The following is a 54,654-nucleotide window of genomic DNA, read 5'->3' as shown; positions in this document are numbered from 1 at the left end:
CTGCGACCGTGAACGGCGATTGCAGGGCTATCTGCAGATTTCCCCCCGTCCACGCCGCGACCCCACCAAAGATGGCAAAAGCCCCAGCGAGCGCCACGGCATAACTTATCGACAGCAGAAAACCGCGCCGAGCATCAAGTCGTTCTCCTTGACGCGACAACATCGCGGCTACAATCGGATAGAGCGGGAAAACGCATGGCGTGAAAGCCAGCAGAATGCCAAAACCGAGAAACGCCGCAAGCAAGAGCGGAACGCCGCCGCGGGCAAGGAAGTGATCGACGATGTTGCCGCCATTTGTCTGTTGTCTGCTTGCATCCGCAGCAGTCCCACTGACTGTCTGATCGTCGTGGCCAGCTGCTGGTTCGGACCATTCGGATTGCTTGCCGGTTGGCGGCGAAAAGATCGGCTGTTCCGAAACCGCGAGTGTTGCCGTGTCGATCGTGCGTCGCGCAGGCGGATAACACAGTCCGTGTTCCTGGCACCCCTGATAGCTCAACGTGAAGGACCCGCCAACAGGGTCGAGCTCAGCATCGGCTTTTTCGAAGTAGACTTCCAACTTGCCGAAATTCTCGTCAACTTTCTCCACTCCGGCTGCCATAGCAAGGGGGATTGCTGAACCGTCCGCGGCCTTTGCCGAGATATATTGCCGATAGAGATAATATCCCGGCGGCATTGCCCAGTGCAGATGAATCGCCCCGCCCGGCATTTTGTCCAACGTCAGCCGAAAGGCATCGTTCATCGCAAGCGGTACGCCCGCGCCGATCGCGTTGCCGGCGGCAAATAGGAAAAGAAATACTATTGCGATCAACCGCATGATTTCCCCGCGTAAGGTTTAAGGCCGCCCCGTCCAATTGCCATCTTGGCGCGCTTTGCGTCCGGCTGACCGAGATTGGCCGCCATCATCTGCAGCAAGTCGCTCGCATCAACGGTTTCGGTATCCAGCAAGTCGGCGAGTGCCGCGATTACCCCACGGCGGCTCCAGCCGGCCGTCGCTGTCCAGTCAACCAGATCGTTAAGCTCCGTCACGACCGATCTCTGACAATCGCGATCGCGGCTGGGGTGACCTTGAGGAAAATGGGGTTCAAAAATCATGGCTCGGATGGTTGCCTCCGGTCGATTGATCAGGACGCTGCCTGCCCGCATGTCGGCGAGCAGGCAGTTCACCATGATGACGGACCGTCACGGAGCAGGCTGTTCTTTCACCGTATCCCAGTTGGCGTTTGCCTTTTTGATATAGCCGCCAATATCCGTCCTCCACGTCTGCATGACATGGTCGTTGTAGTTGAGGTAAAGCTTGTCATCGACGACGGTAAAAGCCTGCGGCTCGGTCGGGGCCTTGTGCCCCTCTGCCGTCCCATATGCGCAATAACCGCCAAACTGCGGTGCATAATGCTCGGGATTGCCCGCGAAGGCGTCGCGATGCGCTGCAGAGGCAAAGTAGAACGTTGTACCCTTGTAGTTGGTGGTAAATTTGTCGGAGCCTTTGACCGGCTTGTGGTCAGTGAAGTAGGCGACGGCGTCGTAGCCGTTTATGGCGACGCCGTTGGTCGCATATATTTCATCGGCCAGCGCGACCGAAGCTGTCGATATTGCGAGTGCCGTCGCCGCTGCCAATGGCAGGAAATGCCGTAATGTTAGGGTCATGGTCTTTCCTCTGGTTGAGACTGACATACCCTGTTCGGGCAGTTGCGAACGGTTGTTACATCCTCCAGCGTTCACGACTTCGTGTGCCGGCTGCTATCCGCTTACTGCGAGCACATTGCGAGCGCGATTGTCGCCTCCAACTCGCGGATCTTGCGATCTTTCTCCGCCGATTCCGTGATCATGCTTTGCATTCGAGCGTCGGTTGCGCGCGAGATCTCCCAAAACGCAACGGTAAAGAGCACCGGGAGAGTCGAGCCTCCACCAGTAGGGGACAGTTGATCCGGCTGCTGAACACCGTCTTCTGCCACCACGCGACCCCAAAGCTTCAGAGAGCATTCGCCACCTGCATCGCAACGAAGCACGGCCTCCATCGCGGTGCCGGAACGGCCGGCCGTATGGCGAAAGACCGCAGCATCCGCATGAAGCCGGAAGGTCGATGTATCAATGACATGTGGAAGCATCGCGATGCTCGGCACTGTGTCAAAAACAATTCCCGGCCGAATCTGCGAATAGTCGATCGCGAGTTCGCGGTGAACCTGGACCAGGTGAGCGATGCTTGGGGTGATCGCCTGACCCCAGACCGCAGCACCTTCCCCGAAGTGATGAACGATTGAATGCCCGATGCTCGGACAGACGACAGAATGCTGCATGACGACGTTCCTTTGTAACGGTTGGACCGAACTGGTCGGTCCAGGCAAACCAAGGCAAAACACCTTGCTATCCATGAGTTCGCAAAGCGCGGCGCGCTTGTTACAAGGACGTGCAAAATTCTTCGGGAGGAGATCAGCGAGGAAAACCGACAGCGGTCAGTCCGGCGTCGAGCATGTCGGCGCGAGCCTCATGGCCGCCATTGTGAATGCACATGACGCTCTCGCCCCGAATGCAGCTGGGAACATCTTGACATTGAATGCCGTCCAGAGTGACTTTCCTTGCATTCGTGACATCGCATTTGGCGCGCGTCCGCATGATCGCTATGCTCTCAAAAGCATTGCCCTGATGAAACTGCGTACCGATGGCGCGTCCGGCAAGCGGAAAGGTCCGGTCCGCGGTCCCATGAAAATGCACAATGGGCGGAATGGCCGTGACGCAATCAGCTGGTTTGGGCAGCGGATCCCAGAACACGCCCGAAAACGTCACCATCGCTTTTGCCTTGTCGCCTTGCTGGCAAGCGGTGTACCACGCCATCGACGCTCCGATGGAAAAACCGCCGATCACCGTCTTATCGGAACTAAAGCCGTAGCGACTATTCAGGTCTTGGAAGACGTCGGCGATGAAGGCCTTCTCATCGCGCCCCGAGCGGGCACTGTTTGGAAAGGACCAGCTGCCGTCGATACCGTCAACTGCGACATACGCAAGATGATGGGCAAGCGTCACGTCAACCAGCGGCCGCTGTCGCATCTGTAACTCGGCAGAGCTTTTGAACCCATGAAAAAAGACATAGACGCCGCGAAGGTCGCCATCCTTGGGCAGCTCGATCCGGTAGTCTCCTGTTCGAACCGAACAAACGACCTCGCCTCCACACACCGGAGCTGCGAACACACCCGACGTGACGGCGGCAAAGAAAATAAGAGCAGCGAATATACGCGAAGCCATGGGTGTCCTCTCCAGGATTGTTCCTTCAGTTTGCTAAACGCTCGGTGGCCGATGTGCAATTTCGAGAGCGATCACATTGCCGGGAGTGACCAGTCGTTCATTTAAGAGGGCGCGGGAAGCCGGCGGCTGCTTTCGCCATATGCAGTTCTTAACGGGATGAGGAACGCCAACCGGCTCTGCGGACAAAATCGGGCTGACCTTCTGGTGCGCTAGTTGCTCTAGAACGGGGAAGATCGCCGAAGGCTCGGGGCGCCATGTATAGTCGGCGTTTACCTCGGCGCAAGCGATCGTGCCGACCCGCGCTATGACATAACGAGCGGGCATGGCAGGATTCAGATATCCTCGCCGTTGAACTGCGTCAGGTTCGCACCGAGCGACTCGATATCTGAATGGGCTTCCAGCGCGCTCAGGTCGAAGTTGCAAAGCGGGGCGCCAAACGCTGCGATACAAGGTAACCACCAGCGGTCCATTTTGCAGGCAACACTATCTGGGTACTTGGGTCGGCGAGTAACGTAAGCCGCCTTTTGAGCTTGATGGTGACCGCCGATGGCCCTCCAGGGCAGCGGATGCGAACTAGCCGTTCGAATGTTCTGCGTCAGGTCACACCGGCAGCGCGAGGGCGATCATTCGGCGCAAGTCTTTGCGGCTGGCCCCGGATTGGGCTTCGACGGCCATGCCCCGCGCAATCACCAGGACCAAGCGAGCGAGGGAACCCGCGTCCATCCCGGCCGGAAGCTTCTCGTTAACGTCAGCTTCGGCGAATCGATTGCAAAACCGCTTCCACGTCTGCACGCGCAGTTCAGCCATCCATTCCCGCAGTGGATCACCGGCGGTACTCGGAAGTGAGCTGTTTAAGGCGAGGCAGCCTTTGTCGGCCGAGGCAAGGCGCCGCCGTTCGTGCGTTCGAGGAGAGTGGCATCGACCTCCAGCTAAAGATCTCGCATGCGGCGGCTCGGTGCTGGTTGCTGCAAATTCAATTTCTCGGCGGCTTGCCGCAAACTTCGAAATTGCCAAACGGCATTTGCCCGGTTCATGTTCTGAAGTCCAACAGTCACCGGGGCCCTCACTCAGCTTTGCCTAGAATCGCTCTGTCCACGGCCGAAGGTCGATTTCGTGCGACCAGGCGTTTCTCGGCTGCGCAAGGACGTCCATATAGGTCTGGGCGATTGCGTCGGGATCTAGCGTGCTGTCAGGCTCGCCGCCCGGGTCCGGTCGGGTCTTTGAGCGGACGCCTCCGTCGATGTTGAAGTGCGCGACATGTATGCCCTTGGGACCGAGCTCTCTTGCCGCACTCTGAGCGAGCCCGCGCAGACCGAACTTGCCCATTGCGAAAGCCGCCGATTGGGCGAAACCCTTCATGCCTGCACTCGCGCCGGTGAATAAGATCGCCCCATGCCCTTTTGGCTCCATTCGCTTGGCGGCCTGCTGGGCAGCCAAGAACGCGCCGAACGTGGTAATAGCAATTGCTTTCTCGACTGCGGTAGGATCGACGCTCGAGAGCGGCCCCGGAACGCGCGAGCTTGCGTTGTAAATCACAACATCGGGTTCCGCGACCTGGCGTTCCATGTCGAGGAATAGCTTCGCCATTTGCTCCGGCTGGGAGGCATCGACGGCGAAGACGGCGGCGGCAGTCTCCTCCGCGAGTGGTTTGAGCTTTTCGACATCGCGAGCGGCTAGACCGACCTGCAAACCGATCTTACGCAAGCGCCGCGCGAGTGAAGCGCTGATGCCCGGTCCAGCACCGATGATTAAGGCGCAGTGATACGGGAAATCTCTCATAACGTCCTCCTGGTTGTTTCGAATCAGTGGGCCGGGTTGGCGGATTATGGGCAGCTATTGATCCGGTACGATTTATGTTCGATTTTGCGGTTGGATCACTTCGCGAAGTCGACGATCAAATTTAAATCGTGCCGCATCAATAAGCAGATAGCGGACTTTGCTGAGCCTCCAGATCGGGCCAAGTTTAGGCGATGCCGCGCAGTCCGCGGACAAATGCGGCTACGCCCGGAGCGACGACCTCCGGAGACTCCTCAGGAATATAATGGGCGCCTTCCACCCGGATTTCTTCCTGATTGGAGAAGGTCCGGCAGAAGGCGACCTGGTTCGGACTGCTATCTACGACACCCGGAGTCGCATGGAAATAAAGCTTGGGCACAGGGCTGGTCGCCAACCATTGCGAATAGCTCTTGACCGCATCGACCACATCAGCGGGTTCACCCGCGATGGGGATCTGACGCGGCCAGCTCAAGGTCGGCCGACGATCCTCCCCCGGGTTCATGAAGGGTCTGCGATGTTCGGCTTTAACGGCATCGGAGAGGGGGCGAGCAACGCTTGCGAAGAGGACCTGCTCAGCGAAGAAATTCTCCTGCATGACCATCGCGTCGCCGGCGGGCGAACGCATCGCCTCGAACGCGGGGCGCAAGAGTTCGCTGAAGCCACGCCACTCGAACGGCGTCACGATCGATTCCATGTAGGCGACGCCCTGCACCCGATCGGCATGCTTGCTTGCATAGTTGAAGGCGAGCGCCGAACCCCAGTCGTGGACAACGAAAATCACGTTGTCACCGAGATCAAGCTGATCCCAAAGCGCGTGCATGAAGCTGCGCTGTTCGAAATAGTCGTATTCCCCGGGACCTGAATTCGGAAGGTTATCCGGGTCTCCCTGACCGACCAGATCGCACGCGATCAGCCGACCTAGCCCTCTGGAGGCCGGCATGATGTTGCGCCAGATATAGGACGAAGTCGGATTATCGTGCGAAAAGACGATAGCGTCGCCTTCTCCCTCGTCGATATACGCCACTCGTTGCCCATTGACGGTCATAAATTTCTTCTCGGCGAAGGGCACGTCACTCAGCTTCATCGTTAGGGTCTCACAATTCCTAGGCTTTTCAATTTCGTTCTGGTCGTTCGCTTCCCAGCGGGCTGCTTTGCGAAAAGACGTGCCCGTCGCGCCACTTGCTCCGCAGATTGCCGACCGCGTGGTGCCGCTCATCATGGCGGCCACCCGGCGAAAAGGCGCGCTGGCCGGCAGTCCAATCGGTATCAGGGAAGCAGGACAATCTTTCCAGCTCTGCCCTTTTGCATTAGTTCCTGTGCAGCCGCCGCCTCGCGAAGAGGTAAGCGTTGGCTAGTCGGCAAAATGAATTTCCCGTCGCGAATGTCATCTGCAAATTCGCGAATCTTGGTTGGATCTGGGCGTACAAAGACCCGGCTTGTCTTAACCGTCGGATTTCTGGCTGAGGCATCATCGGACAATATGGACGCGTAAGCAAACCGGCCGCCGGCGCGAACCTTTCCAATAAGCTTCGCAGCGATCTCGCCGCCGATTGTGTCGGCGGCTCCGTCCAGTGCATCAAACCCAGCGATCGCAGTCTCATCGCCCAAGGCGACGGCTTGGAAGACGCCCAAGCTTTCAACTTCAGCAAGCTGACGTGACCGAACGCCCGCGATCACTTCGCGCCAAGCTTCTTCGCTGTGTGCACAGCCGCGCGGCCCACGCTACCGAGGGCACCGCTGATCAGAATTGTCTGACCTGCTGCTGCGTGCGTTGAAAGGCGGACGAGTTAATCGCCGGTAAGCGAGACGCACGGGATGGCTGCAGCTTCAATCGGATCAATGCCATCGGGAAGATGGGTAACCAGCGCAGCTGGCATCGCCACATACTGAGCGTAGGTGGCATCGGCCATGGCGATCACCCGGTCGGCGGCTTGAAATTATGGACCTCGCTACCGACCGCTCGCACCACACCGCTTACGTCCTTACCAAGGATAGCCGGCAGATTCAGCGGAAAGTCCTTCTGACGGACGCCTGACCTAACCTTCCAATCGATTGGATTGACACTTGTGCCAACGAGCTCGATCAGCACCATCTCCGGGCCCATCGTTGGATCAGGTGCATCGAGTTCATACTTGAGAGTTTCAGGACCGCCATACTCGTATATCCGCACCGCTTTCATGATCTGTCCTTGAATCGCCACTGAACGGCCTACGGGTTCGTATTTGCGCTAAGGTTCGCCCACACGCGAGTCTACTCATATGGCGGCACGGGGCGTCAGAGTTGCGTCAGACCCCCGTCCACCGGTAATTCGGCGCCGGTCGTGAAAGTCGCGTCGAACCCGAGGAAAAGAACGGCCTTGGCGACTTCTTCCGATGTCCCCAAGCGCTTCATCGGATTGGCTTCGCTCATCTGCCCGGTGAGTTGGGCGGCCATGCCTTTATCGGGAAACGCTTTGCCCCAGCTCGGCGTATCGGTGGGTCCGGGCGACACCGCGTTGACGCGAATCCCCCGAGGAAGAAGTTCAGCGGCGAACCCCCGAGCAAGGGATCGCAGCGCAGCCTTGGTCGCTCCCGCTGCGGCGAGCATCGGCATTCCCTTGACGTTGGAGACCGCGGTCGTGAAGACGACAGCGCCGCCCTGGTTCATTAGCGGCGCGAGCTTCTTCATAGCGAAGAACGGCCCCTTCACGTTCACCGCGAACACCTCGTCGTACATGGCCTCCGTTGTGCTCTCGATGGGCGCGAAGAGGCCGAACCCGGCGTTGACGAAAAGCAGATCGAAGGTGTCGAATTCGGCCTTCACCCGAGAGGCGAGAGCGTCGATGTCCGTCAGCGACCGGGCATCGCTCGAAACCGCGACACCACCCTTCCCCAGCTCTTTCTGCGCCGATTCCAAGCCGGCTTGCGAGCGACCCGTCACCAGAACGTGGGCGCCCCCATCGACGAGCATCTTCGCAGTCGCGAGCCCTATGCCGCTCGTGCCGCCGATGACTACAACGTTTTTACCTGAATATCGATCCATATGCGGTCTCCTCGCTAGGTCCGGCCTTACGAGGTCCGGGTCGTTTTACTGATTGCGAACTGATCCTGGACGCTAAGGCCGCTCAAAGTTGCGACCATCCTCCGTCGACTGGAAGTTCTGCTCCCGTCGTAAAGGTCGCATCAATCGCCAGGAATGCCACTGCCTTGGCAATTTCTTCCGGCCGGCCGAGACGCTTCATCGGCGCGCTTTCCGCCATCTGAAGGTAGACCTGATCTGCCGCTTCCTTCGGCATTCCTACCTTTTGGAGGATGTCCGTGGATCCAATTGGACCGGGGGTCACCGCATTCACACGTATTCCACGGGGCAACAACTCTGCAGCAATACTCCGGGTCATTGCGCGAAGCGCTGCCTTGGCGGCGCCATAGGCGCTCAAGGTTGGCACTGCCTTTACGTTTGCGATCGAAGTCGTAAATACCACCGAACTGCCTGTCGGCATGAGCGGCGCCAGCTTCTGGACGATGAAATACGGTCCTTTGGCGTTCAGATTGAGCATCTCGTCGTAAACTGCCTCAGTCACCGCCTCAAATGGCATGAAATGACCGTATCCCGCGTTGACGAACAGCACATCAAGCTTGCCGAACGTCTCCTTAACCTTCTCCGCTAAGGCATCCATATCGGGGAGAGAGGTCGCGTCGCTGGGAACAACGATAGCGTAATCGCCAAGTTCGGCCTGGGCCGTCTTGATTGTTTCCGGATTGCGACCGGTCACGATCACACGCGCACCTTCTTCGATGAATAATTTGGCAGTCGCCAAGCCCAAGCCGGTGGTTCCGCCTGTGATAAGTGCTGTTTTTCCGTTGAGCCGATTCATACGGATTCTCCTGGTGAGATTTGATATTTTCGAACTATTTAGTACGATATTTTGTGCGGTGGATGCGGTCAAGCTATTTTTGAACTATATAATTTCAAAATAGCATGCGGATGCTCATCACTGCACCCTGTTTGCCAGGACCGGTTTCCTTCAGAAAACCACACCCAAGGATGCAGGGTCAGACCAAACGACACCTGAGACCTCACCGATAGCCTGCCAAGCGGCGTCCTGGTTTTCGCGATCGTGAAAGTGTGGCTGGCGCATCGCCTCCATTGGGCCAGTGACCTTCTTGGGCGCGGAGGCAAAGAATTGCCCCGAGACGTCGGCTCCGAACGCCAATGCCTGGAGATAGCGACGAACCGCAATCTCCGGCGTCTGAGACATGCCGGGTATGAGCTTCATCAGCGGAACCATCAGCCACTTCAAAGCGAGGCCGGCGTTTCGCAGCCCCATGGTGTCGGGCGTGCTACCAGGCGAGACAGCGTATACGGCCATGCCCGGGGGGAGCCGGCGCGCCAGCACCGCGGCCCACCAGGCGACGATGAGCTTCGCGTCGGAGTGCGCTCGGTTGGGCTCGTACTTCACGTTCGGTCCGCTGCACAGCAAGGCCTTCACCGCGGCGGTTCGGTCACCCTGATGGTGTTTGGCCGCAAGAGCCGCCACGTCGGTGTAGCCGAACATGGGGATGTCCCCACGGGCGGCTTCCGAGCCGGCAATAATGATCCGCGCGTCGGAGCTCAGCAGTTTGGCATGGAGCAACCCGGCCGTCAGTTGATGGTGGCCGATGAGAGGGGCCTGGGTCGTCTCGACGCCCGTCGCAGTGAGCATGCGCTTCCTACCGCCGATCCAACCTGCATTGAGCAGTAGGAAATTGACCAGCCGACCTCGCTTGACGATCTGGGCGAGCGCGGACTGAACGCTGGACGGTGTGTCCAGATCCAGCTCCAGCGGCGTGAAGATCTGTGATTTGGTCTCAGCCGCGAGCCGAGTGGCCGTTTCCTGGGCCCGAGCCAGACTGCGTCCGGTGAGGATGATCTCGCCCCAGCCCTCTTCGGCGAGAGCACGGGCCGCCGCATAACCGAGCCCGGAGGTGGCGCCGGTGACGAGAGCGATCGAATGTTGCATGGATGGCTCCGTGGTAAAGGGAAAAGTCGAAGGAGCCCCGCGGGATAGGCACTCCCTTGTCATTTTTGAACGTTTTAGTTATATTATGTTGGTATGAAGACTGTGGTCAAGGAGTTTTGAACTAAATGTTTCAGAATGCGGTGAAGCCCCGCGGACGTCCACGTAGCTTCGATGAGAGGGGGGCGCTGGAAAAGGCGACTAAGGTGTTCCGGTCGAAAGGCTACGACGGAGTAACGATCGACGATCTTGTCGAAGGCATGGGGGTGGGACGGCCAAGTCTATATTCGATCTTCGGGGACAAGCGGACGTTATTCTTGCGCGCCCTGCGGGCGTACGCAGAGACAAAGGGCGCTGGCGCCGCAAAGGCGCTCTTCTCGCCGCCGGTTCTTCGCGACTCGATCGCCGGCTTCCTGAGGAACGCCGTTGAAACTGCAACGGAGGAAGGATCTGCCCCGGGGTGTCTTCTCATTTGTGTTGCGCCGCTCGTGAACGATACCGAGGTCCGGCAGTTCGTGCAGGACGCCGTAGCCGCCGCCGCGGCGCTGGTGGAGCGCCGTTTCTGCGACGCGATCAATGCGGGAGAAGTCCGGTCTGACTTTCCGGTAGCCGCGCGTGCGTCCCAGGTTCTTGACCTTGGCCGCGGCCTGACGATGCGTGCGCAGATGGGCACGTCGCGCAGGGAGCTGCTCAAAGACGCAGAGGAAGCGGCCGACTTGGTGCTCTTGCCACGGGGAGGGAATGCGGCGCCAGGCCATTGATGCCGAATTGTGAAGGCTGGAGCAAGCCACTTTCGGCGAGGCTGCGGCTCGACTTGTTCGACCAACCCCACACCCGGAGCGGGAAACCGGCAACGGTCGCCGACGATCGCAGCTGCAAGCTGCCGACACGCGCAGAAGCTCGATGGCCGCGACCGGTGTTTCTCTGTTCAAGGGACGCGCACGACCATTTCAATCTCGACCTTGATTTCCGGCCTGTAGAGTGCCTGGACGCCAATCGTCGTGATGCTGGGCATCTCGTCGCCGACCAGTTCACGTAGTGGAGTGACGGCCTGCCCGAACGCTTCGCTGGTCGCATTCACAACATAAACGCGCAACATGACAATGTCTTGCGCGGTCGCGTCCAGGTCCTTGAGGGCGGCGGCGAGGTTGGCAGTCGCAAGCCTCGCTTGGCCAGCGAGGTCGTCGGGTACTTGGTCACTGGCAAGTGTCGCTGCGACCTGGCCGGATAGGAAAGCGAGGCGGCCTGGTTCCGCGATGCTGATATGCGAGAACCCGTGCGAGGCCATGTTCCACATCGTCGAAGGGTTGCGGCGGCTCACTGACGCTGATGCCTGACACGGAATGCGTGCGATCACCTTGATTTCGAAGTCGAAGCCCGCAAGTCGGCTGACTCCAATAGAGGTCCAGTTCGGATACGGGGCTTGCGGGAACTTTTCGTCTCTCACCGGTATGACCACGCTCATTTGCTTTTCCGGATCCGTATGAAACGTCGTCAGGTCAACTATGTCGGCTAATGTGCATCCTGCTGCCGCGAGGGTGGCTTCCAGATTGGCGAAGGCTCGGCGAACCTGAGCTTCGAAATCGGGTTCGGGCGAACCATCGGGGCGGCTGCCGACCTGACCCGACACGAACAATAGGTCGCCCGATCGGACTGCGGGAGAATATCTGTACTTTTCGTATAGGGCATCCGGGTTGGTGGGAAACACTGTTTCGCTCTGGGCCATAGCATCGTCCTTTCATGTAGAGGCGAGCGCATCCCACAAGCTTTGCTGGACATTCCAGCTCAGCCGGCATAGCAACATACGCTACGTATGTGAAAGCACAGATTGAACTGAGCGTCAAGTTGATATACGAAACGTATGCGAAATGGGAGGTTATTCTGGCGGTTAAACGTCGCACCGAGACAACGAAGGAAAACCGCGCCAAGTTGATCGGCGCGGCGCGAAAAGCGTTTGCAGCCTTGGGTTTTGCTGAAGCATCGATGGACGAACTCACTGCACAAGTTGGCCTTACCCGTGGCGCCCTCTACCATGGCTTTGGCGACAAGAAAGGACTGCTGGCTGCTGTCGTTGCCCAAGTCGATGGCGAGATGGCCGTGCGCGCGCAAGAGATGGCGGCAGCAGCAGCAACCCCGTGGGAAAGGCTGCTGGCTGAAGGCGATGCATATATCGAGATGGCGTTGGACCCGGAAGTCCGACGAATCGTATTGTTGGACGGGCCTGCCTTTCTGGGCGACCCCTCAAGGTGGCCCAGCCAGAATGCCTGCTTGAACATCACAAAGCAGGCGGTCGCCGATTTGATCGCCGGAGGTGTGATGAAGCCAGTCGATATCGAGGCCGCGTCACGTCTTTTAAGCGGCGCGGCTTTCAATGCCGCCCTATGGGTTGCCGCCAGCGACGAGCCGCAGATCGTCTTGCCCAAGGCTATCGAGGCGTTCCGGCTAATGGCCGAAGGGTTTCTGGTAGATCGAGAGTGACCTTGGTTTACGAATTCATCGTCAAACCCGTTTTCGACTTCTGGAATCATAAGCAATCTTCTGGCAACTGGCGATCTTCAGCGTTTCGGCCATCGCCGGGCGCATGCGAAATCGCCTGTTATGTTGACACGGTCACGTGCTCCGAGCGTCCCCCGAGCAGAAGAAACCCGAGAGCAAACAGTTCAAAGATTGCACCCACCATGCCAATCATCGCCAACGAGGTCCATTGGACCGTCGCCGCCCCCATTACCGCGCCGATTGCCGCTCCTAAATAAACGGCCGAGGAGTGCAGCGACAACGTCACCGGCGCCAGGTGGGGATCGATCACTAGAAGTCTGACCTGTTGCACCGCCGGCAGCGACCAACCGAAAAGCGCCCAGATCGTGATAGCGCCCACGACGCCCGAGAATGCCCAAACTGCAGGAGCGAAGGCGGCAAGCAAGGATAGCGTCGCAAACGATAAGACCATCATCCCTGTCGCCAAGATTAGAAATTGACGCTTGTCCCAACGGTCGGCAACATGTCCGCCAATGTTATTGCCGATCGCTGCTGCGACTCCGATGACAAAAAGCGTGAACGCCACGCCCTGCGGCGATATCCTGAACACGGTTTCAAGGTAGGCGCCGAAATAGGTGTTGACCGTAAACGCACCGATCAGGACGAGGACCGTCAACAGCAGCACCGACAGAACTTCGGGCCGCCGGGCGACGGCCAGTCTCCGGCTGAGGCTGATGGCCGGAGGGCTGGGCGAGCGCGGCAACCTGGCGATGGTGCCGACCAAAGCGACCGCCCCAAGAGCGGCCACGCCGATGAACGTCGCACGCCAGTCGAACCGAGCCGCGATCAAGGTCCCCATGGGGACTCCCAGCACAAGCGCAATGGTCATGCCGCTATAGATAAAGGATAGCGCGCGGCCCCGCCGATCCGGCGCGATCGTCATAGACGCGTAACCGGCCGAGGCTGGCATGAATGTTCCCGCGGAAACCGCAAGCAGGACGCGAGCAATGGCAAGCGCAGTATAACCGGGAGCAAGTGCGGCCGCCAAGTTGGACAAAGTAAACACCGTCATAGCGCCGATCAGAAGCGCTTTTCGCGGAACGTTGGCGGTCGCAACCGCAATCAGTGGCGATCCGACCGCATAGGCAAATGCGAAAATCGTAACCAATTGCCCGGCCGCGGCAATCGACACGCCCAGATCGAGCGCCATCCCTGGAAGAATACCCGAGATCATAAAGCCTTCGGTGCCGATCGCGAATGCTCCAAGCGCCAACCATATCAAATTGCGGTACATGACAAGATTATTCCAATGTTCAAGGACTATTGAACATATGCGCCTGGTGACGGCTCGCTGTCAAGTAGTCCAACAACTATTGAATTAGATGGCGAAGGTCTTTAATATGAGGCATGGCCAAGGAAATCTATCACCCCACCATCGAGCAGATCGACCTTTCGGCAGTGCTGGACGCAATGAGCGACCCGACACGACGCGATATCGTGCTGCGACTTGCTGCGTTGGGCGAAGAGAATTGTTCGGCTTTCTTGGATTTAGGTTCAAAGACCAATCTGACTTATCATTACGGTCGATTGCGCGAAGCCGGGATTACGTCGACGAGGGTCGAAGGGACGCAGAGACTGATTTCACTTCGTCTGGACGATCTTGAGACAAAGTTTCCAGGTCTTATGGCCGCCATTATCTTCGCTGCACACCCGAGCGAATCGCAGGACTGAAGAGGGATCAGGCGGTGCTTGAGTGTAGTCCACCTGACAACGAATAACGCCAATCTCGCAGAACGCGCAGTCGGCACACTTGCCATTGCCGTCGGATCGCATGGTCCATCCTGCAGGACAGGGTCGCCGGAAAACGTCATATACTGACACGATATATGATGAAGTCGTATCCCCAGGCGTCAGTCTTCCCGGCCGCCATTCCTCTTCGGAATAATCTGTAGTCGTACGACCGACCTACAGGCACGCGATCCACAGCATCATTTTTAACTCCGTGACCAGTTAACTCACGGAGTTCTCGCGTGACCTAAGCTCACCATCCCCACGACGATCGACGCTTTCATGGCGGGCGCCGAGTGGCCAAGCTCGCTGCAAAAGCTGCTTGATTCCCGCCACCTTTCACTGACTCCAAACGATAAATATCATTCAGGAAACATCATCCCATGTCTAAACCTCTTGCAAACAAGCTTGCCCTCGTCACCGGTTCCTCGCGCGGTATTGGAGCTGCCGTTGCGGCGCGTCTCGCTGCCGATGGCGCATCGGTCATCGTCCACTATGCCAACAATGCCGGCCGAGCCGAGGACGTCGTGAAGGAAATCCGTGAGGCTGGCGGCGAGGCTGAAGCCGTTGGCGCAAACCTCAGCACGATCGAAGGCACCCAGAGTTTGATCGCGTCCATCGACCAGGCTTTTGGCGGAAAGTTTTCTGGTCGTCTCGACATCCTCGTTAACAACGCAGGCACTGTCGAATACGGCCCATTCTTGGAGTCCTCTGACCAGTCGTACGACAACCACTTTAACGTCAACATCCGCGCTCCGATCGCACTTGCCAAGGATGCTGGAAAGCGCATGGCAAAAACCGGTTGGGGTCGCATCATTAACGTGGCATCGGCCTTCGGTGAAGCCGCGCCGCTGCCTGGCGTCACGCTTTATATCGCGACAAAGTTTGCGTTGCACGGCTTTACCCGGGGCTTGTCACGCGAACTCGGCCCGCTGGGTATCACCGTTAATGGTGTCCAGCCTGGCCCAATCGACACCGAGCTTAGCCCGAACCCGGGCGATCCGGCTTACGATACCATGGTTAAACTCACCAGCGTTGGTCGTTTCGGCAAAGCAACCGAAATTGCCGCCGCCGTCGCCTATCTGGCCCATCCGGATGCCGCCTTCACCAACGGCGAAAACCTCACCGTCGATGGCGGTTGGAACGCCTGATCCGGACCCAAACAAACTCCTGCCCGCCGCGCTAGCGGCGGGCAAAGCGCGCCTATTTGGCTTACAGACGAAAAAAAATGCGCTGGTAGTCCGGCACGTTTCCCTCCTGTTCTGCTCGTCGTCATTCCTTTGAAATGAGGGTATTCACCTTCTCGATTGCTGCAACAACGGCCGGGCGGACCGATATTTCCTCATACATTGTTGGATGTTCGAGAAATCGGCCAGTTCGATCATGGCGAACTCGCGCCGCCACAGCCAGCCGAAATGCGTAATATCGGCGATCGTGTAGTCATCGCCAGCGACGAAAGCCGATCTGGCCAGAATGCCGTCCAACACTTTCAGTACGCGCATTGCTTCATTGCGGAAACGCTCGATCGCGAAGGGGACTTGTTCAGGCGCTTGCCGCTGAAAGAAGCCCGCCTGACCAAAGGCCGGACCGACACAGGTCGTGTGAAAGAATAGCTGTTCAAACACTCGGAAGCGGTTGACGCCGGCCCTGGGCAGCAGGCGGTCCGTTTTCTCCGCGAGGTAGATCAAGATCGCCGCCGACTCAGTCAGAACGATACGTTCGCCGTTAGGGCCGTCCGAATCGATGAGCACAGGCACTTTCGCGTTCGGATTAATCGCCAGGAAATTGTCGCTTCGTTGTTCACCCTTTCGGACGTTGACGGGATTTAGGATATATTCCAAACCAAGCTCTTCGAGTGCGATTGGCACTCGAACGCTATTGGGTGTGGCGAATGCGTAAACTTCGATCATGATCTTCTTCTCGATACATTTGGGGGTTGCCATCCGGCATAACGATCCAGAGAAGAGCCATTCCCTCCACGTTGCGGTAGGCCGTCCGCGGTGATAGTGATCCTTCCCTAGGAGAATGGCCACGGATCGATTGACGGCAATGGAAGCGTTTGTCCGGGTGATCGATACGGGCTCTTTCTCGGCTGCGGCGCGCCAGCTCCACATCGGGCAGCCCGCAATTTCCAAAACCATTGCCCAGCTGGAAGATCGACTTGGGGTCAAGCTGGTTCTTCGCTCCAACAAAGGGCTGACACCGACCGAGGCGGGCCAGAATTTCTACGACCGGGCACGCCGTGCGATCGAGGAAGCCGATGAAGCAGACCTTGCGGCCCGCGGCGCCGGCGCAGCCCTGACCGGCCGCCTCCGCGTGTGCGTCGCCGTCACCTTTGGTCGATTGCATGTGATTCCGATCCTTCCTGAATTTCTCGAACACCATCCTGCACTGGAAATCGAGATCATCATGGATGATCGCAGTGTCGATTTGGTCGAGGAAGGAATCGACGTCGCGATACGAATGGGGTCCATGAGAGATTCCACGCTGACTGCCCGAAAGATCGGCGAGTGTCAGCGCCTTGCCATGGGGACTCCGGCCTACTTTGAACGGTGGGGCGAACCTCAGGAACCGAAAGATCTCACGCGCCATCAGGCCACATCCCTGACGCAACCCAATCTTGGCGTCCTCTGGAAGTTTCGACAGGGAAGTACAGAGATAGCCGTCACGGTTGGCAGCCGCGTTCGGGTCACGGCCGGGGAAGGTGTTAGAGAGGCTGTCCTTGCTGGGTTGGGCCTAACCGTCAGTTCGGAATGGATGTTTGCGCCGGAGTTGAAGAGTGGTGCAGTACGACCCGCTCTCACCGACTGGCAGCTTCCAACCCTCGATCTTTGGGCTGTTTTCCCGACGGGAAGACGCACAAGCATGAAGGCCCGCATGCTCGCGGATTTCGTGGAAGCCCAGCTCGCGGCGAAGGTAGGCTTGACGAAAGCCTCCCAACCTCTCTGAATATATCAATTCTTCCAGATGCAAATTCTCATTTGCGCTTGAACCAACTCGAACCTGCGTCTCCTACGAGAATTGTTTCGGCTGCTACCCGCGGTCAGCCTCTGTATGCGACCGGAAAAATAATGTCCTGATCCACAAGGACATTGAACTTGTAGCCCGGGCGAATTTCGAGGGTCGGTTGAACATCCATGTTCCGTTGTATGGTCCGGTCTGCTACCCGGCCGAACGTCTCGGCGAAATTCCGCCGCGTAGCGTCGGAGGCAGTGTCCTGGGTCGCGAGCGTCGAGCTCTGCGGCACGGCCATGTCTATACCCGTCCCGACCAGCGCGATCAGCGCGGCCGAGCCAAAGGTTTTCAGATAATGGTTGTTCACTTTGTCGTTGAAACCGCCATAGCCTTCCGCATCGGTACCCGACATCCCGCCGATCTGCAAAGTCGAGCCATTCGGGAAGATGATGTCTGTCCAGACAACGAGAACACGTTTCTGTCCGAAGGACACCTTGCTGTCATACCGACCGAAGAGCTTCGTACCTTGCGGAATTAACAACCGATATCCTGTGGCGCTGTCGTAGACATTCTGGCTCACCTGTGCCGTGATCCGGCCGGGAAGATCGGAGTTGATCCCGGTGATCAGTGTCGCCGGAATGACCGAACCTCGCTTCAGCTCTAAGGGCGATTGTTGAGACACGACACGGTTCGGCAGGTAGCCAAGTTCTTTCAGGTCGGCGTTGAAGAAGTCTTCCTTCGAGCTTTGTCCATTGGGATCGACGTTTTGATCGCCGAGCCCTGCGCGCAACGCGGCCGCGTAGAGATCGGACGCGCCGCTCGGTTTTGTCGATGTCGTTGCGGCCCTTTCTGCCTTGCCCGCGGTCGCATCGTTCGTTTCAGCGCGCCCTTCCAACTTGCCGCGGTCGATGGCAAGCGGCGCGTCATAGGCCGCATTGTTCGCCTGCAAGCGAGCCATGCGCTGGCGCTGCTGCTCCCGCAGAACCTGTTCTTGTTGTTCGCGCTGAAGGCGGGCACGCCAAACGCCTTCCGCTTCGAGCTCCTGATCGCGCTGCTGCACTTCGCGTTGCCCTGGCTGCGGCGTAAAGGGATTGGCCGCCTTCTCTTCGGCCTGTTTCGTCTCGACCGGCGCCGGCTGGAACGTCGTCTGCTGCTGTGGCTCGCCAATGATGCCGTCGGTGACACCTCGCTTGATCTGGTCGGCATAGGTCGAAGCCGGACTGCCCGAACTGGTGTCGGGGCCGCTATTCTTGCCGAAGTAAAGCCCGCGCGAGGCAAGCCCAAAGAAGATGATGCCAAGAAAGGCAACGAACAGCACGATCACGACCATGACCGGCACGCGGTTCACCCGCTTGATGCCCGATGTAGCCTGACCATTCGCGGCGCCGCCGAGCTTGAGAGACTGCACCATGATGATCTCCCTCATCCGCGCCGCATGAGCGACAGCGCGCTGGCGGGCGTGGCGCCCGATGTCGTCACTGTGTACGCCCGACCCAGTTCGACCGTGCTGGTCGAGAGCCGTGCGAGCACCTGGCCGTCATAGGGCATGATCATATAGGCGAGCGAAATGATGGGCGCGCCGCTATCCGTCTTCTGATCGGTTACAACCGCATAACCCCATCCCTTCAATGCCGCTTCAAGCGCCTGTCCGAACGCAGAACCATCTTGTTTGAGCGCAACGGTCGCCTTTCCCTGTCCGATCTGTTCGGCAAGCCGGCTGACCATATCGCCGGCGATCGCGCCCGCGGCTGGTCCGGAAACCTCAGGCGGTGCTGCGCTGTTGACGAGAGCGCCACCATCCATTGACTGACATCCGGAAAGGAGGATGGCTACGACGCACGCCGCGGCAGGGCAGCGGAAGCGGCGGAGGCGGTTCGGGCTGTAGCGAAAGAGGTTCAGCATCACCGCCCTCCCCTCGTGATCGTCACCTTCTGCTGTTTCCAGCCGACGCCCGAGACAAGGACAGCACGATCAATATTGTAATCGACCACCATCATGTTGCTCTTCATGCGATAGTTGACGATGCGGTTCTGGCCGCCGGAGACAACGAAGAGAACAGGTGCATCCTGACCGGAAATCGATCGCGGAAACTGGATGTAGGTTTTCTGCCCATCCGAGTAGACCCGCGTCGGCCGCCAGCCGGCACTGCCCGAGACGGAATAGGCAAAGCTCAATTGCTCGGCGGGAACCCCAGCGCCGGGTATCGTGCTGGCTTCCAGCCGCGCGTTGACGTCGGCAAGCTTTGCCGAGACGTCCTCCGGATATTCGAAACCGACGCGCGCCATGTACTGCGTGGGATTCGATTTCAGCTGGATGTGATAGGTCCGCCGCGACGTCGTCACGACCATCGACGTGATCAAACCTGGTTCCGACGGCTTGACGATCAGGTGGATCGCCTGCCCACCGGCCGCACCCGAGGTAGCCGGCTCCACCTTCCAGCGTACCGTGTCGCCGACAAGCACATCGCGAACGACCTCGCCACCCTGAAGCTCGATGTCGCAGACCTGCAACGGCGAGCAGACGACGGACGGCTGCACTTCGCCATAGAGGAAGACCACCTTTCCATCCGCGCCTTTCGTGACAAGGCCGCGGCTTCCGCGCCACTGTGTCGAGATGCCCATCCCCTTCGCCTCGTTCGCCGTGACGCCATCGGCGGCACGTGCGTGGGAGGTAGGGAGTGCTATCATCGGGAAAATCATCGGCACGGCTGCGCTCGCAGCCAGGGTGGCCCATATTCTGGAATGTCTTATGTTCATGTTGGGAGCCATGCCTTTCAAAGCTGCGCGGTCCAGTCGAAGTCCCGGAGATAGAGACCGATGGGATTGAAGCGGATGACGCCCTCGTCCTGAGGCGGCGTCAGTGTCACGGTGGCAATGCCGCGGAAGCGGCGCGTGGCGGTCTCCTTGCCGCGGCGATCCCGCTCGAACTCTGTCCAGTCGATCTGGTAGCTCTGGTTCGATAGAGCGACGATGTTGTTGACCTCGATCGCCACCGTTGCGGTCTTCGCCTTCTCGAAGGGCGAGTTCGAACGAAACCAGGCATTGACCTTCTCGGTCGCGGGATCGGAGGTGCGGAGCAGCCCATAGGTCCGGTCGATATACTGCTTCTGCACGACCGCATCCGGCGTGACGGATCGGAAGTTCGACACGAAGCTGCCGAGTGTCGCGCGCACCACCCGTGGATCGGCATATTCGATCTGCTGTGGAAGGCCCGCATTAACCGCGGTGCCGAGCTTGTCGACTTCGACGATATAAGGGATCAGCTTGACTTGAGTGCTCTGGTAGAGCGCGTAACCAAAACCGACGACCGCCATGGTCATTCCGGCAATGCCGACGACGCGCCACGCGGCTGCCGCTTTGACATACGTGCCATAACGCTCGTTCCATTCGTTGCGCGCGGCGATGTAGGGATTATCTGGAACATTCTGTCCGGCCATTCTGTCAGCCTTCTGTCACTTGACGTCGTTGATCGGCGGTGGCGGAGGCGGTGTGCCCGGCCGGCCAGATGGCTGATCGAGCTTGGCGTTGGCAAGGCCGAGCATCGACCCGGCATAGGCGCCGGGCGAGCCAATCGCCTTTTCCTTTGCTGCCGAGCCGACTGCGCCGGCCGCTCCGCCAATCCCGGCCTGCATGCCGCGCAGCGCCGCACTGGCCAGAGACGCGCCCCCTGCCCTTGCGGCACTCGCGGCCCCGAAGCCTCTGTTGGCCGCACCGATCGTCAGGAACCCGGCGCCGAGTGCCGCTGACGCCGCCTGCCCGCCATGACGAATGGCTTCCATGCCGCCGCCGACCGATGCGCCCTGGACCACGCCCTGCAGGATGGGCGGCACATACATTGCGATGACGAAGACAACGACCGAGATGCCGGCGATCGCCAGCGTCGTGATGAACTGCTCGGAGGTCGCGGTTGGCGCCTCCGCCAGACCGAGCAGGATGTCCGAGCCGATCTTGGCGATCATCACCAGCGCCATCAGCTTCATGCCGACGGAGAAGGCATAGACCAGATATTTGATTGCAAAGTCCTTGGTATAAGAAGAACCGCCCAGCCCGAGCATGATCATGCCAGCGAGCAGGCCGACATACATCTCGACCATGACCGCCACGAAGATCGCTGCTACCAGCGAGAACGACACGACGACCACGACCATGGCGAAAACGGCAGCGATCGCCAGGGAGTTATCCTCGAAGAGCCCGAACTTCGCCTGTTCCGACATCTTGGTCGCGACCCGGATGCCGGCATCAAAGATGTTGGCGGGAGATGCCGAGCCGCCACCGGCACCGATCTGGTAGAGACTGTCGACCACGGCCTTGGCGAACTCCGGCCCCCTGTCGAGGATGAAGGCGAACAGGCCGATGAACATGATGCGTTTGACGAGTTCAGCGAACCAACTGTCGAGCGAAGCGGCGTTGATCGCCAGCCATACGGTAGCGATGCCGACCTCGATGCCGGCGAGTATCCAGAACAACGAGCGGGCGGCATTCATCACCGTCGTCTCCCAGCCCTTGGCGGCGGTCACGACGGAATTTTCGAGTGTGGTGAGAACCTGACCCTGTTGTGCCAGAGCCGGCGTGGTCACCAGCAGGACGAGCGCGATTGGTACGAACATCCGTTCGAGCGTGCGGGAAGAGGGAACGGCTACCATCGCGGTTTCATCTCCTGCCCTTCGCGAATGTCTCGGCTCGCGTCTCCACCGAAGAGCTCTTCACGATGTCGGCGCCGGTCTTCATCGGAGGGAGAGCCTGTCGCGATCGCGTCAGATCCGGAAACGGGCTCCGGCCGAAACACGATCCAGGTGATGACACTCGCACCCCCCGCGCAAACGATCGCTACAAGGGCGATAATGACGATCAGACGCGTGCTCACCAGCGGGGCTCCATGGTCTGGCCGCCTCTGATATCGCGCTCCGTTCCGCTGAAGAATTGTTCGCGCCGCGCTTGTGCCAGATCTTTCTGTGCCTGTTCTGACTGGAACCACGTGCCCATCATCGTCATCTGCTGGGAGACGAGACCCCGCAGCTTCTGCATCTGGGCGACCTGCTGTGCGGCAATTTCGTGCCCGACCTGAAGGGCCTTCATCTGGCCATCGGCCGATTCCGACATCGATCTGAGCTGCGACATCGTGCTCTCCTCACTGGAAAATTGCTCGGCCGTCAGATTTGCGGCCTTGAGCGTGCCGGCGATGGTGTCGCGATTGGTGTCGGACCAGCTCTGATAGGTCGTCGAGAAGCTCGCGCCGTCCGGCAGGTTGCTCTTCATGTCGGCAAAGCTCTGGAAGCGCTGCTTGAGGACATCGTCGACATTGCCCATGGAGAAGGCGACGCCCTGTCCCTGGTTGACGACGTTCTGGAGGTTTTTCAGATCGCTTTCGACCTGGCCCCAGATGTGGTTTGGAAGCTGCGCGGTGTTCTGCAGCATGTTCTTGTAGATGTTGAGCTGGTTCTGGATCTGCTCGGCCAACTGCGAGATCTGGGTGATCTGGTTGTTCACCTGCTCAGCGGACTTGCCGACGAGCGAGATCAGTTCGGTATTGTTGGCGAGCTGTGTCCATTCGGTTGCCTGTCCCGTCACGCCGCCGGCCTCAGCTGGAAGCGGGAAAGGGGCCGAGAGCGTGAGGGCCACGCCGAGCGCGGCGTGCCATATCCTATTCATTTGGGAAGAGCGTATTGGCATGGGCGATCCCCCGTTGCTGGAGCCAATGGAGAGGCCAGGAGGCCCCATGTTCAAGATGCAGGGCGCGGATGCGCTTGAGGTCTTCCTTTCCGGACGCTCCCACAATGGAGAGCGCGACGGGGCCGAGCGCCATGTCGAACAGACGGCGCCCCTCGGGCGAGACGACGTAATAGTCGCGCTTCGGGATCGCGGTCGCGACGATCTCAATCTGCCGCTCGTTGAAGCCGATGCGCTCGTAGAACTCGCGCGTGCCCGGTTCGCGGGCGGCCCCGTTCGGGAGACAAATTTTGGTTGGGCAGGATTCCTTCAGCACATCGATGATGCCGGAGCGTTCCGCGTCCGAGATCGACTGGGTGGCGAGCACCACGGCGCAATTGGCCTTGCGCAGGACCTTCAGCCATTCTCGGATCTTGTCCCGGAACACCGGATGGCCGAGCATGAGCCAGGCCTCATCGAGGATGATCAGGCTGGGTGCACCGGTCAGGCGTTTTTCGATGCGTCGGAAGAGATAGGTCAGCACAGGCACGAGATTGCGCTCGCCCATGTTCATCAATTCCTCGATCTCGAAGCACTGGAAGGCGCCGAGCGCCAGACCGTCCTCCTCGGCATCAAGAAGCTGCCCCATCGGACCATCGACGGTGTAGTGATGCAGGGCGTCCTTGATCTCGCGCATCTGTACGCCGGAGACAAAGTCGGAGAGTGAGCGACCGCGCGACTCCTCCATCAGCCCGATCTGTCGGGAGATAGCGTTGCGGTAGTCCGGTGTGATCGTCACACCCTGCAGCGCCACCAGCATCTCGATCCACTCGGAGGCGAAAGCACGGTCGCCGTCGGTCGAGAGTTCCGCCAGCGGGCAGAAAGAGAGCGCCCTCGCCTTGCCATTGGGCGACGGACTGTCGCCGCCGATCTGGTAGTGGTCGCCGTCCAACCCGAGTGTCAGCGGCAGCATCGAGCCCCCTTTGTCGAAAGCGAAGATCTGCGCACCGGCGTAGCGTCGGAACTGCGCTGCGATCAATGAGAGCAGCGTTGATTTGCCGGAGCCGGTCGGGCCGAAGATCAGCGTGTGGCCGACATCGTCGACATGCAGGTTCAGCCGGAAGGGTGATGACCCACTGGCGACCTGCATCAACGGAGGCGATCCAGCTGGGTGGAATGGGCAAGGTGCGGTCGGGCTTCCCGACCAGACCGAATTGAGCGGGATGAGGTCGGCGAGATTGCGCGTGTTGATCAATGGTTCACGGATGTTGGCATAGGACACGCCCGGTAGGCTGCCGAGAAACGCATCGGTCGCGTTGATCGTCTCGATCCGTGCGCCAAAACCTTCTGCCTGGATCAGGCGGCGAACAGCCTCACACTTCTCCTGTAGGCTTGGCTGGTCTTCATCGAAGAGAACAATGACCGGGGTGTAATAGCCGTAGGCCGCGAGTTGCGATGAAGCCTCGGCGATCGCATCCTCGGTCTCTGCAACCATCAGCATGGCGTCCTGGTCGAGCGACCGCGACTGCGTCTGAAACAATTGGTCGAAGAAGGGTCTAACTTTCTGCTGCCACTTCTTGCGCGTGCGCTCGAGCTTGGCCCTCGCCTCCTCGGCGTCAAGGAAGATGAAGCGGGACGACCAGCGATACGTGAGCGGCATCAGGTCAAGACTGTTGAGTATTCCCGGCCAGCTCTCTGCCGGCAGGCCATCGATCGCCACCACGCCGAGAAACCGGTTCTCGACCAGTGGCGTCAGTCCGTGCTGCAGTTCGGCCGTCACCAGCCAGTCGAGATACATGGGGATATCAGGCAGGCGCACCGGATGGTTCTCACCAGTGATACAAAAACGGATGAACTGGAAGAGCTCATCGTATCGGGCGACACGGAACCCACCGCGATCTGAGGTTTCCCGCGTCATCATCCGACGGATCGAGACGACATTGGCAAGGTATTGCTCGACCTCACGGATCGAGGTCAGGAAGCTTTGCAACATCGTGTCGGCATAGGTCGCGGAACGGCTCGCCGCATCCGAATAGACATACCGCGTCAGGCCGGAGCGCCGCGGCTCCGGCGGCCGCCAGGTCAGGATCAAAGCATGGCGGCTCTCGAAATGCCCCCTTTCCTTCTGGAAGTGCATGCGTCGCTCGTCATCGATGGCGCGGGTGACTGGATCGGGGAAGTGCGATTCAGCCTCATCAGGGTAATCACCGGTCGGCACGCGCACGGCCTCGACCTGGATCATCCAGCCGGAACCAAGCCGCGACAGGATGGCATTGATTTGCCGCGACACCTCGTTACGCTCGGCGTCGGTCGAACTTTCGCTGTCGGGGCCGGCAAAATACCAGCCGGCCATGAGCGAGCCGTCCTTCAGGAGAATGACGCCGTTGTCGACCAGCCCGGCATAGGGAACGAGATCAGCAAAGGACGGTCCGGAATGGCGGAAAGATTTGAGGGCAACCATGCCATACCCCCTCAATACCTGCGCCACGGCGACGATGTCGCGCGGTAGCACGTCTTGTAGGAGATATGCCGGACATAGACTCGTCGCATCAGCGGATCGGCCTTGGCCATTGATCGAAGGGCCGCGACCGTGATCAGCCAGACCGCGACGCCGAACAGCGCTGCGTACCAGGTCAGGACCACGAAGATCAGGATGACGGCGGCAAGCGCCGTCAGCAAGACAAGCTCGCGATCGGCGCCCATCAACAGGTTGGGGCGCGACAGCGCCCGGTGTACCCGCGACCGGATGAGGTTGGAACCGGCTTCAGCCACGCCCCTCCTCCCCTGCGGTGGCCGGCGTCATCGTGGGCTCGGTCATGCTGCGCCCAGCCTGCGAATGAGCCTCGCCGATCGACGCGCCGGTTGCGCCGAACAGAGCGACGATCTGAGTAGCGCCGAGGAGAACGCCGCCGACCAGGGCGACATAGCAAAGGCGACGGGCAAAATCGTTGAGTTCCCCGCCGAAGATCAGCATGGCACCGGCGATCGCGACTGCCGCAAGCGCAATGAATCCCGCGACGGGTCCGGTGATCGACTGCTGGATCTGCTGCAGTGGTGATTCCCACGGAAGGCCGCCACCTCCTGAGGACGCCAATGCGGGCTCCGAAAGGTTAAAGGAGACGGCGGCGAACATAATGGCTGCGAGAATGAGATAGGTCTTACGCGACATGGCTGTCCTCATCGGTCTGGGCATAGTGTTCGGTCTGGTAGTGGTTGTTGCGGTATCCCTCGATGTGGATCACCTCGCGGACCCGCCTCCCCTTCCCCGTCCGCTCGATGGAGACGACGAGATCGACCGCCTCACCGATCACCTCCTGCATCGGCTGCTGGCTGGCCTCGGCGGTCAGTTGCTCGAGCCGACGCAGCGCCGACATCGCGGTGTTGGAATGGATCGTGGTGACCCCGCCAGGATGACCCGTGTTCCATGCCTTCAGCAATGTGAGAGCCGCGCCGTCGCGGACCTCACCGACGATGATGCGATCAGGCCTGAGACGCATCGTGCTCTTTAGGAGGCGAGCCATATCCACCGTATCGCTGGTATGCAGGCATACTGCGTTTTCGGCCGCGCACTGGATTTCGGCGGTATCTTCGAGGATCACCATGCGATCGTCGGGTGCAGCCGAAACGATCTCTGCGATGATTGCGTCAGCGAGCGTGGTCTTACCCGAGCCAGTGCCGCCGGAAATGACGATGTTCATGCGGGCGTCAATGGCACTGCGGATGGCCGATGCCTGTTCTTGTGTCATCACCTTCGAGGTCACGTAGTCGTCGAGCGGGACGAGTCGCGAGGCGCGGCGCCGGATCGTGAAGGCAGGTCCGGATACGACCGGCGGGAGCAGACCCTCGAACCGATGGCCACCGATGGGTAGCTCGCCCGAGATGATCGGACGCTCGTCATCTGCCTCCGACTGCAACGCATGGGCGACGCTGCCGATGACGACTTCCGCAGCCGCTGGTGTCATGACCCCGGCTTCGGCTACGCCGTGACCGAGACGTTCGATGAACAGTCGGCCGTCAGGATTGAGCATAATCTCGACGACTGTCGCGTCGTCGAGGGCGACGCAGAGCTGGTCGCCAAGGGCGTCCTGGAGTTTGCGGACAAGTCTAGTATGGGAACGAAGCTGAGTCACGCTGCGCTCCTGACCGAGTGATTATCAGTGCGCGAGAGAACAGACCGATAGTTCGCCGGGCGGACCTGTTCGAAGCTCTCCTGGTCCGCTGGAAGTGTGCCGGCAATGGCGACGGTATTGCCAATCGCCACGGGTTCACCCAACCGCGCCATCGGCCATCCCGCCCGGTTCAGGATGCGCTCAAAGCGCAGATCGGTGGCGGTAGCGATCTTGTCGTAGCCGTTCGCCATCGACCATTCGATGATTCCGGCGAACATGGTAAGTGTTGCAAGGTGGAGCTGCCCCCCTCCCCTACCCGCGGGCAAAGTCGTATCGACGCAGAAGCGGGAACTCTCGATCATCGCACTGGTCGCATTGAGCGAACCTTCCGCCAGGAGCTGCGGAAATGTCAGTTCGAGCATGGTCGGGCCGACTGCGGGAAGGAGGCGTGCACATCCGACCACATTGCCGCCGGAGATGGCGAGGATGTAGGTCGGATCGAGGTCGTCGTATTGATCCCGCTCGTCACCGTCCACGATGGTGACGTCCCATTCGAGCCGCCCGCCAAATATGTCGGCGCGCAGCCGATACATCTGCTTCAGAAGAATTTGATGCTCGACAAATCGGTCGGGCGAGATCGCAAGAACCTGCATCCTTATCTCCGGGTAAACTTCGTCTGGCGGGATCAAGATCACCACAAACCACGATTGGCCATCTGCAGATCTGCAGAGGCCGATTCTCGTGAGTCGGGGAGCCGTGGTGGAAATCGAGCCAACATGGGTGTGCAAAACCGGCCGGATTCTCTGCAGATCTGCAGTTTCCCCTGCATTTGCCTCTTGGGTTAATTCTGCCTAACTGTCAGTAACACTTCGCAGATTCGGCAGAGGTGCGCCGGTCGGGGTATTGTCGGTAACCCCTTGTTAACCTTATTTTCCTTGCCACGGTTTGGGAATCGGGCGATTGTCACGATAATTGGATCAAATCCTGAAAATTATCGTGACTAAAGGGGTCAGAACAAGAGCAGTCCGAAATCGTACGCGGTGTTTATCAACCAAAGACAGCCACGGCAGATTTGATGGTGATGCCTCCGCTATGACTACGGCGCATTTGGCGGCCGGTAGCAGCACGGAAAACTCGCATTAATTGCAGTGCAGGAGGTACTCGTGACCAAAGGATCTTCTTGCTTTCCTTGCCGCTTCGGCTTTTCCGGACCGCTTGGCCGGTAACAACGCGCTGGGACCATCTGAAGCCGATTTCATGGAAATACAGGTCGGCAAGTTCTGGGCTGATGTGGTGAAAGACGCCTGCAATGGTTCGCCGGACCCGTGCATTAAACCCCTCGGCTGAATTGACGTGGACGGCATCCCGGACATATTCGCGGCTGGAGTGGTTGACCGTCTCGTGTGCGGCAAAGCTTTCGCCTATGGCAACGAATGCCTTTGCCTCGTCACTCATCAAATGCGCTCGAAGTTCAATTTGTGTTGCAACCGCTCGAACGGCAGCACGCAACGAAAGGCCGGTGACGACAGCCGCACAGGCATCGCCGGCACTTGAACCGGAGATGATATCTGTCGGTCGTTGCACGATCGCCATGACCGGCGTCTTCTCCGTCTTTACCTGTCCCTTGCGGCCCGTTCCGGGTAGTGGATTATCGGGATGCTTTCTCGGTCTGCCACCAAGATAGAAATGGTCGACTTCCACCGTGCCGTCGAGCATGTGCTCGCGCGCCACCATGAGGCGCAACGCATGACCGATCCGCCAGGCCGTCGGTTGGCTAACCCGATGCAGCCTTCCAGCTTGCGCGTGACAATGACTGGCTTGACGAAAGGCGTGCTGCTGAACGTTTCCTCAAACGGAAACCAGCGGGCGCCATCACCGTTACCAACCAGGCCGCACTTGATCTGATCGTGGCCTGGCACGGGGCACCGATCGGCAATCTGGCGCATGATGGCTTGGAATGGCGATGGAAGGCGTCCGATCCGGATGGTCCGCCGCTTGTGGGCCAGATCACGCCCGGCAGATTACCGCCCTTCATTGAAGCGCTCGTCCCCGAAGGCTGGCTCAACAGGGTGCTGAACAGCCCCGACGAGCGAGCGGAACTGTGCATCGGTAAGCGGTATCTGTCGAACATCACAATTGTGGAGCGGGTAAGCGAATTGGCTGCCTTGCCGGCCGATATTCTGCTCACAAGGCTGAACAGCTTCGCGGCAAATCACCTGTTCACAGGCAACCCCGCAGCTGTGCCAACGAGGTGGGTCGCAACGACAGGCGGCAACTGGGACTCATGTTAGTCGGAGAGGAATGACGGTACAGCCGCTCTTCAGTCAGACATGCCTCATCGAGCCCGCGTTGGACCGGTCCCTCGTCGCGCAGTGAAAGGAATCGCACGTTGCGGCACCTCAAGCACCGATTGCACGCGAAAACACGGCTCCCCGCATTGACTTTAATTCGCAACGAATCAAAAGCTTGGCCCGCCTGACAGAGGAGAACACTGATGGCCGACGAAAACACAATTGAAACAACTGCGACCACCGAAGCGCCGGCCGCAGTCCCCGCCGAAAAGAAAACCCGCAAGCCGCGGACGCCGAAAGCTGTCGCTGAAGCCAGCACCGTCGATGCTACCGCTGCGCCTGTCGAAAAGCCGGGCAAGAAGACGCGTGCGAAGCGTGGCTCCAAGACGGCTCCGGTCAAGGCCGAGAAGGCAGCTGCCGCACCGAAAACGGCCGCCACTCGCAAGCCCCGCGTTGGTGCTGCTGCTTCCGCTCTGGTCGCCACCCCTGTGGGCGGCATTGACGATATCGCCGACCTCATCAGGCTTGAGGAAGAGAATAAGCAGCTTCGTAAGGAGCTCTCCGAAAAGCTGCGCGCCGAGAATGCAGATCTGCGCAAGCGTCTTGGCAAGGCCTGATTTTCGTTTTGGCGGCGTCGCGCGTTCACACGTGATGGCGCCGCTGATCTTTCGTCTGATAGGGCCAGGATGAATGCGGTCCTGCTGACAATGAATGACCGCGGCAATGTCCCGCCGCCACGCTTTGAAGGTTACATGTGATGAGAACACCATGGAGATTTGTGGCTGACCTGGTGTCGCGTAGACCGAAACCACATAGTCAAGACGAAAGCCCCGCAGCCGCACCCAAGACCATTGCTCTCGAATACAAACCTGCCCCCGAAGAGAAACATCCGGGTCCCGAGACAACCGCCGTTGATCTCGTCCCAGCGACGCTAGTCGAAGAGACTTCACCCGCGCCGCACTCCGACCCAGAACCTGCGACCGCCGTCGGCGAAACAGCGCCTCCGATTGAAGAAGACGTTCCTGTTTCCACGCGAACCAAAACTGCTGAGGCGCTGGTGAAGCCAGTGCCGACACGCAGAAAGAAGGTTGCGCCGATTTTGGAGCCGGTGGTCTCCGTCGACCAAACCGGCGACGTCGTGCATGCTGTCGCTGCGGCCCCAAAATCATTCATCGACGAAATGGCCGACCTCGACGCAGAGGTCGACGCGTTGCGACGTCAGCTTGCAGAGAAGCTCATCGAGCAGAACGCGCAATTGCGCAAGATGCTCGCCAGGTTCGACGTGCGCTAATCGCAGACCGCCATTCCCGACGGGGAAAGGCTCCGCCCGAGGTGGAGCCCGTAATCTTCATCAATCCCGGTTCGGGCGGGACCAGATGAGCTGGAGGCCATCTTCGCCTTCGACTTCGGCGAGCGCTGCGTAGATCGGAGCCGGGAAGCTCGGATCGTCAAGCTCGACCGAGAGATAGTCGCGGCCTTGCTCGGAGGTCTTCTGCCAGGCGGCGCCCAGCTCGACGCTGCCGGCGTAGACGCGGAACTGTGGGCCCTTGTCTGAGGAGTTCTCCACCCGGGCGATGCAGGCCTTGACGTTGAGGGCGAGAGTGCGAATGGAGCCGGTGAAGCCGTTTCCGCCATCCGTTTCCGGTGCGACTACCGGCGGCTGCACGATTCCGACGGCCTTGATCGTGGCCAGCATCAGCGCATCGGCCTGCGGCGACGACTTCGACTGGCGCATCCGGTCGGGGTTTTCTTTGAGCGCGCGTGGGTCAACCTTCATGATCTGCATGGGATTTGTCCTTGTCTAGAGGGTTCGGACCGGCGCCTTGCCGGCCCTTCCTGTCTTCATCTTTCCGAAGACACCTCCCGGACCGCCGAGCGGCAGGACTGCCGCAACTGCAGCTGAGCATCCCTGCTGTGCAGGACGAGCGGGGCTAACAGCCCTGCGAAGGACAAGCAGCCGGGATGACGCAGGCGGCGGTTGAGCGACAGCGCCGGCAGGAGGACCGATCTGCGACGGGTTCATCCTTCCTGCTTTTTTTGATCATCACTTATCAGTTCGAGCCGGAACTCGAAGACGATAGAATGCTGGCGGAAAGCAATTTTTTGAGGATGCGACTAGGTTCGGCGCCCCAGTAGGGCCAGCGCGTCAGCCATCATGCGCTTCAAGATCAGTTTCCTGCTTTCCGGTGCGGCTCAGGCAGCTTCGGGGATAGCGACAGCAGTGGGCGATGGATTGATGGTTTCGGACGGCGAGACCGGGAGAGGCTCTTCGACCACTGCGGCAACAACGAAGTGCGTGATCGTTGTTTCATCCGATTTTACCGCGACGGTGACCTGTCCTCCGGAGCGGAGGCGGTCGACGCCCGTTTGAGCGGCCTCCTGCTCATCTTGAGCTTCGACAAGCGATGTCTGCGTCACCAGAAAAAATGGCATGTGTTCCCACGGAGTGTTTGACTACAGATCTCATCCGCAAAGCGGTTGCGGTCAAGATGCAGCACCTCGTTTGCGGTCGCCTCCGACACAAAAAAGGCGCTCGACCCGTGAGGGGAGCGCCTTCTTTTGTATCCCGGGACAATATCGAACGCCGCGGCGATTGCAGCGAGCAGGATATCGTCCGCACAGGAAGTGACCCCCAGATATTGTTGACGAAGAAGAATTTCAAGTCGTGATCTAGGGTCAGGGCTGATTGATTGAGCCAGAAGATGAAGCTTGCAGCGAAGGCAATTGCCGAGAGGAAGGTGTGAGCGCGTCGATCGTATCGGGTATGGATGGCACTGGATCGGGCCGGCTTGGGCATCGCGGATCTTGACGTGATCGAGTCCGGCGAGGACTTTGCCGCAAAGGCGTGCGCCGTCGCCCGCGAACTGACGCTCCATCCCGAACGAGTGAACCCGAACGGGAGCAGCATTCCGGAGGATACGCCGCGATCTGGGAGCGCTTATAAACGAGTCGCGCTTCTCGGCTTGCGCACGCTAGGCCAAGTCCGCGAAGACCACTGCTAAGCGCCCGTTGGCTGGCGTCCTCAGGCTTTAGGCAGAAAGTAAACTTAGGATTGTCGCCGCCGATACCTCGGATGGGCAACATCTCACGCGCGCTCAGCGCTCAAAAGCCGATCGGCAAAATAGCGCGATGGCGTGGTCCCAAGCGCCTTCCTGAACATGACGATGAAGGCCGTCGTTGATTCGTACCCTAAGTCGCCTGCCACCTGTTGGACTGTTGCACCGCCGGCAAGTTCCCGCAGCGCGATGACGAGATGTAGCTGGCGCCGCCAACGGCCGAAGCTCAATCCTGTCTGTTGGATCATAAGCCTCTTCAACGATCGCTCACTGACGGCGACATGCTCAGCCCATTGGCCGAGGGTACGGCGGTCGCTCGGGTCTGCCAAAAGAGCCGCAGCGATCAAGGCGATCTTTGGATGGTCAGATATAGGTAGTTCCAGGCCCTCACGCGGCATTAGCGCGAGCTCATCGAGCATGACCCGCACGAGACGATCGACATGAGCGTCGCGCGCATCGCCTTCTGATAATTCCGCTACCCGGAGTATCATCTCCCGAAGCATCGGCGATACCGAAAGCGTGCAGCATTCAGCCGGAAGCATGGCCGCGCCGGGCTCGACAAACAGGTATGTTAGACGAGCATTGGACGTCACCTGATTGCTGTGAGGAACGCCACCGGGCACCCAAAATCCGCAGTCGGGAGGAACGATCCAGACCCCACTTTCCGCTCTGCAGGTAACCGCGCCATGGAGCGCCACGATCAGTTGACCCTGCCGGTGCTGGTGCAGCAGCCCCTCGGCTTCATAGTCGGCGAAGTCCATCCTGATTGCCATCGCCGGCCCATGCGAGAGGCTCAGATCGCAAGCGGTACTGCAGGGAGGTCGCTTATTCGACGATTGGCCCGATTTCGAGATCATATGGCATTATCTCCAATTTTGCTCGCGACGCAATCCTTTAGGATCTTGGTCAAACAACTATAGGAGATTAGCCATGCGTATCGCCGTGGTTGGCGCGACCGGCAGGATCGGTGCCAAACTTACCGAGAACCTCTTGGCCAAAGGCCATTCAGTCAAAGCCCTTTCGAGAGGAGGGCCCGCCCTCGATGCACTTGTCGCGAAAGGAGCAGAACCGTTCCTTGGTAGCTTTGACACGGGTGCTGGTGAGCTTAGCACGTTCTTCGAAGACGTTGACGCTGCTTTCCTAATGGTCAAAACCCTTTGGGCTGCCGAGGACCTTCATGGGCACTACCCTACGGTAGCGCTTCGGTTTTTCGACGCACTTCGGGATTCCCCGGTGAATTTTGCCGTGAGCCTGACCGGAATGGGATCCGAGGTCAGCGGGAACACCGGCCATTTCCAGGGCTTCCATATCCTGGATCAGATCCTCAACCGACTACGCGACATCAATTTGGTGCACTTGCAGGGTGGCTGGTTCATGGAGGACCTGTCCAGGTGGGTCGACTCGATCGCGCAGCACAATGGGATCGGCTGGTCGCTTGACCCCAACGTCAAAGCTCCTTGGGTTGCCATCCAGGACATCGCGGATTTCGCGGCGAAGGAGTTCGACACGCCGACTGACCGGCACCGATCCGTAAAGCAACTGGGCATCGATTACACCATGCCCGAGATCGCCGCGACTATCGGCCGGGCACTCGGTAGAGAGGTGGACTATCGCTTCGTCGATACGAGCGATCGTGAGGTCGAGACGGTATTCCGGGAGCGGTTCGGAACTCTCGAACGGTGGGTCTATGATAAGAACACCTCGGCTGCTCTTAACGACAGGCGTGTAAAGTTCCACGATGATCGTCCGGTGCTGCCCACGACAATGGAAGAATTCGTCAACGACACCCTCAGACCGCTGATCGAGAAAGCGCGGACGGATGGCGTCAAACCAGAAACCTTCCTAACGTGGAGCTCACAAGGATAATTGCTGAGTTAGATCGGTGGCCTGATAGATCTCGCTGCCCATCAGGAATGCCAGGTTAGGCAGCATGAGCACAGATCCCGAGATCCGGAGGGCCATTGCTCAGCGTGCGATCGATCGGCGGCAGCGCGGGTCTGCCGATCGACACGGATCACCGAAAATCCCTGTTGAGGTCGAGAGTATTCAACGCTTCTTGAGTTCCTTCCAGTTCTCTCCCCGCAAAATCTCCATTCCCTCTACGCCAAGACCTGTTGCCAGAAATGCACGATCTTTTTGGCGGCGATCACATCAGCGACGCCCTGTGAGTAGCAAAAAATGGGGAACCAATGACTGAGACGATAGATACGGCCCGCGTCGCCGACATACTGGAAATCAATACTCTGAATGCGAAGTACAACTACGCTGTCGACGATGCCGACGGAAAGGCCTGGGCAGCGTGCTTCACGAAGAGCGGCGTATCCAACGCCCTGATCGAGGGGCAGCGCCCTCGCGGTCCAGAGGAGCTTGCGGCGTTCGTCAAGCTCTGCAACGAGCCTTTCGGCAACATGCATCACCTCACGACCAACGAGATCATCACATTCGAAGGCGATACCGCACGACAAAAGGCCTACCTGCAGTTCTTCGTGGTCAAGGACGGCAAGACCGAGGGCAGCATCTGCGTCTATCACGACTGGTTGGAGCGCGAAGACGGCGCCTGGAAGTACAGCCGTCGAGACGTCGAGTACAAGGTCAAGTTCACTGAATTCGTCCAGCCGTCCTAACGTTATGGAAGCCGACGTGTGACCTGTCCCGGAAATCGGGATTCCAAAAATTTCAGCAGACTGGAGACGCATATGCAACTCAAAGATAAAGCCGTCCTTATCACCGGAGCGGCCGGAGAGATCGGAAAAGCTGCGACGAAAGCTTTCCATGATCAGGGTGCTAATCTCGTCCTCGTCGATCTGAACAAGGACGCTCTCGAAGCGATGTCTGCCGAGCTCGGTCTCGAGCCGGACCGAAGCGTCGTTATCGCCGCCGACGTTTCGAAAGAGACCGAGGTGCAGAACTTCGTCGCGTCGACCAAGGCACGGTTCGGAAAGATCGACTTGTTCTTCAACAATGCAGGCGCCGAGGGAAAGACAGGGCCATGTTATAAATTACCCCTACATAATAACTATATATCGAACCGAAAATCATTCTGACGTCGTTGGGTGGGTAACACGATTACCAGATCAGCTTGCGAGAGGTTAGCCACTAGACGAGTTCCAATTTCGTCTCGCACGCCATAATACGGTGTTGTCTGCATAGCCCGCCATGCTTGCCAGTTCGCTCATCGAGCAACCGTTCCTGCCATCCGAGTGAAGGGAAATAAGAGCCTGCCGATAATCGCGGACCAGGACTCGCAAGGAGTTCCCTTCCTCGGCTAACTTCCGCTGCAGGCTGCGGGGCGACATCTGCAGTTCGTCTGCAAAGGCCTTTACAGTGATCGGCCTATGACCGAGATAGATCCCTATCAGAGCCCGGACCTTCTCGCTTAAGACCGCCTCCGATCTGGGCCGGTCGAGCAGATCGGTGATGTGCCGCAGCAGGATCTCGATCAGGCTTTTGTCCTCCGTACGATGAACGCGATCGGCCTCCGCTCTGGACATGATGATGCGATTGCTGGACTGCCCGAACAGTATCGACGCACCATAGATCCGTGCAAGGGAGGTGGTGTCTCGAGGCGCCTGATGTTCAAGGTGAATCTGGATCGGCCGCCAGCCACGGCGGAAGCATGCGCGCACGAGCTGGCATGATGCGGCAATCGTGAACTCGCTGTCCTGCCGCCGCGGCCACATAGATGGATCGTCGATACGGTAGCTCCAGACGAAGTCGCCATCCTCCTCGAAAACGCCTGAACTGGTGGCTCCCTGAACTGCATTGACATACCGCGACAGGCGCTCGAAAGCTGAACGAATGGTTGGCGACAGGGCGAAGAGCATGCCGATTGGCCCGATGTCGGCGGGCTCGAAGCCCACACCCATTCTGGCGCCGAATGAGGGCTCGCCGGTGATGATTGCCGCGTCTTCAAATAGCGCGATGTACCGCGCCATTGGCAGAACTGCATAGGGATCGGCCAGTTGCGACCGTAGAATACCGTGCGACGCCAGCAGAAGGTCGGTTTTTCCGGATTTCCTGTCAATTTCCTGCACCAAAGGGATCAGCACGGAGGCGCGAATTGAGGCAAAAGGCGGCATCTTGCTGACTAAATGCGGTGCAGTTGCCATTTCGAGTATCCGTGGCTGTTGGTGTGGCGCGAACTATCGATTCATTGGCGTAACTAGCAATTTCAGTGCCAGAAGCCAGCACGTAGCCTCCCTTCAAATGATAAAGAAGCAAGGGGTTCTTCAATGACACTGGAAACAAGCATCCCGGCACCCACACAGCCGGACCGCCTGGCCAAGAATTCCGTCGGGCTCGCCCACATCGTCTTTTTCGTGGTAGCAGCCGCAGCGCCGCTGACCGCTGTCGTCGGCGCGTCGCCCGCAGCATTCGCCTTTGGCAACGGCGCAGGCGTCCCCGGCGCCTTCGTGCTGGCCGGGCTGCTCTACCTGATCTTTTCCGTCGGCTTTACCGCGATGAGCCGCCATGTCGGCGGTGCCGGCGCATTCTACACCTATATCACGCATGGGATCGGAAAGCCCGCCGGCGTGGGCGGCGCGTTCATGGCGCTGGTGACCTATAGCGCCGTGCAGATCGCCATCTATGGTTTGTTCGGCTTCTTCATGGCCGGCGCGGTCGCTCCGTTCGGGCTTGCACTGCCCTGGTGGGCATGGTCGTTTGCGGCTCTGGTCGTGGTCCTGATCTGCGGCCAGCGAAATATCGCATTTTCCGGCGCTATTCTCGGCGTCTGCATGATTGCCGAGATCGCCATCCTTTTGCTGCTCGACGTGGGGATCGTGTTTACCGGCGGCGGACCGGAAGGCATGAACCTCTCGTCGTTCGCCCCATCCGCGGTATTTGGCACTGGTCTCGGCGTGGCACTGGTCTTCGTGATCGGCTCCTTCATCGGCTTTGAGGCGACCGCAATTTTCGGCGAGGAAGCCGAAAATCCGGAGAAGACCATTCCGCGGGCAACCTATGTTGCCGTGACGCTGATCACGCTGTTCTACGCATTCTCGACCTGGGCTATCGTCCAGTTCTACGGTCCGAGCAAGGTTCAAGCCGTGGCCAATGCTGGCCTAGACACCTTCTATTTCAACGCTGCCAATTCCGTTCTCGGAGCCTGGGCCAGCCAGGTGATGAACGTGCTGCTGATCACCAGCCTGTTTGCCTGCATTCTATCCTTCCACAACACGCTCAACCGCTACTTCTTTGCACTTGGGCGCGAGGGCTTAGCCGTCAGAGCGTTGGGTAAGGTTCACCCCAAGCACGGCTCGCCTTATGTCGCCGGCCTTATTCAAAGCGTGGCTGCGGCCGTGATATTGGGCCTGTTCGTCGCCTTCGGTGCCGACCCCTATACCGTGGTCTTCTCCTGGATGGCCGCACTCGCGGGTATTGGCATCCTGCTCGTCCAGGTGCTTGTCTCGGTGGCGATCATCATGTTCTTCAGGAAGACGCCGACCAGCCACGGGATCTGGACCACCATCATTGCCCCGGTCATCGGGCTGGTCGGACTGCTCGGATCCCTGGTACTCGTCACCGCCAACCTCTCGCTTCTCTCGGGTAGCGACAGCCTGATTGTCAAGGCATTCCCTTACGCCATGGTCGTCGTCGGCATTCTCGGCGCCATCTTTGCGGTACGGGTCAAGAAATCTCAGCCGTTTCTTTACGCCTCGCTCGGAAAGGTGTTCGAATGACCACCACCAGCCAGCTGGCGCTTTCGGATCGGCTTCTCCTGCTGACCCTCGCCCTCCTCGTTGTCGCGACGCTTGCCGTTGGCATCAAGACGCACGCTTTGTGCTCGATCTTCTGTGTCCACGGTGACCGAATGGTGGAAAGCGACATCTGCTCAGGCCGCTCGGCGGGCTGACACACCCAGAATATGGGGCGCGCGCCTTCCGCCGCCCCGACGTCTCCAGATTTGAAAGGCAAACCCATGGACGCCGTCGTCGCGCTCACCCATCCACTCGACCCGCTCAGCCTTGCAGAAATTGGGGCTGCGGTTGCCATCCTCAAGGATGCAAAGTCCCTGCCATCAACCGTCCGATTTCCAATCATCCGGCTCGAAGAGCCGACCAAGGCGGATCTGGCTGCCCATCGCCAGGGCGGCTATCTCCCGCGCCGCGCCTTCCTCCTCGCAATGGACATTAGCAACGGCGAGACCTTCGAGGGTATCGTCGATCTAAGCAAGGGCGAGGTTGCCTCCTATGTCCGCCTGCCGCTCAATGAAATGCCCTATGGCCAACCGCCGGTCATGCTTTGCGAATTCGAGACGGTCGAGGGAACGGTGAAATCCGATCCTCGCTGGATCGCCGCGGTCAAGAAACGCGGGATTACCGATGAAGACATACCACTCATCCAGATCGATCCGTTCTCGTCAGGCTATTTCGGCCACGACTTCGAGAAGGGCAAACGCATCGTGCGCGCCGTTTCCTACTGGCGCGGTGATGTCCGCGACAATGGCTATGCCCACCCGGTTGAAGGTGTCGTTGCGGTCGTCGATCTAACCGCCAACAAGGTGGTCGATCTTCACGATGACGAGAAGATCATTCCGGTGCCGAAGAAAAAACGGAACTACGGTCGCGAATCCTTTCCCGAAACGCGGCCTGACCTGAAGCCTCTGCATATCGTCCAGCCGGAAGGCACGAGCTTCTCGGTCGACGGCTGGAAGGTGGAATGGCAGGGCTGGAGCTTCCGCCTCGGCTTCACGCCGCGCGAGGGCCTGGTGATCTACGAGCTGGGCATCGACGACCAGGGCCGGAAGCGGCCGGTGATCTTCCGCGCCAGCGTCACCGAAATGGTCGTGCCCTATGCCGATCCGACTGCCAACCATTACTGGAAGAGCGCATTCGACGCCGGCGAATATGGCCTGGGGCGCCTGGCGAACTGCCTGGAACTCGGCTGCGACTGCCTCGGCCAGATCCACTATTTCGACGTGCCGGCGGCCGACGATTTCGGCCAGCCATTTGTCATGAAGAACGCCATCTGCATGCACGAGGAAGACTACGGCATCCTTTGGAAGCACTACGAATTCCGCAACGGCATCTTCGAAGTGCGCCGCTCGCGCCGCCTCGTTATCTCCTTCTTCGCCACCGTCGGCAATTACGACTACGGCTTCTACTGGTATCTCTACCAGGACGGCACGATACAGCTGGAAGCGAAGCTGACCGGCATCATCCAGACGGCGGCCGTCGCCGATGGCGAGACCTATCGCTGGGGCGGCATGGTCGACGACAATCTCGGTGGGCCGACGCACCAGCACTTCTTTAACGTCCGCCTGCACATGGACGTCGATGGCGGCGGCAACACGGTGACGGAACACGACTTCGTGCCGCGCCCCTGGGGCGAGGACAATCCCTACGGAAACGTCTTCGATACCAAGAGCCGGGTGCTGAAAAGCGAACTCGATTCACCGTCAGTGGCCAATGGCGAAACGGGTCGATACTGGAAGGTGCAAAATCCGAACGTGACCAACAGCGTCGGCAAGGCGCCCGGGTACAAGCTTGTCGCTATGCCCTCGCCCGTGATGCTGGCTCAGCCAGAATCGACGGTCGCTCAACGCGGCGGCTTCGCCAAGAAGCATGTTTGGGTCACCGCTTTCGACGAAACGGAGAAATATGCGAGCGGCGACTATCCCAATGTCCATGCGGGTGGCGATGGCTTGCCGGCCTACGTCAAGAAAAACCGCCCCATCGAGAACGCAGACCTAGTGCTATGGCACTCCTTCGGTCACACGCATGTCTGCAAACCCGAGGATTTCCCGATCATGCCGGTGGAATACGCCGGCTTCACCCTGAAGCCAAATGGCTTCTTCGCCGGCAACATCGCCATGAACCTACCGACGGGGGACAATGGACATAGCGTCGACAACCGTGTTCAACAGGCCGGGGGCAAACCAGCTCAAAGCTGCTGCAGCAAGTGATTACTGCCGCGCTCCCGGAGGCATTAGCGTCCGGGGGAGCGGGAAAAACGTGGGGTAAGACTCTTTCACGTGGATTGAACTTACCCAACGGTTAGCGATTTAATTGCACCAATCACCGAGGCGTTGTCGCCAGAAAGTCATAGATCTCTTGGTCGAGAACCTCGGTCGGCTCGTTGCTCGACCAAGCGACAGGATCTTCGCCACCGAGAATTTGAGCATCGCATAAGCGCAGCATTTTCTTTATGATTTCATCATCGAGAAATATAAGTAACTTGCCGGTTTCACGCATTGCGTGTCGTTTTGCATTTAATCGGGGTCTTCCTCAATTTGTGTGGAGATGAGTCAATTTGATTGGCATCATCCGCGCCCTAAGAAGCTCTGGTCCCGCCCTGCCGCACATTGCGCGCTTGATCGTCTTCAGTCGGTTGATCCGGCCTTCTGCCTGACCGTTGCTCCAGGGCAGGTCGATGGCGTTACAGACGGCGTCGATATCACGGCGAAGTACACGGGCAAAACGGGCCAGGGCCGAGACGCCTTTATGATCTAAATAGCCTTACGACTTATCTGCGATTTTGTGGCGTAACATCCTGCTATGGAAACCATTGAAACCCGATCTCCTTCTCCTGGCGATTAGTCGGGTCGCCACTCGCCGGCCTGGACGATACCGGTCTCGGTTAGTTCGGTGCACACGAAGTGTGAAAGCTCATCGCGCCTGATTACGGCGGCGCTCAGCCGGCTAGTCCGATATGCTCCGGTATCCAAAGCTATGCGATTCAAGTAGACTTCGGGTCGCAGCGACTTCGTGATCGTGTGACCGTGCAAAACGACATGGTCAAACACATCCATATGGTCGAGGAAGCCCGCCCTGATCCAACGCAAGTCGTATTCGCTTTGATTTGCAAGCTGAACACCAGGACGTATTCCAGCGTGAACAAAGCAGAAGCGCCCGATCTCCTTGAATGTCAGCGCGTTTTCTAGCAAGTCCACATGGTGTGGGAAGACGCGGCGAATTTCCGCGGCGATGTTCTCGAAATCCGGCACCGGGCGATTGGAATATGCGCTCATCGTTGCGACGCCTCCCCAGTCCATCCAGTTGACGGCGTCCTCATAGGTGAGAGCGCCACGAAGGAGCTCACGCAGGTAAAAATCATGGTTGCCAAGAATTAGTCGAGAACCCGGATAAAGGTCGAGTGTCGAACAAACCTGATCGAGTACCTTTGGACTATCTGGGCCGCGGTCGATCAGATCGCCTAGGAAGATCACGACCGGCTTGGATTGCTGATCATTCGAGGCAGCCGCGATGTATCCAAGCATGGCCTCAAGAAGATCGGCGCGTCCATGGACGTCGGCAATGGCATAGATGTCGGACGGTAAGCTCTCGGTTCTAGTCACTGTTTCTTCCTGCAGGCGAACAAGGTGCGCGATGGTATCCCTGGTGCTCGCAAGGTATCGGGACTTGGAGCGGCGGGGACGGGACCAGGGCCAAGCCTTGGTGTTGGCAGCTCCTATAGGCCATGTCGGCCTTGACGCGCCATCAAAAGTGAATGTTGGCGCGAAATTTCCGACCTGTCTTAGCCTGATTTGGAATGTCGTGACTGTGAATCGGCTCCGAACGCTCACCCCGTTGACATCCTCGACAACCATTTGGAAACGCAGTGAAAATCAAGAAATTAAGTGGGGTTATCCCCGAGCCGGCAGGAATCCCGCTTTGGCGCGCAATTACGTAATGGGATCAATATGTTGGGTTCCATCCCCAAGGGGGCCACCTTCGGAGCCGATTCACACTCGATCCGTCTCGTGAGGGACATTCGGCGCACCCTTGAACCGGGTGCGCCAAACCGTAAACCTACTTTTGAATGCAGGTGTCGACTGTGTCCTTTGTGCACTCATCGAGCCCGGTGAAGACCGGATCTTCAACCGGCTTGCCGGCAATCAGATCCATCAGCACCGAAGGTGCCTTGTAGCCCATCTCGAATGGCCGCTGGCCGACGAGCGCAGTCACCAGACCTTCCTTCGCAATGGCAACCTCGTCGCCGATCGTGTCGGCCGCACCAATGACGAAATCGTTGCTGGCGATCTTCTCGGCCATCGGTTTGAACAGGTCGCGATAGGGTTGCGGCGCACCGAACAATGGCCAGCCACCCATAATGCCGAATGCGTCCATGCCGGGATTGGCCGCGAGAATATCGGTCATTGCCTGAACACCCTTGGCACCGTCGTCATTCGTGAACACCGGGCAGCCGGCAACCTCAGTCCAACCACCCTCGCCTTTCAGCGCGGTCAAGCCTTTCTGGCCAGTGAGCGTGTCGCGCATCCCTTGTGCGCGGCGCAGAATATTGTCTGCTCCCGGATTGCCTTCGATCGTGCAGATCTTACCGCCCTTCGGCTTGGCCTTCTTGATGTACTCCCCGATGCGGGCGCCCATCAGATAATTGTCCGTGCCAAGATAGGTCTTGCGCAAGGCTGCATCCTCGGCAGCAAGATCGGCATCGAGCGTCATCACCGGAACCGTCGGGTTGGCGGTCTTCAGGGTCTGGGCGATGAGCTTTGCATTTGACGGCGAAATTGCGATTGCAGCCGTGTCTGCCTTGCCCAACATATCCTGAACGATCTGCGCTTCGCCGGCTTCATCGGATGTCGATGCCGGACCGGTGTAGAAGCACTCGTATTCCGCCGTGGGATTCTCTTTGTTCCATTTCTGGCAACCTTGATTGATTGCTTCGAAGAACGGATTGTCGAGGCCCTTGACGACGATGACGAGTTGTTTCTTGGCCAAGGCCTGCCCGGCGGTGAGTGCTAAGACTGCGGCTGTAAGTAGTAATGCCTTCCTCATAGTTTCCTCCCTTGAAACAGACGGACACCGCGTGCCCGCCACACGAAATCAACCCGGATACCAGACGATGCGAGGCTCCTCCTTCGAACGCTCATATTGCCATGCCGAGTCGATAAGCATCTCGAGATCGTAGTTTGGCCGCCAATCCAGCAGGTATTTTGCCTTGCTGTTGTCCATCCAATTGGAATGGAAGCGGCTTGGTATGTCGATGGAGCCGAGATTGCGCGTGCGCAGGAGATAGGCGGCGACTTCAGCATAGTCGACAGGTCTGTCCATGCAGATGTTGAAGAGTTGCCGCTCCGCCCGGGGGTTGTCGATCGCTGCCAATATTGCCGATACGAGGTCATCGACGTGCACGAAATTGCGTTTCAGCGGACGTCCGTCAGCATCGAGCAGCAGCGGCACCGTACCTATTGCTGCATAGCGCCGCGCCGCTTCTTCCGGAACGAGCATCTTCCAGTCCGGACCGCCAAAGACGTCGTCTCCAAAAGACAGCGAATACTTGAAATCGTCCTTCTCCATGATCCAGGGCGCGCGCAGACAACAGCCATTCAGTCCGTACTGAATGCCGAACTGCTCCAGCATGACCTCTTCCAGAACCTTGGAGAGCGCATAGCCACCCGGATAAGCACAATGGGGGGTACTCTCGGTGATCGGGCCGTCGTGGCGATAGTGGAAATGCCCCACGCCCGCATCGCCGCCGATCAGGATGAACTGGCGTGCCGTGACGTTCGTACGGAACTCCTCAAGCAGCCAAAAGAGACCTTTGACCGTGACATCCATGATGTCGCTCGGCGTTTCCTTGCATGTGGCGAGATGCACGACATGGGTAACGTCATTCAGCGCCGCTACCACAACATCGCGATCGGCGATCGAGCCGCGGATGACGTCGACACGGTCGGTCTCATCGCACAAACGATTATGACAAAGCGCGCGGATACGGGCTTTGGAAAATCTCGGATCGTCAAGCAGCCCAGCAATAAAGCGCCGCCCGACCTTGCCCGTTGCACCGGCAACAAGGATCAGCATGCTCTTTCTCCCATTGATAGCTAATATCCGGGCGCAACTCTCGTCAAACGATATTTGTCTGACAAAACTGATTTTGCGATAATAAGGCCAAACCTCGGACAATTAGTTGACGCTGTCGCGGGGTTTTGCGTAAATGCTCCTGATCGCTTCTCCTCGGAGGACATTGGAAAAGCGAATTCGCTGGAGCCTCGCGTCGAAGACAAGCAGGGTTCGGAGCGACGGATGGCCTGCAAGTTTTGGGTGGGAGGCCCGGAGGCTGGTGGCGGTTCTTGAGCTCAGCAATATTTCCAAACATTTCGGTGCCATCCAGGCAGTCAACGATGTCTCGTTTTCGCTCGAAGCGGGGCAGGTTGTCGGCTTGATGGGCGACAACGGCGCTGGCAAGTCCACATTGGTGAAGATGATTGCCGGCAACTTTCGACCGAGCCATGGAACCATGCGGCTCGACGGCACCGATCTCGTGTTACATCGGCCAAAGGAAGCGCGCCAGCATGGCATTGAGATTGTTCACCAGGATTTGGCGCTCTGCAACAATCTGACGGCGGCAGCAAACGTGTTCCTCGGACGAGAACTGCGCCGCGGCGTATGGCCTCTTCGCATCCTCGACCACAAGAGCATGTACAAGCGCGCCGGCGAGATATTTCGCGAGCTCAAATCCGAGACGCGGGCGCGCGATCTCGTAAAGCAAATGTCCGGTGGCCAGCGGCAAGCGGTAGCGATCGGCCGCACGATGCTGTCTGAAGCGAAAATCGTATTGATGGACGAGCCGACAGCAGCCATTTCCGTGCGCCAGGTGGCTGAGGTTCTGAATCTGATCCGCCAATTGCGGGACCGGGGCATTGTCGTTGTCCTGATCAGCCACCGCATGCCCGACGTCTTTTCGGTCGCCGACCGCGTGATCGTGATGCGGCGAGGCAGAAAAGTGGCCGACAAGCAGATTGCAGCAAGTTCGCCGGAGGAAGTGACAGGACTGATCACCGGCGCCATCGAACAGGTGTGATCGATGCTATCCGTTGCAACAGGAAGGAAGAAGGTCGACGATGGCGATTACACTTGACCAAACGATCGGACAGAAACAACGGAGCTGGCTTGCGACGATCGTGGGCGGCCAGACATTCTGGGTGCTGATTGCAGTCATTCTCGCCTGCATTTTTCTGTCGATGGCGACGGACTCTTTTGCGACGGCGAAGAACATCTACAACATCACCCGCAACGTCACTTTCGTCGCCATTATCGCGCTGGGCATGACGTTGGTCATCATCACCGGCGGCATTGATTTGTCCGTTGGCTCCGTGCTTTGCCTGTGCAGCATGGTGCTGGCGGTCGTCATGCACGCGGGATACAGCATTGAAGTCGGCATCGTCGCCTCAATCGGTACTGCTCTTCTGGTCGGAGCTTTCAACGGCATATTGATTGCCTATCTCGGCTTCCCACCTTTCGTCGTCACTCTCGGCATGTTGTCGATTGCGCGCAGCCTTGCGATGGTTGCGTCCAACAACACTGTCGTTTTCCAGTTCGGGCCTGATCACGACAAACTACTGGCGCTGGGTGGAGGCGCTTGGGTTTTCGGCATCGCCAATCCAGTGCTTTACATGGTCGTGCTGGCACTCATTACCGGTTTCGTGCTGCGCTGGACCAAATTCGGCCGCTATGTTTTTGCCATCGGCGGCAATGAGCACGCTGCAACACTGACGGGCGTTCCCGTGCCGCGGATCAAGGTTATCGTATATATGATTTCTGCCCTGTCGGCGGGGGTTGCCGGCATCATCCAAACCGGCTGGCTCGGCGCTGTCACCACCAACATCGGCGCCGGGATGGAACTTCAGGTCATTGCCGCCGCGGTTATTGGCGGAGCCAATCTGGCTGGAGGCGTGGGCACCGCGTTTGGAGCGTTGATAGGCGCCGCACTCATAGAGATTATCCGTAACAGCCTTGGCTTGCTCGGTATCAATGCGTTCTGGCAAGGTAGCTTTATCGGTGGGGCAATTGTGCTTGCCGTCCTTCTCGACCGAATTCGCAACTTGCGACACGACGAGTAGGCGAAGCCAGTCGATCGCGGATGATGACTTCTGGCCGGCGCTGGTGGAAGCATTGGGGAAAGTTTGGTTGCGGGGGCCGGCTCTGTTGCCAAAATTTCTTGGTGTAGGATGGAATTCCAGACGGTCTGTGTTTTTGACGAGGAAGCCCTCTTGTCGCCCGTGAAGAACGACGTTTAGACGATTGCCGGCATCGGGTTTGATGCTTTGAATATTGGATTTTGCGCTTTGGATAGCGCCAGGGCTGCACAGATGATAGCCACGCAAAACCTGATCCATGCGAGGATGCGGCGGAAGTTGTAGCCCACGGCTGCGAGGACGGCGTTGACGGCGTCGCCGGTGATTCCGGCGAGATGGTTGCGGCCCATGCGGTGGTCTTCTTTTAAATGTCCAATGACGGGCTCGATGGCGGAACGTCTGCGCATCTGACGTTTGATGTGTTCGGTCATCCCGCGTTTCTGGCCTGCGGTATAAACCTTGAAGCGGTGGGTTTGCGGAGCGTTGTGGCCCTTGTATCCGGCATCGGCAATGATGCGGGAAAGCGTTGCGCCGACCTGGGCCTCGATGGCCGGTATGACGGTTTCGAGCGTGTGGCCGTCATAGGGTTTGCCGGGTAACGCCTGAATGTGGGTGACGAACTGGCCGCCTTTCGATCGGTTGAGCGTTGTGGCGACGGAGACCTTGACGCCGAACTCGTAAGGCTTGTGGGCCTTGCCCTTGCCGATGCATTCGACCTCCGGAGCGTGCAGGCTGAAGACGCGAAGATCGGCGTCCTTGGGCAGGCCCTTGACGCGATTGAGATTGCGGTTTCCAGCATGGACCCGTCTGGCCAGCATCAGTTCGTGGGCCACCGCCGCCTCAAGTTCTGCGTCGTCCTTTGCCTTGCGCACCATGTCGCGAATGACACGGCCGAGATAGGTCTTCAGCGTTCTCAGCGCCTTACCGGCCCGCTTGAACTGCTTGGCGTGCGCGTATCTCTGGTGTTTGATGAGGGCGATCTTACCGACGCGTGCATAGGATTGGCGCAGTTCGATCCCAAGCGTGTTGGCCAACCGCACCAGCCGCTCGCGCGAGCGATGCATCAGCCGGGCATCGGTCGGATGGGCGACGGCCTTTGGTTGCACGGTCGTATCGACGATCGCCGCGGTGAAGTCTACGGGCTTGGCCGCGCCTGTGCGAACCGCCGAAGCAAGACTTTCCTGAAGCAAGGCGTTCAGTTTCTCCTCGCCCATCCTTTGCCGCCAGCGCGTCATCGACGAACGGTCGAACGGCAAGTCATGACGGAAGAACTCCTCGCCGCAGAACAGTTGGTAATAGGGGTTCTCCACCCACCGCTCGCACAAGGCCTCGTCGGATAGGTCGTGCATCGATTTGAGGATGGCAAGCCCGGCCATCAACCGGGTTGGCAGCGGCGGATGGCCGGGTGCATCCGTGTAGACCGCCCCGCAGCGCTCTTCCAAAAACCGCCAATCGATCGCCCGACCAAGCCGCGCCAGTGCATGTTTCATATCGACGATCTGATCGAGCCGTGCCCGGAAAAGATCATTCTGCCCGCTGTCTCGCCGCTCCTTCGGAAGCATTCCAACGCTCCATCAAAACACCGTCCAACAGAGAGAATCACGTTTTTTCCCGCGGCGCAATTTGCAAGTTTCTCCGAAAGAGAACCTCACAAACTTGCAAAAACCTATACCTCAAAACTCTGGATAAGAACGCCGATTCAATGCGTTACGCGTACTTCACCGGCGACCCTCTTTTTTACCGCCCGCAATCGCGCTTCACCGTTACCGGGCGATTGTTCAAAGCCGCTTGCAATCAAGAGAAGGAATATTTTTCTCTGATCTTACGGCTCCAAAATCTTTTCAGCAGAGCCCTACGCACAGCTACCTCATTTCATTGGATGCGTCCGTGCGGTCAGCTTGTTTCCGTCAGGGTCGCGAAGATATGCGACGAACGCGCCGTTCGGCCGTTCCGTAGGCGGGCTCTCGATTGCCATGCCGCCATGTGCGACACCGGCGGCATGCCACGCCAGGACATGGTCGGGGGTCGTCGCCGCAATACCGATCGTTCCGCCGTTGGCAGCGGTCGCCGGCTTGCCGTCGATCGGTTTCGTGATCATCAGCCGCCCTCCTTCATGGGCGTAGATCAGCCGGCCTCTCGCATCCATCTCGCCGGGCTTGCCCCCAAGGGCGACGAAGGTGGCATCGTAGAAATTTCTCGACCGTTCGAGGTCGTTGCTGCCGATCATGACATGGGTGAACATGCTTTATCTCCTCTCGGGTGGTAACTGTATTTCCTGGTGCCTACCGGTCAAAGTTACCTAAATATCTGGCTGGCGATGTGCCAAGCGCTTTCTTGAACATGGTGATAAACGCAGACACGGATTCATATCCAAGGTCGCCCGAAACCTGCTGCACTGTCGCCCCCGCTGCAAGGCTGCGGATTGCGACGATCAATTGCAGCTGCTGTCGCCAACGGCCGAATGTCAGTCCGGTCTCATGCTGAACGAGACGTGCGAGCGAATTTTCACTCATTCCTAGTCGCCTTGCCCATTGCGCCATCGTACTGCGATCGGAAGGATCATCGGCCAATTCCGATGCAATCCGCACAAGCCGGGGCTCATCCGTGAGCGGGAGATGAAGATGCTCTACCGGCATCCGCGACAATGCCGACAGAAGCAATGTTGCCATGAGTTTAGAGTCAGCAGTCGCCGCTGCGATCTGATCGGCCATCTCAATGATAAGTTCCCTGACGAGCGGGGATAGGGACAGCGTGCAGCATCGGTCCGGCAGATCGGCGGCGCCCGGCTCGATGAACAGAAAAAACAAACGGGCATTGGCGGTTGCCACATTGCTGTGCGGCATGCCGCCGGGAACCCAGACGCCGCAATGAGGCGGCACCATCCACAGCCCGCTTGGAACGCGACATGTCACGCCGCCCCGCGAAGCCATGACAAGCTGCCCTTTTCGGTGGCGGTGTTCAGGTGCCTCCCGTTCATTCTGCGAGACGTCGATCCTCACGGCGTGCACAGGCGCAAGGGAGGTTTCGATCTCGTGGTCGGCAAAAGCTTTAGATAGAGAGAGCGACTGGTGGAATTTAGTCATCATTAGAGAGAATATCTAAATTCATCTGCGCGCTTTGTCGATAGAGTCACGTCAAAGAGTTCGGAGATTGACGATGACAGTTCAGAAGCAAGAGCCGCAATGGTGGTCCGATATCATCCAGGCTGAAATCCGATTGCCTCAAAAGGGCTCTCGCAGGCTTCGCATTTTGCCTCCCCAATGCACGTCTATGGGGGCCGGTGGCATAGCCATTGTACGAAAGTTCATAAAAGCCTGCCTCGCGCGGACACTCTGGCTCTTTCGTCATCAGCCGACCCCCAATTCGGCTGTCTCGTGTGCAGATCCACTCGAAGCTTACATGTATGCCTGCATGATGGCTCCGGTCTTTTGCTACGTCTCGCCCACAGTCTACGGACTGACTGTCTCCAATGATGAACGAGGTGCCACGCGGGTCGATACTCACTCGGGAGACGACTTGTGAGCGCACGACCGGTCGTCACCACCAGTAATGTAATATTTTCGTTGAAGACATTCCTGGCGGCAGTGCTGGCCTATTACATCGCAATAAGGTTCGATCTGCCGCGACCGTTCTGGGCGGTGGCAACCGTCTACATCGTTGCTCATCCGCTTTCGGGTGCGATCTCGTCGAAATCATTCTATCGACTGCTGGGGACCCTGACCGGCGGCGTTGCGACGCTTATCATGATCCCAAACCTGGTGAACGAACCAGTGCTGCTTTCCGCAGCGATCATTGTATGGGTTTCAGGATGCACTTTTCTCAGCCTTCTTGATCGCACGCCTCGCGGCTATGCCTCTCTCCTGGCCGGCTACACCGTGCTTCTCGCGGGACTGCCGCTCGTCGCGGCGCCAACAAATACGTTCGACACTGTCGTTTCCCGCGTAGAGGAGATCGGGCTTGCGATCCTGTGCGCCTCGATCGTCAGCCACGTTGTTCTTCCAGTTCATGTCGCTACAACCCTCCTCGGCCGGATCGATGCCTGGATCGCAAGGGCGCAGACGCTCTTTACGGCAACCGCAACTGCCGAGGCGGACAAAGCCCGAAGCAGAGCGGAACGGTACGCCTTGGCGGCGGACGCGGTCGACCTCCGGTCGTTCACGGCCCACCTTCGATATGACGGATCGAGGTATCGACGCGCAATGTCGGTGGTGAGATCACTGCAGCAGCGGATGGTGTCCTTCCTTCCGTTGCTGAGCGAACTGGAGGATCTGCGACGAGCACTGGCGAAGCTCAACACCCCCCGCTCGGAACAAGCTATATCAATGATTGCAGCTGTGGGATCGCGCTCAACAAGCGCCTCCGGGTTCTTCCAGACCAGGGCTGATTTGCTCGCCTCTTCCGGAGCGCCTCGATCATGGGAAAGTCTGCTTCTTGCCAATGTTGCGCGGAACCTGCGGGATGTTCTTCAGGTTTCTCGCGGGTGTCAGTTCCTTCAGGTCGCCCTGAAGGAGGAGAACGCCGCGAGAGAGGCTCGTCGCTTCGTCTCTCCGGAGAATATTCCAGCTCCGCACCGTGATATCGGCATGGCATTGCTATCGGCGCTGGCGGTTGCGATCTGCCTGGCGACCTCCATGTTCTTCTGGATTGCAAGCGGCTGGACGGACGGGATGACATTTGCCCAGATTTCGGGTGTGCTTTGTTGCCTTCTGGCGACGATGGATGATCCGGTACCAGCCATGCGCAAATTCATCGATGTCACAATCGGTGCCGTCATCGCAGCGTTCGTCTACGGCTTCGCGATCCTTCCGCTGATTGATGGTTTCGTGCCGCTCGCCGCTGCCCTCGGGCTATTCATGATCCCTGCCGGGATATGCCTCGCTGTGCCCTCGCTTGCGATAATCGGCATGGGGCTGTGCATAAACTTTCCGCTTCTTCTCGCCCTCCAGGCGCGCCAGAGCAGCGACTTCATGATGTTTGCGAACACAGGCATCGCAACCATTCTTGCGATGGTCTGGACAATCATGGTCTGCGGCATCTTCCGATCTGTCGGGACGGAGACCAACGCCCGGAGGCTTTTCTTCGTGACCCAGAAGCATGTCGCCAGGATCGCGGCTGGCCGACATGCAGACGCCCATGTCACGCGCCATCACCTCATCGATGTGGCAGGCCTGTTCGCCGCCAGGGCGGCGAAATTCTCTCCCGCCTCCGGCGCCTCCGATCCAGACCTTATAAGGGATCTGCGGACAGGACTTCATATAACAGCGATGCAAGAACTCGCGGATGAAGCCTCAATGCCGATGCGCCTCAAGGCGCAAGCAATCTTCTCCGGACTGGAGACGTTGTATCGGCTTGCGCCCGCCGAGCGAGGCGAACCATTGGAGAATGCAATCGGAATGCTGGACGACCTTATCCTTTCTACTGCGGACATGGTTCCAGTGGATGCCGAAACGGAACTTGTGGTGCACGCTGCTGGTCTTCGTCTGTGCCTCGCTCCGGAGGCGGATTTTCCGATTTTGATAACACCTCCTTCAAAAAGGAATGCTGCGTGACCGGACAATTCGACCTCTATGGTGTCTTTCTGCCATGGTTCTCGGCACTCGCGCTGTGCGCGTACGGTCTGCTCCGCATGCTTACATCGCTCCTCGCCAGGCTCGGGCTTTATCAAGCGGTGTGGCATCGCTCCCTGTTCAACCTCGCACTTTACATCACCGTCCTTGGCGGGCTTTCCGCCCTTTTCAACTGGTTGCAGATATGAAGAACCTTACGATCACCTCAGGCAGAGCCCTGTTGACCTTATCTATGGTGAGCTGCGCCGCGGTTCTAAGCTGGCACCTGTGGTCCTACTACATGGAGGCGCCGTGGACACGGGACGCTCATATCCGGGCGGACATCATCCGGCTGGCACCAGATGTCTCGGGACCTGTCACCGAGGTTCTGGTATCGGACAACGCTCAGGTGGAGAAAGGGACGCCCCTCTTTCGAATCGAAACAGACCGCTTCGACCTTGCGCTGCGCGAGGCGGAGGCCCAGGTGCAGAGCAGCAAAGCTGCGGCAGAGCTGGCGAGGACAGATTTCGAACGGTATCTACTGCTTGCATCCAAAGAAGCAGCCAGCCTCAAGGAGCGGCAGCATGCGGAGAGCCAGATGCGCCAGGCAGACGCCGCCCATCAATCGGCACTCGTGGCCGTTGATCTGGCGAAGCTGAACCTTGACCGGACAATCGTGAAGGCACCGGCCTCGGGTAAAATCACGAACTTCTCTCTACGTCGCGGAAACTATGTTTCCGCCGGAAGTGCGGTTGGGGTGCTCGTGGAAAGGCCATCCATCTATATCGCTGGATACTTCGAAGAAACCAAACTCCCACGTATCCACATCGGCGACCGTGTGAAGATCGATATCATGGGAGAGCCGCAATCGGTTACCGGGCGCGTCGCAGGTGTTGCCGCCGGAATCGAAGACCGGGAGCGAAGTGATGCTGCAGGCTCGCTGGCCAGCGTCGCCCCGACGTTCTCATGGGTTCGTCTGGCCCAGAGGATCCCGGTGCGCATCGAGTTCGAAGATGTCCCGGATGCAGTTCAGCTGGTTGCTGGGAGGACCGCTACAGTCTCTGTTGAACCGAAGGGCGACTAAGGTGTGAACCCATCCCATGCGCTGGAACGTGTAGATCGAGGTATACGCGTCCCTGCGCCTTCGTGACCTAAATCTGCTAAAGGCAGACTTGAGGGTCCCTCAGCGATGAGGCCTGCACTATGTCTGATCAAGGCATTCCGAAGCGTAACCGGTGTGCTGTTCACACCATCGCCGAATGTCGGTGCTTTAGCGGTGCGTGAGGAGAGATCGACACGCTCAGAAATGGGTGAACGGCTTTTGATCGAAATTACTTCGCCGTTCCTCGCCCGCTGCATAACGCGGCATATCATCTAACGCTGCCTGGAAGGCAGTGCGGATCTCGTCCTGACTAAAATTCCGATCCCAAGGCTCCGTCTGGGGAAGAAAACAGGCTCACTGTTCCGAACTAGCGGCGACCGCATTGCTCATTCTTTTTGCCACGACGCGAGCCTGGTGGTAAGGTTTCCTACCAAAAGGCCGAAGAGGATAACCATGTCGAACGTTTCAAAGGTCAGCATTGCAGTTACGCCACAGCAAGCTGAGCTGCTGCGGGATGCGGTCGAGAGTGGCGCCTATGCCAGTAGCAGTGAAATTGTCCGCGAAGCGATGCGTGATTGGTCCGCGAAATGGGCTACCCGAAAGAACGATATCCAGCATCTGCGCGAACTGTGGGCGCAGGGTAAAGCCAGCGGTACACCAAGAGCTGTTGATTTCGAGGCAACCCACGAAAAGGCTCGCCAGAAACTGAGTGCCGCTCGAAAACATGGCGGTTAAGCTTGTTTGGTCGCCTCAGGCCGAGGATGACGTCATCAGTATCTATGTCGAGATTGGCCTCCACCAACCGCTGGCGGCTGAGCGCTACTACGAGCAGTTTAAGCAGAAGGTCAGCCTTTTGGCCGATCAGCCGCAGCTTGGTCAGCGGCATCCCGAAATCGCAGCCAGCGCGCGGATGTTGGTTGAAGCACCTTATGTTATTCTCTACGAGACGATTCCGGATGCCGATCAGGGACCAGTCGACATCGTACAGATTATGCGTGTTGTGGATGGCAGGCGCGATCTGCGCAACCTTTTAAAAAGTTAGAAGCCGCCCGGCTATGTGAAGTAGAGTGTCGGCTTTCAGCTAGATTTGCGCCACTTTTTCATTTCGCATTGTACCAACCGATTACATTTATGATGTTGATCGAAAACATCTTCTTGCAGTGAGGGTGGATCTGTCCGAAATGAAAAAGTGGGTCAAATTCGTGCGATAATCAACAACCGACACATCGAAGCGATCAGGCAGGACGGTCGGATGAAATGGCAAGTAACGACCGGCTATGGCAAGAGCTCGCTGGTCGCGACCGCCATCGGCGGATACAAATCGATCATCGGACCTCGACTGCGAGCACGCTCACTCGGCGCGCAACAGACGGAGGTCGCCATCGGCTGCGCCGCCCTCAATCGCATGCTCGCATGTGCACGCCCGAAATCCGTCCGGTGCGTGACAGCTACCGCATAGACATAGCATCAAAGACTGAAATCCGTTCATTCATCGACCGATGCACCAACGCCCGGTCGATGCGCTAGAGCGTTTCAAGTTTTGACGGAAGCGTATCCTGCGTTTGTGAAGTAGTTTGCGCATTCGTCCGACTTGATGGTGTCGGCGAGGTATCCGAGCTGCCGCCAAGTGTCGTCGCTGGTTCTCATTTGGGCTTGGCGCATCCAATGTTTGATCTTGGCGAAGGCCTGCTCGATCGGATTGAGGTCGGGCGAATATTTCGGCAGGAACCATAATCTGGCGCCGACTGCCTTGATGGCATCGCGAGTGGCCTTGGCTTTGTGGGAGCCAAGATTGTCGAGGATAACGATGTCGCCGGGTTTGAGGGTCGGGATCAACTGTTGTCGGACATAGGCTCCGAAACATTCACCATTGATGG

The 54,654-nt window shown here is 58.7% G+C and carries 61 protein-coding genes and 6 pseudogenes (1 of these 67 only partly in view); 23 read left to right on the top strand and 44 right to left on the bottom strand.

The window, feature by feature from the left end; all coding sequences use genetic code 11:
- The 14 genes from dsbD to GA0061101_RS32845 form a co-directional block, all read right to left on the bottom strand.
- On the bottom strand, nt 1-814 hold the start of the coding sequence (gene dsbD, locus GA0061101_RS32900) for a protein-disulfide reductase DsbD (RefSeq protein WP_037198390.1). Its footprint begins 1,013 nt before the window's first position; only the first 814 of its 1,827 coding nucleotides appear in the window; it begins with the start codon at nt 812-814; the stop codon falls past the left edge of the window.
- Nucleotides 805-1,026: a hypothetical protein gene (locus tag GA0061101_RS39065; protein ID WP_141694148.1), complete on the bottom strand. Its 222-nt coding sequence runs from the start codon at nt 1,024-1,026 to the stop codon at nt 805-807. Before GA0061101_RS39065 ends, dsbD begins: the two co-directional genes overlap by 10 nt.
- Before the next feature lie 153 nt (nt 1,027-1,179).
- A complete protein-coding gene (locus tag GA0061101_RS32890; RefSeq protein ID WP_037198387.1) occupies nt 1,180-1,644 on the bottom strand; it encodes a YHS domain-containing (seleno)protein in 465 nt (154 codons plus the stop codon).
- Nucleotides 1,645-1,745: 101 nt separating this feature from the next.
- On the bottom strand, nt 1,746-2,369 hold the full coding sequence (locus GA0061101_RS32885; protein WP_245297619.1) for a hypothetical protein: 624 nt from the start codon (nt 2,367-2,369) through the stop codon (nt 1,746-1,748).
- A 58-nt stretch (nt 2,370-2,427) separates the two neighbouring features.
- The gene (locus GA0061101_RS32880) at nt 2,428-3,183 is read right to left on the bottom strand and encodes a CE1 family esterase (RefSeq protein ID WP_245297618.1); all 756 of its coding nucleotides are present in this window, start codon (nt 3,181-3,183) and stop codon (nt 2,428-2,430) included.
- Between the two features lie 654 nt (nt 3,184-3,837).
- Complete coding sequence (locus GA0061101_RS32875; protein ID WP_051963838.1) at nt 3,838-4,044, bottom strand: hypothetical protein; 207 nt, start codon at nt 4,042-4,044, stop codon at nt 3,838-3,840.
- A gap of 270 nt (nt 4,045-4,314) precedes the next feature.
- Nucleotides 4,315-5,016, bottom strand: coding sequence for an SDR family NAD(P)-dependent oxidoreductase (locus GA0061101_RS32870; protein ID WP_037198382.1), 702 nt, complete (start codon nt 5,014-5,016; stop codon nt 4,315-4,317).
- Between the two features lie 184 nt (nt 5,017-5,200).
- Complete coding sequence (locus GA0061101_RS32865; protein ID WP_037198381.1) at nt 5,201-6,097, bottom strand: haloalkane dehalogenase; 897 nt, start codon at nt 6,095-6,097, stop codon at nt 5,201-5,203.
- A gap of 182 nt (nt 6,098-6,279) precedes the next feature.
- Nucleotides 6,280-6,690, bottom strand: a complete 411-nt coding sequence (locus GA0061101_RS39925) for a zinc-binding dehydrogenase (protein WP_197072810.1) — start codon at nt 6,688-6,690, stop codon at nt 6,280-6,282.
- Nucleotides 6,691-6,800: 110 nt separating this feature from the next.
- Nucleotides 6,801-6,923 (bottom strand): hypothetical protein, encoded by a 123-nt coding sequence (locus GA0061101_RS40835; protein WP_280951447.1) that lies wholly within the window; start codon nt 6,921-6,923, stop codon nt 6,801-6,803.
- 5 nt (nt 6,924-6,928) lie between these two features.
- Nucleotides 6,929-7,192, bottom strand: coding sequence for an alcohol dehydrogenase catalytic domain-containing protein (locus tag GA0061101_RS39920; protein ID WP_197072808.1), 264 nt, complete (start codon nt 7,190-7,192; stop codon nt 6,929-6,931).
- A gap of 95 nt (nt 7,193-7,287) precedes the next feature.
- Nucleotides 7,288-8,034 (bottom strand): SDR family oxidoreductase, encoded by a 747-nt coding sequence (locus GA0061101_RS32855; protein WP_037198380.1) that lies wholly within the window; start codon nt 8,032-8,034, stop codon nt 7,288-7,290.
- Nucleotides 8,035-8,116: 82 nt separating this feature from the next.
- Entirely contained in the window at nt 8,117-8,866 is a 750-nt protein-coding gene (locus tag GA0061101_RS32850) for an SDR family oxidoreductase (RefSeq protein WP_037198378.1), read from the bottom strand.
- A 150-nt stretch (nt 8,867-9,016) separates the two neighbouring features.
- Nucleotides 9,017-9,991, bottom strand: coding sequence for an SDR family NAD(P)-dependent oxidoreductase (locus GA0061101_RS32845; protein ID WP_037198377.1), 975 nt, complete (start codon nt 9,989-9,991; stop codon nt 9,017-9,019).
- Between the two features lie 125 nt (nt 9,992-10,116).
- Here GA0061101_RS32845 and GA0061101_RS32840 point away from each other — a divergent pair, with 125 nt between their 5' ends.
- Nucleotides 10,117-10,749, top strand: coding sequence for a TetR/AcrR family transcriptional regulator (locus GA0061101_RS32840; RefSeq protein ID WP_037198375.1), 633 nt, complete (start codon nt 10,117-10,119; stop codon nt 10,747-10,749).
- 167 nt (nt 10,750-10,916) lie between these two features.
- Here the strand turns inward: GA0061101_RS32840 and GA0061101_RS40510 are convergent.
- Nucleotides 10,917-11,261: pseudogene (locus GA0061101_RS40510) on the bottom strand (RidA family protein); the annotation flags it as partial.
- A gap of 66 nt (nt 11,262-11,327) precedes the next feature.
- Nucleotides 11,328-11,714 (bottom strand): annotated as a pseudogene (locus tag GA0061101_RS40505) (RidA family protein); the annotation flags it as partial.
- A gap of 155 nt (nt 11,715-11,869) precedes the next feature.
- Between GA0061101_RS40505 and GA0061101_RS32830 the strand changes: the two are divergent.
- Nucleotides 11,870-12,466, top strand: a complete 597-nt coding sequence (locus GA0061101_RS32830; protein WP_037198461.1) for a TetR/AcrR family transcriptional regulator — start codon at nt 11,870-11,872, stop codon at nt 12,464-12,466.
- A 118-nt stretch (nt 12,467-12,584) separates the two neighbouring features.
- Here the strand turns inward: GA0061101_RS32830 and GA0061101_RS32825 are convergent, their stop codons facing one another.
- Nucleotides 12,585-13,757 carry an MFS transporter gene (locus tag GA0061101_RS32825; protein WP_037198374.1) on the bottom strand — a complete coding sequence of 391 codons (1,173 nt, stop codon included), beginning with the start codon at nt 13,755-13,757 and terminating at the stop codon, nt 12,585-12,587.
- Nucleotides 13,758-13,870: 113 nt separating this feature from the next.
- Here GA0061101_RS32825 and GA0061101_RS32820 point away from each other — a divergent pair, with 113 nt between their 5' ends.
- Both GA0061101_RS32820 and GA0061101_RS32815 read left to right on the top strand, forming a co-directional pair.
- Nucleotides 13,871-14,194, top strand: coding sequence for an ArsR/SmtB family transcription factor (locus GA0061101_RS32820; RefSeq protein ID WP_037198372.1), 324 nt, complete (start codon nt 13,871-13,873; stop codon nt 14,192-14,194).
- A 440-nt stretch (nt 14,195-14,634) separates the two neighbouring features.
- The gene (locus GA0061101_RS32815; RefSeq protein WP_037198371.1) at nt 14,635-15,402 is read left to right on the top strand and encodes an SDR family NAD(P)-dependent oxidoreductase; all 768 of its coding nucleotides are present in this window, start codon (nt 14,635-14,637) and stop codon (nt 15,400-15,402) included.
- A 144-nt stretch (nt 15,403-15,546) separates the two neighbouring features.
- Here the strand turns inward: GA0061101_RS32815 and GA0061101_RS32810 are convergent, their stop codons facing one another.
- Nucleotides 15,547-16,161: a glutathione S-transferase family protein gene (locus tag GA0061101_RS32810; protein WP_141694147.1), complete on the bottom strand. Its 615-nt coding sequence runs from the start codon at nt 16,159-16,161 to the stop codon at nt 15,547-15,549.
- A 139-nt stretch (nt 16,162-16,300) separates the two neighbouring features.
- Between GA0061101_RS32810 and GA0061101_RS32805 the strand changes: the two genes are divergently transcribed.
- Nucleotides 16,301-17,200 (top strand): LysR family transcriptional regulator, encoded by a 900-nt coding sequence (locus GA0061101_RS32805; protein ID WP_197072816.1) that lies wholly within the window; start codon nt 16,301-16,303, stop codon nt 17,198-17,200.
- Nucleotides 17,201-17,294: 94 nt separating this feature from the next.
- Here the strand turns inward: GA0061101_RS32805 and trbI are convergent, their stop codons facing one another.
- From trbI to GA0061101_RS32740, 13 genes and pseudogenes are all read right to left on the bottom strand, one after another.
- Entirely contained in the window at nt 17,295-18,617 is a 1,323-nt protein-coding gene (gene trbI, locus GA0061101_RS32800; protein WP_037198367.1) for an IncP-type conjugal transfer protein TrbI, read from the bottom strand.
- An 11-nt stretch (nt 18,618-18,628) separates the two neighbouring features.
- Nucleotides 18,629-19,108 (bottom strand): conjugal transfer protein TrbH, encoded by a 480-nt coding sequence (gene trbH / locus GA0061101_RS32795; protein WP_037198365.1) that lies wholly within the window; start codon nt 19,106-19,108, stop codon nt 18,629-18,631.
- Nucleotides 19,108-19,962 carry a P-type conjugative transfer protein TrbG gene (trbG, locus tag GA0061101_RS32790; RefSeq protein ID WP_037198460.1) on the bottom strand — a complete coding sequence of 285 codons (855 nt, stop codon included), beginning with the start codon at nt 19,960-19,962 and terminating at the stop codon, nt 19,108-19,110. The genes trbH and trbG overlap by 1 nt, the downstream gene beginning before the upstream one ends.
- A gap of 17 nt (nt 19,963-19,979) precedes the next feature.
- Complete coding sequence (locus GA0061101_RS32785) at nt 19,980-20,642, bottom strand: conjugal transfer protein TrbF (protein WP_092576670.1); 663 nt, start codon at nt 20,640-20,642, stop codon at nt 19,980-19,982.
- Nucleotides 20,643-20,657: 15 nt separating this feature from the next.
- The gene (gene trbL, locus GA0061101_RS32780; protein WP_092576667.1) at nt 20,658-21,848 is read right to left on the bottom strand and encodes a P-type conjugative transfer protein TrbL; all 1,191 of its coding nucleotides are present in this window, start codon (nt 21,846-21,848) and stop codon (nt 20,658-20,660) included.
- Nucleotides 21,842-22,069: an entry exclusion protein TrbK gene (gene trbK, locus GA0061101_RS32775; protein WP_037198361.1), complete on the bottom strand. Its 228-nt coding sequence runs from the start codon at nt 22,067-22,069 to the stop codon at nt 21,842-21,844. Before trbK ends, trbL begins: the two co-directional genes overlap by 7 nt.
- Entirely contained in the window at nt 22,066-22,875 is an 810-nt protein-coding gene (trbJ, locus tag GA0061101_RS32770) for a P-type conjugative transfer protein TrbJ (RefSeq protein ID WP_037198359.1), read from the bottom strand. Before trbJ ends, trbK begins: the two co-directional genes overlap by 4 nt.
- Entirely contained in the window at nt 22,847-25,312 is a 2,466-nt protein-coding gene (locus GA0061101_RS32765) for a conjugal transfer protein TrbE (protein ID WP_092576664.1), read from the bottom strand. Before GA0061101_RS32765 ends, trbJ begins: the two co-directional genes overlap by 29 nt.
- 11 nt (nt 25,313-25,323) lie before the next feature.
- The gene (locus tag GA0061101_RS32760; RefSeq protein ID WP_092576661.1) at nt 25,324-25,623 is read right to left on the bottom strand and encodes a conjugal transfer protein TrbD; all 300 of its coding nucleotides are present in this window, start codon (nt 25,621-25,623) and stop codon (nt 25,324-25,326) included.
- Nucleotides 25,616-26,020 (bottom strand): conjugal transfer pilin TrbC, encoded by a 405-nt coding sequence (trbC, locus tag GA0061101_RS32755; protein ID WP_037198356.1) that lies wholly within the window; start codon nt 26,018-26,020, stop codon nt 25,616-25,618. Before trbC ends, GA0061101_RS32760 begins: the two co-directional genes overlap by 8 nt.
- Nucleotides 26,010-26,981 carry a P-type conjugative transfer ATPase TrbB gene (trbB, locus tag GA0061101_RS32750; protein WP_037198355.1) on the bottom strand — a complete coding sequence of 324 codons (972 nt, stop codon included), beginning with the start codon at nt 26,979-26,981 and terminating at the stop codon, nt 26,010-26,012. Before trbB ends, trbC begins: the two co-directional genes overlap by 11 nt.
- Complete coding sequence (gene traI, locus GA0061101_RS32745) at nt 26,978-27,613, bottom strand: acyl-homoserine-lactone synthase (RefSeq protein WP_037198354.1); 636 nt, start codon at nt 27,611-27,613, stop codon at nt 26,978-26,980. The genes trbB and traI overlap by 4 nt, the downstream gene beginning before the upstream one ends.
- Nucleotides 27,614-28,007: 394 nt before the next feature.
- Nucleotides 28,008-28,739: pseudogene (locus GA0061101_RS32740) on the bottom strand (IS1595 family transposase); the annotation flags it as partial.
- A 2-nt stretch (nt 28,740-28,741) separates the two neighbouring features.
- Between GA0061101_RS32740 and GA0061101_RS32735 the strand changes: the two are divergent.
- The 3 genes and pseudogenes from GA0061101_RS32735 to GA0061101_RS32725 form a co-directional block, all read left to right on the top strand.
- A pseudogene (locus tag GA0061101_RS32735) lies at nt 28,742-29,197 on the top strand (type II toxin-antitoxin system HipA family toxin); the annotation flags it as partial.
- Nucleotides 29,198-29,454: 257 nt separating this feature from the next.
- Entirely contained in the window at nt 29,455-29,868 is a 414-nt protein-coding gene (locus GA0061101_RS32730) for a hypothetical protein (protein WP_037198351.1), read from the top strand.
- 140 nt (nt 29,869-30,008) lie between these two features.
- Nucleotides 30,009-30,542: a hypothetical protein gene (locus tag GA0061101_RS32725; protein WP_141694146.1), complete on the top strand. Its 534-nt coding sequence runs from the start codon at nt 30,009-30,011 to the stop codon at nt 30,540-30,542.
- A 60-nt stretch (nt 30,543-30,602) separates the two neighbouring features.
- Here the strand turns inward: GA0061101_RS32725 and GA0061101_RS32720 are convergent, their stop codons facing one another.
- The gene (locus GA0061101_RS32720; protein WP_425350040.1) at nt 30,603-30,947 is read right to left on the bottom strand and encodes a DUF736 domain-containing protein; all 345 of its coding nucleotides are present in this window, start codon (nt 30,945-30,947) and stop codon (nt 30,603-30,605) included.
- 497 nt (nt 30,948-31,444) lie between these two features.
- A complete protein-coding gene (locus tag GA0061101_RS32715; protein ID WP_037198349.1) occupies nt 31,445-31,684 on the bottom strand; it encodes a hypothetical protein in 240 nt (79 codons plus the stop codon).
- A gap of 335 nt (nt 31,685-32,019) precedes the next feature.
- On the opposite strand from GA0061101_RS32715, the gene GA0061101_RS32710 reads away from it, so the two are divergent.
- Nucleotides 32,020-32,253 carry a hypothetical protein gene (locus tag GA0061101_RS32710; RefSeq protein ID WP_092576658.1) on the top strand — a complete coding sequence of 78 codons (234 nt, stop codon included), beginning with the start codon at nt 32,020-32,022 and terminating at the stop codon, nt 32,251-32,253.
- A gap of 83 nt (nt 32,254-32,336) precedes the next feature.
- Here the strand turns inward: GA0061101_RS32710 and GA0061101_RS32705 are convergent, their stop codons facing one another.
- On the bottom strand, nt 32,337-33,164 hold the full coding sequence (locus GA0061101_RS32705; RefSeq protein ID WP_037198346.1) for an AraC family transcriptional regulator: 828 nt from the start codon (nt 33,162-33,164) through the stop codon (nt 32,337-32,339).
- Between the two features lie 73 nt (nt 33,165-33,237).
- Between GA0061101_RS32705 and GA0061101_RS32700 the strand changes: the two genes are divergently transcribed.
- The 3 genes from GA0061101_RS32700 (at nt 33,238) to GA0061101_RS32690 (ending at nt 35,351) form a co-directional block, all read left to right on the top strand.
- Nucleotides 33,238-34,173, top strand: a complete 936-nt coding sequence (locus tag GA0061101_RS32700; RefSeq protein ID WP_037198345.1) for an NmrA family NAD(P)-binding protein — start codon at nt 33,238-33,240, stop codon at nt 34,171-34,173.
- A 323-nt stretch (nt 34,174-34,496) separates the two neighbouring features.
- The gene (locus tag GA0061101_RS32695) at nt 34,497-34,931 is read left to right on the top strand and encodes a nuclear transport factor 2 family protein (protein WP_037198344.1); all 435 of its coding nucleotides are present in this window, start codon (nt 34,497-34,499) and stop codon (nt 34,929-34,931) included.
- A 72-nt stretch (nt 34,932-35,003) separates the two neighbouring features.
- Entirely contained in the window at nt 35,004-35,351 is a 348-nt protein-coding gene (locus GA0061101_RS32690; RefSeq protein WP_092576656.1) for an SDR family oxidoreductase, read from the top strand.
- A gap of 45 nt (nt 35,352-35,396) precedes the next feature.
- On the opposite strand, the gene GA0061101_RS32685 is transcribed toward GA0061101_RS32690, so the two are convergent.
- On the bottom strand, nt 35,397-36,416 hold the full coding sequence (locus GA0061101_RS32685) for an AraC family transcriptional regulator (protein WP_037198343.1): 1,020 nt from the start codon (nt 36,414-36,416) through the stop codon (nt 35,397-35,399).
- A 123-nt stretch (nt 36,417-36,539) separates the two neighbouring features.
- On the opposite strand from GA0061101_RS32685, the gene GA0061101_RS32680 reads away from it, so the two are divergent.
- From GA0061101_RS32680 to GA0061101_RS32675, 3 genes are all read left to right on the top strand, one after another.
- Nucleotides 36,540-37,988: an APC family permease gene (locus tag GA0061101_RS32680; protein ID WP_037198341.1), complete on the top strand. Its 1,449-nt coding sequence runs from the start codon at nt 36,540-36,542 to the stop codon at nt 37,986-37,988.
- Nucleotides 37,985-38,161 (top strand): hypothetical protein, encoded by a 177-nt coding sequence (locus GA0061101_RS39640; RefSeq protein WP_167669620.1) that lies wholly within the window; start codon nt 37,985-37,987, stop codon nt 38,159-38,161. The genes GA0061101_RS32680 and GA0061101_RS39640 overlap by 4 nt, the downstream gene beginning before the upstream one ends.
- Nucleotides 38,162-38,227: 66 nt before the next feature.
- Entirely contained in the window at nt 38,228-40,213 is a 1,986-nt protein-coding gene (locus tag GA0061101_RS32675) for a primary-amine oxidase (protein ID WP_092576653.1), read from the top strand.
- A gap of 112 nt (nt 40,214-40,325) precedes the next feature.
- On the opposite strand, the gene GA0061101_RS39635 is transcribed toward GA0061101_RS32675, so the two are convergent.
- The 5 genes and pseudogenes from GA0061101_RS39635 to GA0061101_RS32655 form a co-directional block, all read right to left on the bottom strand.
- Complete coding sequence (locus tag GA0061101_RS39635; RefSeq protein WP_162734501.1) at nt 40,326-40,502, bottom strand: hypothetical protein; 177 nt, start codon at nt 40,500-40,502, stop codon at nt 40,326-40,328.
- Nucleotides 40,503-40,535: 33 nt separating this feature from the next.
- Nucleotides 40,536-40,745: pseudogene (locus GA0061101_RS32670) on the bottom strand (transposase); the annotation flags it as partial.
- A gap of 98 nt (nt 40,746-40,843) precedes the next feature.
- The gene (locus GA0061101_RS32665; RefSeq protein ID WP_037198337.1) at nt 40,844-41,605 is read right to left on the bottom strand and encodes a metallophosphoesterase; all 762 of its coding nucleotides are present in this window, start codon (nt 41,603-41,605) and stop codon (nt 40,844-40,846) included.
- Nucleotides 41,606-42,059: 454 nt separating this feature from the next.
- The gene (locus GA0061101_RS32660) at nt 42,060-43,046 is read right to left on the bottom strand and encodes a substrate-binding domain-containing protein (protein ID WP_037198336.1); all 987 of its coding nucleotides are present in this window, start codon (nt 43,044-43,046) and stop codon (nt 42,060-42,062) included.
- Between the two features lie 48 nt (nt 43,047-43,094).
- A complete protein-coding gene (locus GA0061101_RS32655; RefSeq protein ID WP_092576650.1) occupies nt 43,095-44,075 on the bottom strand; it encodes an NAD-dependent epimerase/dehydratase family protein in 981 nt (326 codons plus the stop codon).
- Between the two features lie 259 nt (nt 44,076-44,334).
- On the opposite strand from GA0061101_RS32655, the gene GA0061101_RS32650 reads away from it, so the two are divergent.
- Together GA0061101_RS32650 and GA0061101_RS32645 are read left to right on the top strand one after the other, a co-directional pair.
- Complete coding sequence (locus GA0061101_RS32650; protein WP_037198334.1) at nt 44,335-45,075, top strand: ATP-binding cassette domain-containing protein; 741 nt, start codon at nt 44,335-44,337, stop codon at nt 45,073-45,075.
- Nucleotides 45,076-45,115: 40 nt separating this feature from the next.
- Nucleotides 45,116-46,114: an ABC transporter permease gene (locus tag GA0061101_RS32645; RefSeq protein WP_037198332.1), complete on the top strand. Its 999-nt coding sequence runs from the start codon at nt 45,116-45,118 to the stop codon at nt 46,112-46,114.
- Between the two features lie 173 nt (nt 46,115-46,287).
- Here GA0061101_RS32645 and GA0061101_RS32640 read toward each other — a convergent pair whose 3' ends face one another.
- The 3 genes from GA0061101_RS32640 to GA0061101_RS32630 form a co-directional block, all read right to left on the bottom strand.
- Nucleotides 46,288-47,691, bottom strand: coding sequence for an IS5 family transposase (locus GA0061101_RS32640; RefSeq protein ID WP_092576648.1), 1,404 nt, complete (start codon nt 47,689-47,691; stop codon nt 46,288-46,290).
- A 305-nt stretch (nt 47,692-47,996) separates the two neighbouring features.
- The gene (locus GA0061101_RS32635; RefSeq protein ID WP_037198331.1) at nt 47,997-48,371 is read right to left on the bottom strand and encodes a VOC family protein; all 375 of its coding nucleotides are present in this window, start codon (nt 48,369-48,371) and stop codon (nt 47,997-47,999) included.
- 40 nt (nt 48,372-48,411) lie between these two features.
- Entirely contained in the window at nt 48,412-49,215 is an 804-nt protein-coding gene (locus GA0061101_RS32630) for an AraC family transcriptional regulator (protein WP_037198329.1), read from the bottom strand.
- A 432-nt stretch (nt 49,216-49,647) separates the two neighbouring features.
- Between GA0061101_RS32630 and GA0061101_RS32620 the strand changes: the two genes are divergently transcribed.
- From GA0061101_RS32620 to GA0061101_RS32595, 6 genes and pseudogenes are all read left to right on the top strand, one after another.
- On the top strand, nt 49,648-51,678 hold the full coding sequence (locus GA0061101_RS32620; RefSeq protein ID WP_037198327.1) for an FUSC family protein: 2,031 nt from the start codon (nt 49,648-49,650) through the stop codon (nt 51,676-51,678).
- Nucleotides 51,675-51,884 (top strand): DUF1656 domain-containing protein, encoded by a 210-nt coding sequence (locus GA0061101_RS32615; protein WP_037198326.1) that lies wholly within the window; start codon nt 51,675-51,677, stop codon nt 51,882-51,884. The genes GA0061101_RS32620 and GA0061101_RS32615 overlap by 4 nt, the downstream gene beginning before the upstream one ends.
- Nucleotides 51,881-52,759 (top strand): efflux RND transporter periplasmic adaptor subunit, encoded by an 879-nt coding sequence (locus GA0061101_RS32610; RefSeq protein WP_037198324.1) that lies wholly within the window; start codon nt 51,881-51,883, stop codon nt 52,757-52,759. The genes GA0061101_RS32615 and GA0061101_RS32610 overlap by 4 nt, the downstream gene beginning before the upstream one ends.
- Before the next feature lie 471 nt (nt 52,760-53,230).
- On the top strand, nt 53,231-53,512 hold the full coding sequence (locus GA0061101_RS32605) for a ribbon-helix-helix domain-containing protein (RefSeq protein ID WP_037198323.1): 282 nt from the start codon (nt 53,231-53,233) through the stop codon (nt 53,510-53,512).
- Nucleotides 53,502-53,819 carry a type II toxin-antitoxin system RelE/ParE family toxin gene (locus GA0061101_RS32600; RefSeq protein WP_092576644.1) on the top strand — a complete coding sequence of 106 codons (318 nt, stop codon included), beginning with the start codon at nt 53,502-53,504 and terminating at the stop codon, nt 53,817-53,819. Before GA0061101_RS32605 ends, GA0061101_RS32600 begins: the two co-directional genes overlap by 11 nt.
- A gap of 174 nt (nt 53,820-53,993) precedes the next feature.
- A pseudogene (locus GA0061101_RS32595) lies at nt 53,994-54,236 on the top strand (IS5/IS1182 family transposase); the annotation flags it as partial.
- Nucleotides 54,237-54,310: 74 nt separating this feature from the next.
- On the opposite strand, the gene GA0061101_RS32590 reads toward GA0061101_RS32595, so the two are convergent.
- A partial coding sequence (locus GA0061101_RS32590) for a transposase (protein WP_141694145.1) occupies nt 54,311-54,654 on the bottom strand: 344 nt, incomplete at its 5' end.

It is taken from the genome of Martinezella lusitana (assembly GCF_900094565.1).
Lineage (GTDB): Bacteria > Pseudomonadota > Alphaproteobacteria > Rhizobiales > Rhizobiaceae > Rhizobium > Rhizobium lusitanum.
This window is presented reverse-complemented; position numbering and strand designations above follow the sequence as displayed.

What these genes read in the sequence shown, in the direction of transcription:
- GA0061101_RS32820 (WP_037198372.1), top strand. Translation starts at nt 13,871, where the DNA reads ATGGCCAAGGAAATCTATCACCCCACCATCGAGCAGATCGACCTTTCG.
- GA0061101_RS32600 (WP_092576644.1), top strand. Translation starts at nt 53,502, where the DNA reads ATGGCGGTTAAGCTTGTTTGGTCGCCTCAGGCCGAGGATGACGTCATC.
- GA0061101_RS32640 (WP_092576648.1), bottom strand. Translation starts at nt 47,691, where the DNA reads ATGCTTCCGAAGGAGCGGCGAGACAGCGGGCAGAATGATCTTTTCCGG.
- trbH (WP_037198365.1), bottom strand. Translation starts at nt 19,108, where the DNA reads ATGCTGAACCTCTTTCGCTACAGCCCGAACCGCCTCCGCCGCTTCCGC.
- GA0061101_RS39640 (WP_167669620.1), top strand. Translation starts at nt 37,985, where the DNA reads ATGACCACCACCAGCCAGCTGGCGCTTTCGGATCGGCTTCTCCTGCTG.
- GA0061101_RS32635 (WP_037198331.1), bottom strand. Translation starts at nt 48,371, where the DNA reads ATGTTCACCCATGTCATGATCGGCAGCAACGACCTCGAACGGTCGAGA.
- GA0061101_RS32850 (WP_037198378.1), bottom strand. Translation starts at nt 8,866, where the DNA reads ATGAATCGGCTCAACGGAAAAACAGCACTTATCACAGGCGGAACCACC.
- GA0061101_RS32685 (WP_037198343.1), bottom strand. Translation starts at nt 36,416, where the DNA reads ATGGCAACTGCACCGCATTTAGTCAGCAAGATGCCGCCTTTTGCCTCA.
- trbI (WP_037198367.1), bottom strand. Translation starts at nt 18,617, where the DNA reads ATGGTGCAGTCTCTCAAGCTCGGCGGCGCCGCGAATGGTCAGGCTACA.
- trbC (WP_037198356.1), bottom strand. Translation starts at nt 26,020, where the DNA reads ATGTCGCGTAAGACCTATCTCATTCTCGCAGCCATTATGTTCGCCGCC.
- GA0061101_RS32720 (WP_425350040.1), bottom strand. Translation starts at nt 30,947, where the DNA reads ATGCTGGCCACGATCAAGGCCGTCGGAATCGTGCAGCCGCCGGTAGTC.
- GA0061101_RS39635 (WP_162734501.1), bottom strand. Translation starts at nt 40,502, where the DNA reads ATGCGTGAAACCGGCAAGTTACTTATATTTCTCGATGATGAAATCATA.
- GA0061101_RS32875 (WP_051963838.1), bottom strand. Translation starts at nt 4,044, where the DNA reads ATGGCTGAACTGCGCGTGCAGACGTGGAAGCGGTTTTGCAATCGATTC.
- GA0061101_RS32785 (WP_092576670.1), bottom strand. Translation starts at nt 20,642, where the DNA reads ATGGCCGGACAGAATGTTCCAGATAATCCCTACATCGCCGCGCGCAAC.
- GA0061101_RS32805 (WP_197072816.1), top strand. Translation starts at nt 16,301, where the DNA reads ATGGAAGCGTTTGTCCGGGTGATCGATACGGGCTCTTTCTCGGCTGCG.
- GA0061101_RS32675 (WP_092576653.1), top strand. Translation starts at nt 38,228, where the DNA reads ATGGACGCCGTCGTCGCGCTCACCCATCCACTCGACCCGCTCAGCCTT.
- GA0061101_RS32815 (WP_037198371.1), top strand. Translation starts at nt 14,635, where the DNA reads ATGTCTAAACCTCTTGCAAACAAGCTTGCCCTCGTCACCGGTTCCTCG.
- GA0061101_RS32710 (WP_092576658.1), top strand. Translation starts at nt 32,020, where the DNA reads ATGGCACTGGATCGGGCCGGCTTGGGCATCGCGGATCTTGACGTGATC.
- GA0061101_RS32885 (WP_245297619.1), bottom strand. Translation starts at nt 2,369, where the DNA reads ATGGATAGCAAGGTGTTTTGCCTTGGTTTGCCTGGACCGACCAGTTCG.
- traI (WP_037198354.1), bottom strand. Translation starts at nt 27,613, where the DNA reads ATGCAGGTTCTTGCGATCTCGCCCGACCGATTTGTCGAGCATCAAATT.
- GA0061101_RS32840 (WP_037198375.1), top strand. Translation starts at nt 10,117, where the DNA reads ATGTTTCAGAATGCGGTGAAGCCCCGCGGACGTCCACGTAGCTTCGAT.
- GA0061101_RS32695 (WP_037198344.1), top strand. Translation starts at nt 34,497, where the DNA reads ATGACTGAGACGATAGATACGGCCCGCGTCGCCGACATACTGGAAATC.
- GA0061101_RS32645 (WP_037198332.1), top strand. Translation starts at nt 45,116, where the DNA reads ATGGCGATTACACTTGACCAAACGATCGGACAGAAACAACGGAGCTGG.
- GA0061101_RS32765 (WP_092576664.1), bottom strand. Translation starts at nt 25,312, where the DNA reads ATGGTTGCCCTCAAATCTTTCCGCCATTCCGGACCGTCCTTTGCTGAT.
- GA0061101_RS32865 (WP_037198381.1), bottom strand. Translation starts at nt 6,097, where the DNA reads ATGAAGCTGAGTGACGTGCCCTTCGCCGAGAAGAAATTTATGACCGTC.
- GA0061101_RS32630 (WP_037198329.1), bottom strand. Translation starts at nt 49,215, where the DNA reads ATGATGACTAAATTCCACCAGTCGCTCTCTCTATCTAAAGCTTTTGCC.
- GA0061101_RS32890 (WP_037198387.1), bottom strand. Translation starts at nt 1,644, where the DNA reads ATGACCCTAACATTACGGCATTTCCTGCCATTGGCAGCGGCGACGGCA.
- GA0061101_RS32715 (WP_037198349.1), bottom strand. Translation starts at nt 31,684, where the DNA reads ATGCCATTTTTTCTGGTGACGCAGACATCGCTTGTCGAAGCTCAAGAT.
- GA0061101_RS32700 (WP_037198345.1), top strand. Translation starts at nt 33,238, where the DNA reads ATGCGTATCGCCGTGGTTGGCGCGACCGGCAGGATCGGTGCCAAACTT.
- GA0061101_RS32870 (WP_037198382.1), bottom strand. Translation starts at nt 5,016, where the DNA reads ATGAGAGATTTCCCGTATCACTGCGCCTTAATCATCGGTGCTGGACCG.
- trbL (WP_092576667.1), bottom strand. Translation starts at nt 21,848, where the DNA reads ATGGTAGCCGTTCCCTCTTCCCGCACGCTCGAACGGATGTTCGTACCA.
- GA0061101_RS40835 (WP_280951447.1), bottom strand. Translation starts at nt 6,923, where the DNA reads ATGGCCGATGCCACCTACGCTCAGTATGTGGCGATGCCAGCTGCGCTG.
- GA0061101_RS32730 (WP_037198351.1), top strand. Translation starts at nt 29,455, where the DNA reads ATGGCCGACGAAAACACAATTGAAACAACTGCGACCACCGAAGCGCCG.
- trbJ (WP_037198359.1), bottom strand. Translation starts at nt 22,875, where the DNA reads ATGCCAATACGCTCTTCCCAAATGAATAGGATATGGCACGCCGCGCTC.
- GA0061101_RS32660 (WP_037198336.1), bottom strand. Translation starts at nt 43,046, where the DNA reads ATGAGGAAGGCATTACTACTTACAGCCGCAGTCTTAGCACTCACCGCC.
- GA0061101_RS32855 (WP_037198380.1), bottom strand. Translation starts at nt 8,034, where the DNA reads ATGGATCGATATTCAGGTAAAAACGTTGTAGTCATCGGCGGCACGAGC.
- GA0061101_RS39920 (WP_197072808.1), bottom strand. Translation starts at nt 7,192, where the DNA reads ATGAAAGCGGTGCGGATATACGAGTATGGCGGTCCTGAAACTCTCAAG.
- GA0061101_RS32655 (WP_092576650.1), bottom strand. Translation starts at nt 44,075, where the DNA reads ATGCTGATCCTTGTTGCCGGTGCAACGGGCAAGGTCGGGCGGCGCTTT.
- GA0061101_RS32610 (WP_037198324.1), top strand. Translation starts at nt 51,881, where the DNA reads ATGAAGAACCTTACGATCACCTCAGGCAGAGCCCTGTTGACCTTATCT.
- GA0061101_RS32810 (WP_141694147.1), bottom strand. Translation starts at nt 16,161, where the DNA reads ATGATCGAAGTTTACGCATTCGCCACACCCAATAGCGTTCGAGTGCCA.
- GA0061101_RS32680 (WP_037198341.1), top strand. Translation starts at nt 36,540, where the DNA reads ATGACACTGGAAACAAGCATCCCGGCACCCACACAGCCGGACCGCCTG.
- GA0061101_RS32605 (WP_037198323.1), top strand. Translation starts at nt 53,231, where the DNA reads ATGTCGAACGTTTCAAAGGTCAGCATTGCAGTTACGCCACAGCAAGCT.
- GA0061101_RS32825 (WP_037198374.1), bottom strand. Translation starts at nt 13,757, where the DNA reads ATGTACCGCAATTTGATATGGTTGGCGCTTGGAGCATTCGCGATCGGC.
- GA0061101_RS32705 (WP_037198346.1), bottom strand. Translation starts at nt 33,164, where the DNA reads ATGATCTCGAAATCGGGCCAATCGTCGAATAAGCGACCTCCCTGCAGT.
- GA0061101_RS32725 (WP_141694146.1), top strand. Translation starts at nt 30,009, where the DNA reads ATGAGAACACCATGGAGATTTGTGGCTGACCTGGTGTCGCGTAGACCG.
- GA0061101_RS32690 (WP_092576656.1), top strand. Translation starts at nt 35,004, where the DNA reads ATGCAACTCAAAGATAAAGCCGTCCTTATCACCGGAGCGGCCGGAGAG.
- GA0061101_RS32845 (WP_037198377.1), bottom strand. Translation starts at nt 9,991, where the DNA reads ATGCAACATTCGATCGCTCTCGTCACCGGCGCCACCTCCGGGCTCGGT.
- trbG (WP_037198460.1), bottom strand. Translation starts at nt 19,962, where the DNA reads ATGAACATAAGACATTCCAGAATATGGGCCACCCTGGCTGCGAGCGCA.